The sequence below is a fragment of the Hydrogenophaga sp. L99 genome, assembly GCF_058731905.1.
Window position 1 is genome coordinate 4,085,702 of record NZ_CM178972.1, and the last position, 56,042, is coordinate 4,141,743.

Consider the following 56,042-nt stretch of genomic DNA (forward strand, 5'->3'; position numbering starts at 1 on the left):
CTGCGCCATCCAGAGCGAGGCGATGCAGAACGGCACCACCATGAAGAAGATGGAGCGCCAGCCAAAACCGTCCACCAGCAGGCCACCCAGGCTCGGACCCAGCGCCGGGGCCAGCACCACGCCCATGCCAAAAATGCCGCTGGCCCGGCCCTGTTCGTGCGGTTCAAAGGCGCGCAGGATGATGATGGCGGGAATGGGCTGCACCACGCCCGCCGCCAGGCCTTCGGCCACGCGGGCGGCCAGCACCAGGGCAAAGTCGTTGGCAAAACCACCCGCCACACCGCCCACCAGCAGCAGCCACATGCAGCCCGAATAGGTGCGGCGGTAGCCGTAGCGCGAGAGCAGCCACGGCGTGGTGAGCATGGACACCGTCATGGCCGCCATGAAGCCCGAGGTGACCCACTGCGCCCGCGCCTGGCCAATGGTGAAGTGCTGGCTCATGTCGGGAATCGCCACGTTGATGATGGTGGACGACATGATGGACGCCATGGTGCCGACCATGACCGAGAGCAGCAGCAGCCAGCGGTAGCGCTCGCCGTAGCGGGCCTTCAGGGTGGCGATGGAGTGGTCGGGTGGTTGGGCCATGGTGTTCCGCGGTGCGCGCGGGCACCTGTTGGCCGATCATAGGCAATTCAGCCGGCCGTTTTTGGGCCCGACCTTGTCTTCAGCGGCCGGCGCGGCGCCGCTGCAGGTCGCGCCACAACCGCACCGCCAGCAACACCAGCGGCACGCTGTGCATCAGCAGGTCAAAAATATCGATGGGCTTCACCAGCGTGCCCTGGCTGAGCATGCGCAGTTTTTCCACCAGGTGCGGCTCGGGCACGATGGGTGCCACCGCCAGATACAGCGCAATCACCACCAGCCACACCAGCGGGAAACGGTCGAGCCAGCCCATCATGGTGTCTCCTGGGTGTTGAAAGCGCTCAGGCAGCTGGCGCAAATGCAGGCCTTGCCCTGCGCATTGTCGGGCAGGCGGGCCAGCAGCTCGGCGCTGAAGGTTTGCGACACGCACCAGCATGGGCCTTGCTTCTGGCCGGTGGCGCGTTCGATTTCCATGGCGCAGCGGTTGTCGCCGCCACACAGCGGGCAGCGGGTGGCATCGAGCGGGGGGGCGTTGGTGTTCATCGGCGGTGCTGGGGGTTTCTGGTACCCCTCAGTGTATCGGTCGTGTGTTGCTATGGTATTTTCAAACGGTGCTGACAACCTTACTTATCCGAATGCAACGCCGCGCCCGCGCCGTGTTGCCCTTGCTGGTGGCTGCGTGGTGTGCGGGGGCTTTGCATGCCGCCGAGCCCCCGGCTGCTACCCACACCGTGCCCGACACCATGGCCCAGCGCATGCAGGCCTGCACCCTGTGCCATGGCAAAGAAGGGCGTGCCACCAACAGCGGCTATTTCCCGCGCATTGCGGGCAAACCTGCGGGCTACCTCTACCACCAGCTGTTGCACTTTCGCGAAGGCCGGCGCCAAAACGCCGGCATGACCGCGCTGCTCGACCCGCTGAGCGACGCCTACCTGCGCGACATCGCCGAGCATTTCGCCAGCCTCGATCTCCCGTACCCGCCGCCCCCGGCCAGCACCGCCGCGCCCGCCGAGCTGGCCCGCGGGCAGGCGCTGGTGTTGCACGGCGACGCCCAGCGCAAGCTGCCCGCCTGCGTGGCCTGCCATGGCCAGGCGCTCACTGGGGTGCAGCCGGCCATTCCCGGCTTGCTGGGCTTGCCGCGCGACTACCTTATTGGCCAGCTCGGTGCCTGGCAAACCGGGCTGCGCCATGCCCACGCGCCCGACTGCATGGCGCAAATTGCCAAGGCCATGACCGCCGCCGACGTGAGCGCCGTGTCCAGCTGGCTGGCCGCCCAGGCACTGCCCGCCAACACCCATGCCGCTGCGCCCGCCACCAGCCCCCTGCCGCTGCGCTGTGGCTCAGCCCCTGAGACCGCGCAATGACCACCCCCAAGCCCGCGTTGAATCTTTCCCCGGTGCGCCGCTGCCTGCGCTACCCCACGTTCTAAGTCTGGTTGCCCATGTCTGTTTCGTCTTCGCCGGTGGTTCGGCGTTTGTTGTGGGCGGCGCTGGCCGCGGCGTTGGTGCTGTCCCTGGCCGTGGTGGTCTTGCTCGTGCGCCAGTTGAATGTGGCCGCCTTGCCACCCATGGCGCAAGCGCCGGCCGCGTCGGCTGAGCAGGTGCAGCGCGGTGCCTACCTGGCGCGCGCTGGCAACTGCGCCGCCTGCCACACCGCGCGCGGTGGCGAGCCCTATGCTGGCGGGCACGCCATCAACACCCCGTTTGGCCCCGTGTACGCCGGCAACCTCACGCCCGACCCGGCACATGGCCTGGGCACCTGGAGCGCCGATGCCTTCTGGCGCGCCATGCACCACGGCCAGTCGCGCGACGGCCGCTTGCTCAACCCCGTGTTCCCCTTTGAGAACTTCACCCTCATCAGCCGCGAAGACAGCGACGCGCTCTACGCCTTTTTGCAGAGCCTGCCGCCGGTGGCCCAGCCCAACCGGCCCCACGGCCTGCGCTTTCCCTACAACACCCAGGCCGCGCTGGCGGTGTGGCGCGAGCTGTACTTTGAGCCCGCCACGTTTACGCCCGATGCGGCCCGCCCCGCCGACTGGAACCAGGGCGCCTACCTGGTGCGCGGCCTCGGTCATTGCGCCGCCTGCCATTCCCCGCGCGATGCGCTGGGTGGCATCCAGCAGGCCAAAGCCCTCAGTGGTGGCCTGATGTCCGGGCAGGGCTGGTACGCGCCCTCGCTGCACGCGCGCAGCGAAGCGGGCGTGGCCCACTGGAGCGAACAGCAGGTGGTTGATCTGTTGAAAAACGGCGTGGTGCACGGCGCCCGCCACAGCGAGGGCGCCACCGCCATGGGCCCCATGGCCGAGGTTGTTTTCCAGAGCACCCAATACCTGAACGCCGCCGACCTGCGCGCCATGGCCGCCTACCTGCGAGCGCTGCCACCCGTTGAAGTTGCCGCCACGCCCGAGCCGCGCGCCACCACCGCGCAGCTGGCGCTGGGTGACCAGGTGTACCAGCAGCACTGCGTCGACTGCCACGGCGCCAGCGGCCAAGGCGCTGCAAACGCCTACCCGGCGCTGGCCGGCAACCGCGCCGTCACCCTGGCTTCACACGTCAACCCGGTGCAAGCCATTTTGAGCGGTGGCTTCGCCCCTGCCACCGCCGGCAACCCCCAGCCCTACGGCATGCCGCCCTACCGCACCCTGCTGACCGACACCGAAGTGGCCGCCGTGGCCAGCTTCATTCGCCAGAGCTGGGGCAACCAGGCCGGTGCCGTCACCGCGCTGGACGTGCAGCGCGTGCGCTGACGCCTGCGTGACCGCGGGTGGCCCGGGCCTGCCTACCATGGTGGCCATGACGCCATCTCCCCCACACACCAGCCCAGCTGAGGGCCGCATCACCTGTGAAACACAGGGCCATGTGCTGCGCATCGGCATTGACCGCCCCGCCAAACGCAACGGCTTCACCCCCGCCATGCTGTGCGCCCTGGCCGAGGCCTACACCCGGCTCGACGACGACCCCGCCCTGCGGGTGGGCGTGCTGCACGCCCACGGCGAGCATTTCACCGCCGGGCTCGACCTGCCCAGCTTCGCCCCGCTCATGCAGCGCGGTGAATACGCCGTGCCCCACGGCCTGGTGGACCCGCTCAACCTGGGTGACGCCGGCTGGCGCCGCCGCACCAAGCCCATGGTCGTGGCCGTCAAAGGCATCACCTACACGCTCGGCATCGAACTCATGCTCGCCGCCGACATCGTGGTCGCGGCAGACAACTGCCGTTTCTCGCAACTCGAAGTCCAGCGCGGCATCATGGCCACCGGCGGCGCCACACTGCGCATGGCCGAGCGCGCCGGCCTGGGCAACGCCTTGTTGTATTTGCTCACCGGCGACGGGTTCGACAGCGCCGAAGCCCTGCGGCTGAACTTCGTGCAGCGCGTGGTGCCCACCGGCAGCGAGCTGGATGAAGCCCTGCGCATCGCCGAGCGCATTGCCCAGCAGGCGCCGCTGGCGGTCATCGCCACCCGGCTCAACGCGCTCAAAGCGGTGGAGCAAGGCCCGCTGGCCGCCCTGGCCGAGTTCGACACGGTGCAGCAGCGGCTGGCGAACAGCGAAGACGCCAAAGAAGGCGTGGCGTCGTTTGTGGCGAAGCGGGCGGCGGTGTTTGTGGGGCGCTGAGCCTGTTCTCGACCTGTGCGGTGTTTTGGAAAGGGCACAATGTGCCGCAGAGGAACAAGACCCAAAAAAATCGCCCATGTCCCGCATCTTCGACAACATCCAACAATCACTTCTAGAGGCGCTGCGCGCCACACTCGAAGTATCCAAGCGGGCAGACTTTTGCATCGGGTATCTCAATCTCCGGGGCTGGCAGGCCATCGACGATTTGATCGGCAGCTGGAACCCCGCACACGGTCAGGTGTGCCGCGTGCTGGTGGGCATGCAGCGCCCACCGCACGAAGAAATCCGTGAGCTATACCGCCAGTCCAGCGAAGAGGGCCTGATCGACAACGCCACGGCCAGCCGCCTCAAGGCCCAGTTTGCGGCCCACCTGCGCGAGCAAATTGCGCTGGGCATTCCCACTGGGCAAGACGAAGCAGGTCTGCGCCGCCTGGCGCGCCAGTTGCGAGCTGGCCAAGTGGTGGTCAAACTGTTCCTGCCCTATCCGCTGCATGCGAAGCTGTACTTGCTGTTTCGTGATGACGTGAACAACCCCATCACCGGGTTTGTCGGCAGCAGCAACCTCACGCTGGCCGGGCTTTCCAAACACGGCGAGCTGAACGTCGATGTGCTCGACCACTTGGGCACCGAAAAGCTCGCCAGCTGGTTCACCGACCGCTGGGGAGACCGCTGGGCCTTGGACGTGTCGGCCGATCTGGCCGCCATCATCGAGAGCAGTTGGGCGCGGGAAGAGGCCATACCGCCACACCACATCTACCTGAACATCGCGTACCACCTCAGCACAGAGGCGCGAGCCGGGCTGAGCCAGTTCCGTCTGCCGCCCCGGTTTGAGCAGGAGCTTTTCGAGTTCCAGAAGAGTGCCGTCAAGATCGCTGCGCGGCACCTGCACCGCCGTGGCGGCGTGATGATTGGTGACGTGGTGGGCCTGGGCAAGACCATGATGGCCACCGCGTTGGCCCGCATGTTTGAAGACGACCTGGGCTACGAAACGCTCATCATCTGCCCCAAAAACCTGGAGCCTATGTGGGAGCGCTACCGAACCGAATACGGCCTGCGCGGTATGGTGTTGCCGGTGTCGCAGGTCACCAAGAAGCTGCCGGACCTCAAGCGCTACCGCCTGGTGCTCATTGACGAGAGCCATAACCTGCGCAACCGCGAAGGCCGTCGCTACAAGGCCATTGCGGATTACATCAAGAGCTGCGATGCCAAGGTAATCTTGCTCACCGCCACGCCCTACAACAAAACCAAGCACGACCTCTCGGCACAGCTGCGCCTGTTCATTGACGAAAAGGCCAACATTGGCATCCGCCCCGAGCGGCACATGCGCAAGTACGGCATCAGCGAAGCCGAGTTTGAGCGCAAGAACCAGTGCCGGGTGAACTCCATCCTGGCCATAGAAAAGAGCGACGAGTTTGACGACTGGCGCGAACTGATCCGCCTGTACATGGTGCGCCGCACCCGCAGCTTCATCATCCAGCACTACACCGAGGCCGACAAACACGGCCGCCGCTACATCGCAGGGCAAGATGGCGAGAAGCGCTACTTCCCGCTTCGCAAACCCTTGTCGGTCGCCTTCCCGGTGGACGAGACCGATCCGGCAGACCGCTACGCGCGCCTGTATTCCACTGCGGTAGTGGATGAGATCAATGCGCTGCACGTGCCGCGCTACGGTTTGGGCCTGTACGTCAACCCGGTTGAGGAAAAGCAGGCCACACCCGCTGAGCGCAAGCTGATCGACAACCTGGGCCGCGCCGGCAAGCGCCTCATGGGGTTCTGCCGCACCAACCTGTTCAAGCGGCTGGAGTCCAACGGTTTCTCGTTCCTCCAGTCGATCGACCGGCACGTGTTGCGCAACCAGATTTACCTCTACGCTATTGAAAACGGGCTGGACCTACCCATGGGCGTGCTGGACGCGGGGCTGCTGGACCTGGACCGCATGGACGAAGACGCCGAAGGTGTTGAAGGCGACCCCGAAGACCTGCTGGACGGGCTGGTGGATGCCGTGGCAGAAGAAGATGGTTTGCCAGCCGACATGGTGCGCGCCAAGGCCGCATACAACCGTTTTGCCAAGGACTTCAAGCGCCGCTTCAAGTGGATTCGTCCCAGCCTTTTCAAGGCTTCGTTGGCCGAACACCTGGCGCAAGACACACAGACCCTGACCGAACTGCTGAACACCCAGGGCGCTTGGGCTGCTGAGAATGACCACAAATGGCAAGCCCTGCGCCGCATGCTCACGCAGACGCATGGCAAAGACAAGGTGCTCGTCTTCACCCAGTTTGCCGACACCGCACGCTACCTTGAACGCGAGGCACGCAAAGCGGGTATCACCCACGTCGCCGTGGCCACCGGCGCCAGCGCCGACCCCTATGCGCTGGCCTGCCGCTTCAGCCCCAAGTCCAACAACAAGACCGTGAGCAAGGCCGACGAGGTGCGCGTGCTCATCTGTACCGACGTACTCTCCGAAGGCCAGAACCTGCAAGACAGCAACGTGGTGGTCAACTTCGACCTGCCCTGGGCCATCATCCGGCTCATCCAGCGCGCAGGTCGGGTAGACCGCATTGGCCAGCGGGCCGAAGAAATCCACTGCTACTCATTCTTGCCAGCCGATGGTGTGGAACAGCTCATCCAGCTGCGCTCGCGCATCCGCCAACGCCTGCAGGAAAACGCTGAAGTGGTGGGCACCGACGAAGCGTTTTTTGAAGACGACGACGCCACCACCATCCGCGACCTGTACACCGAAAAACAAGGCGTGCTCGACGACAACGACGACGAGGTGGACCTTGCCTCGTATGCCTGGCAAATTTGGAAACAAGCCACGCAAGACAACCCCGACCTGGCTCGCGCCGTCGAATCGCTCCCACCCGTGGTGTATTCGGCCAAAGCCTTTGCGCTGGTCGAGAGCCGCTTCCCGCTGCTGGGGGCAGACGCGGCCAAAGGCGGTGCCTTGGTGTACGTGAAGTCCCCCGAGGGCAACGACCATCTGGCCTGGGTGGGCGCCAACGGCAAGACGGTCACCGAATCGCAGTTCACGGTACTGCGCGCCGCCGAGTGCGAGCCCGACACCCCTGCGGTGGCCCGGCTGGAAAACCACCACAATCTGGTGGCCCAAGGCCTGCAACTCGCCGTTAGCCAGGACAAAGCCGTGGGCGGCGGCCTGGGTCGCCCCAGCAGCCCGCGCCGCCGGGCCTACGAACGACTGAAGCCTTACGCCACTGAACAGATGCAAACCCTGTTCCGCGACGACGAGCTGGAGCGCGCTCTGGACGACATGTACCAGCGCCCGCTGCTCGAAACCTCGGCCGATCTGCTCAACCGCCTCATGCGCAGCGGCGTGAACGATACCGAACTGGCCGAGGCCGTGAAGTCGCTGCGCGAAGAAGGGCGCCTGACCTACGCCGAAGACGACGCGTCATTGAGGGAGCCGCGCGTGGTGTGCTCCATGGGATTGATCGCGGGGGCCAGTGCATGAGACAAAGCACCTTTCCGGAGAAAGAAACGCTGGAGGTCGAGTTCAAGAGCGACCGGGATCCGCTCAACGATGACGATCTGGTCGAGGCGCTGATCTGTCTAGCCAATGCGCAGGGTGGTAGCTTGTACCTTGGTGTTGAAAACGATGGCTCTGTGACTGGCCTGCACAGCAGCAGACCCCAGCAGGTGAGCGGTCTTTCCGCTATGGTCGCCAACCGAACAGCGCCCAGTCTCGGTGTCCATGTCGAGGTTCTTCTGTATCAGGGCATGCGTGTGGCAGTCGTGTCCGTGCCACGCAGTCCCGAAGTCATCGCACGCACCGACGGCTTGGTAAAGCGCCGCCGCATCGGCGGCAACGGGCAGCCCGAGTGCGTGCCGTTTCTGCCGCACGAGTACCCTAGCCGTCGCGCCGACTTTCGGTTGATTGACATGTCGGCCGAGCCCTTGGCCGATGCCACTCTGGCCGACTTTGACCCCTTGCAGCGCGAACGCCTCCGTTCTGTCATCGCCAACAACCCGCGCAGCGACAAGTCGCTTGTGGGCCTGAGCGACGAGCAGTTGGACGGAGCGCTCTCTCTCACCGTTTCGCGCAACGGCGAGCGCAGACCCACCCTGCTCGGTCTGCTGTTGATTGGCCGCACCGACAGCCTGCGACTTCAGGTGCCCACACACGAGGTGCTTTTCCAAGTTTTGCAAGGCACCCAAGTCAAGGTCAATGAGGGCTCGCGTGCCGCGCTGATCGAAATCGTTGAATGGCTGGACCTGCTCTCCCGTGGAGTCAACACCGAGCAAGAGTTCAACGAAGGTCTTTTCCGCATAGGCATCGCCCGCGTGGATGTGAACGCCCTGCGCGAAGCCATCAACAACGCGTTGGTCCACCGCGACTACGCGCGCCGTGGCCCAGTGCGCGTGTGCTGGCAACAGCACGATCTGATCATCAGCAACCCTGGTGGATTTGTGGAAGGTGTGGGGCTGGACAACTTACTCACCACCGAGCCCCGGCCCCGTAACCCTGCGCTAGCTGACGCCTTCAAGCGTCTCGGGCTGGTGGACCGCACAGGCCGTGGTGTGGACCTCATATACAGCGGCATGCTGCGCTTTGGGCGCCCCGCGCCCGATTACTCACAGTCCATGCTCGACATGGTCAAGCTCAGCATCAGCACCGAGCCGGCCGACCTGGCCTTTGTGCGCATGGTTTTGCAGGAGGAGGCTCGGCAGAACAGCGCCTTGCCCGTGGAAACATTGATGATCCTCACGACCCTGCGTGAGGCCCGGCGCCTGAGCGTCGCCGACCTGGCAACCCCGTTGCAATGCACCCCTGCGCAAACGGCCAAACTGCTGGAGCCCTTGGTCGAAAGTGGGTTGGTTCAACCCCACGGTACAGGCAGGGGCCGCCAGTACACCTTGAGCCCGCAGGTCTACAAGCAGTTGGGACAAGGCGTGGAGTACGCCCGCCAGGCTGCCTTTGATGAGCTTCAGCAAGTGGAGCTGATCCGTAACCTGGTTCGCCAACAGCAGCGCATCAAACGCGAAGATGTGGTGGCCCTGTGTCGCCTGAGCCCGCGCCAAGCCAAACACCGCCTGGACCACATGGTCGAGACCGGCATCTTGCAACGCCACGGCCAGACTCGAGGCAGCTACTACACACTGACAGAACCGTCACCCTCCTCGCCGAGGCCGCGCAAGTAAACAACAACCAGCACTTATCAACACTTATCGACACGCTGGAGTTTTCTAAGTTATTGATTTCAAAAGGATTGATGGCGTTTAGAACAAAAATTTGCGCCAGATATCGACATTAGACCCATGGCCCAACTCAACTTCCCCGCCTTTGAAACGCACCTCAAGGCCTTCGACTTTCAGCGCCTGTTTGTGGATGTGCTGGGCTGGAACGTGGCCAGCACTGAGCGCGACTGGCAGCCCGACCGGGCCAGCGATACCGTCTACAGCCACCGCACCGTGGCCGAGCTGGGAGGCGTGGTCGCCATCCAGGTGGTGGTGGACGGTGGCTGGCCCGACGAAGCCCAGCGCCTGAAGGTGTGGAAACACGTGGCCCACAGCCACGCCGAAAACCTGCTCATCTTCACCAACCAGCAGACCAACGCCAGCCAGAGCCAGTGGTACTGGGTCAAACGCGACAAACACCCCGAGACCGGCAAACCCCGCCTCACCTCGCGCCGGCACGACTACTTCAAAGGCCAGCCGGTCGATCTGTTCGCCTCCAAGTTGCAGGCCATGGTGGTCGAACTGTCCGAGCTGGACACCGCGGGCCGTCTGCCGGTGTTGGAAGCCGCGCGCCGCATTCAGGCCGCGCTGGACGTGGACAAAACCACCAAGAAGTTCTTCAACGCCTACCAGCAGCAGCACCTGGAGCTGCTCAGCCACATCCAGGGCATTGACAACGAACGCGACAAACGCTGGTACGCCAGCGTGCTGCTCAACCGGCTCATGTTCGTCTGGTTTATGCAGAAGAAGTTCTTCCTGGACGGCGGCAACGCCGACTACCTGCGCACCAAGCTGGCTGAAAGCCAGCAGCGCGGCCAAAACCGCTTCTTTGGCGAGTTCCTCAACGCCCTGTTTTTTGAAGCCTTCGCCAAACCCGAGGTCGACCGCAGCACTACAGCCAAAGCCCTCACCGGCCAGGTGCCTTACCTGAACGGCGGCCTGTTCCTGCACCACAAGCTGGAGCTGGACGCCAACCACGCCCCGCGCGTGGGCACCACCCTGCGCGTGGCCGATGCTGCGTTTGAAGGCGTGTTCAACCTGTTCGCGAGCTTCTCCTGGCACCTGGACGACACGCCCGGCGGCAACGCCGACGAGATCAACCCCGACGTGCTGGGCTACATCTTCGAGAAGTACATCAACCAGAAAGCCTTTGGCGCCTACTACACCCGGCCCGAAATCACCGGCTACCTGGCCGAACGCAGCATCCACAAGCTGATCCTGGAGCGCATCTTTGAGCCGGCCATGCCCGAGCTGGGCCTGAAAGAGGTGAAGTTCGAGAGCGTTCCCGATCTGCTCGCCAAGATGGACGCGCGCACCGCCTTGAAGCTGGTGGGCGAGGTGCTGCCCAGCATCACCATCCTCGACCCGGCCGTGGGCTCGGGCGCCTTTCTGGTGGCCGCGCTCAAGTGCCTCATCAATGTGTACTACGCCGTGGTCGGCCGCGCCGAAATGGGCGCCAGCACCGAGCTGAAGAACTGGTTGGCCGGCATCCAGAAAGACCACCCGAGCGTGGGCTACTACATCAAGCGCCGCATCGTCACCGACAACCTGCACGGTGTGGACATCATGGAAGAGGCCTGCGAAATCGCCAAGCTGCGCCTCTTCCTGTCCATGGTGTCCAGTGTGCGCAGGGTGCAAGACCTGGAGCCCCTGCCCAACATCGACTTCAACATCTTGCCGGGCAATTCCTTGGTGGGCTTTATGCGGGTGGATGAACACGAGTTCGACGCCAAGTACCGCCACGGCGACATGTTCCGCAAGAGCTTCCGCGAACTGGTGGAAGAAAAGAACCGCAAGCTCGATACCTACCGTCACGCCGCTGATGCCGTGGGGCGCGACACCGACCTGCGCGTCTTGAGAGACGACATCGACGCCGCCATGCGCGAGGCCAACGGCGTTTTGAACGAGCTGGTGCACGACCAGTTTGCTGGCCTGAACATCAAGTACGAAGAGGCCACCTGGGACGCTGCAACCAACGACCTTGGCAAGCCCAAGAAGCGCGCCATGAAGCGGGAGGACATCGACGCCCAAACCCCTTTCCATTGGGGCTATGTGTTTGACGACATCGTGCAGCGGCGCGGCGGCTTCGACGTGATCCTGGCCAACCCCCCGTGGGAAGGCTTCAAGCCACAAGCCAAGGAGTACTTCGCGCCGTTCTCCGAGACGATCAGCAAGAAGAACATGTCCATCAAGGAGTTCGAGGCTGAGCAGACCCGCCTCCTGAAAGACAAGGACATCCGAAAAGGCTGGCTCGACTACCAGAGCCGTTTCCCGCACATGAGCGCTTACTTCCGCAGCGCAGCGGACTATCGGTACCAGTCGGCCGTGGTGGCGGGCAAAAAAACCGGCTCCGACATCAACCTCTACAAGTTGTTCACGGAGCGCTGCTTTGCCTTGCTGCGCGAGGGTGGCCATTGCGGCATCGTCATTCCCAATGGCATCTACAAGGACTTGGGCGCGACCGGTCTGCGCAACATGCTGTTTGACCATACGCGGGTGGATTCGCTGATTTCCCTCTCCAACGAGAAGTTCATCTTTGAAGAAGTGCACCACTCGTTTGGATTGCTGTTCTTGAACTTCACCAAAGGTGGCACCACCGAGAAACTGCGCGCCACATTCCGCATCAACCCGCGCGAAGCCATCAAGGCGGAAGACTTTGCTGCGTTCGTGGAAAACGAAGACAACTTCATTGAGTTGTCTGCGCAGTTGATAGGTTCGATGAACGCGGAAACGCGGTCGGTGTTGGAGTTTCGTAGTCCCACAGATGTCTCTATCGTGGAGAAGATGCTCGCCTTTCCAGCTCTTGGGCTAGAGATGGACGGAGCATGGAACTTGAAACTCACACGCGAGTTTGAGATTACGAGTGTTGGTCGAGAAATCGCTAGAGGCGCGGCGGGGCCAGAGCGGTTGCCGTTGTTCACTGGTCGTATGTTCAATCAATTTGAGAACACTGCGGAGCATTCTGGAATTTGGATTGCTGAGGCGGATGGCCGAAAGGTCCTCCTGGGCAAGACGCCTGATACCGGACAGCGGATGGACTATCAAAGCTACCGCTGGTTGCACCGTCGCATCGCGCGCTCCACCGACACACGAACGCTCATTTCAACCATCGCGCCGCCGATGGTATTCACCGAGGTCAACAGCACGACGCTAAAGGTCATCGACAGCGGCATCAATGCCGTGGAGCAGTGCTACTGGTGCGCCGTGGCCAACAGCTTTGTGTTGGACTGGCTGCTGCGGCAAAGCATCACCACCACGCTGAACATGTTTTACCTGTATCAGCTTCCAGTCCCACGTTTGCCTTCAGTCGACGCACGCTGCATCAGCATTGCAAAGCGGGCGGCCAAGCTGATCTGTACCGACGCGGTCTACGACGGTTTGGCGCGTGATGTAGGCCTGAAAGGACACGAGGAAGGAGTCGCTTATCCTGCTGAACGCGCCAAGCTCCGCGCCGAACTCGACGGTCTGGTCGCCCACTTGTACGGGTTGGACGAAGACGAATTCGCCCATATTCTCAAGACTTTCCCGCTGGTTCCTGAGCCAGCCAAAGTGGCTGCGCTCAACGCCTGGCGCGATGTGCAGAAAGGGTTGATTTCATGAGCCTGCAAAGCGTACGCGTGCGTAACTTCAAAGCGGTGGTGGACAGCAAGGTCGTCAAGCTGGGGCCGCTCACCGCCTTCATCGGTAACAACGGTGCCGGTAAGTCCAGCCTGATCGAAGCACTGGAAACCTACCAGGCCATCGTGCGCGACGGGCTGGACCTGGCCATGCAGCGCTGGCTGGGTATCGAGCATGTGCGGCACAAGGGGCAGGAAGCCAAAGAACGCCTGGGCGAAGTGCTCAACCCCATTTCATGGGAGATGGCGCTGGGGACCAGCCCGCGCAAGGTGCAGCGCCTGGCCATGACGGTGAACAACGATCCGGCGGCCAACCGCATGTTCATTGCGTCGGAGCGCATAACCGACCTGGCCGGGGACTTCACGGAGCGCGACGAGGGCGGTGCGTTGATGTCCTATGGCGCGGGGCGCTCGATCCTGGGCACATCTGCGACCATGGTCCACACCGTGCTGGCCATGGAGGTGTTGGACTGGCAGTTTTTGACCCTGAGCCCGGAGCGCATGGGGCTGCCCGTACCGCAGCAACGCACCCAGGGCGCGGTCCGTTTGGCCAGTGACGGATCGAACGTGGCGGACTTTCTGCTGGATCTGCGCCGCCAGAGCCCGAATGCGTTCGACGGCATCGTCGAAACCATGTCCTATGTGCTGCCCTACGCCAAAGACATTCAACCCACTCTGTCGTCGTCTGAAATTGAGCGCAAGGCCTGGCTGCAGTTGAGCGAAGACACGTACAAGGTGCCTGGCTGGTTGTTGTCCACCGGTACGCTGCGCATGCTGGCTTTGTTGGCCCTACTTCGGCACCCGACACCGCCGCCCTTGATCGTTGTCGAAGAGATCGAGAACGGGCTCGATCCGCGCAGCATCCACCTGATCGTGGAAGAAATCCGCAGTGCCGTGCTGTCGGGCACGACGCAAGTGGTCATCACCACCCATTCACCGTACTTGCTGGACTTGTTGACATTGGAGCACTTGGTGGTGGTGGAGCGAGATGCGCAAGGCCACCCGCGTTTCACCCGGCCAGCGGATCACGACAACCTGCGCAAGTGGGCAGAGGAGTTCGCACCCGGCAAGCTCTACACCATGGGCAGCTTGACGGGGTTGTCCGCATGACCATCGGTTTTGTTTTTGAGTGCGGGCCGCAGGGCGCTGACAAGCTGGTCTGTGAATACCTGGCCGGCCAGCTGAAGCCGGGCGAGAACTTCATCTCTCGTACCTTGGACAACAAGCTCAGGTTGCTTGAAGAGGCGCCCAGCGTGGTGAAGAAGCTGCTGGATGAAGGCTGTGAGCGGGTTTTGATCGTGTGGGATTTGCGCCCTGCTTGGCCAGACAAGAAAGAAAAGCCTTGCCGCGCCAAAGAGCGCCAGACCTTGCTGGATGGGCTGGCGAAAGAGGGGCTGCAAAACGCCCCCGTTTTTTTGGTCTGTGTGGAGCAGGAGCTGGAAAGCTGGCTGTTGGCCAGCGACCAAGCCATCAGCGCGTTCCTTTCGACCGCGGCGCGGGCCTACAAAGCGAAACCGGTCAAAAAACCTGATCGGGTGCCCAACCCCAAGGCCGTGATGAACAACCATTTCCAGGCCGCCAGAGGTACAAGGTATGAAGACTATGTTCACGCCGTCAAGGTGCTGAAGGCCGCTGCCGTGGATTGGAGGCGGTTGCGGCGCTCTGATAGCTTTGCTCGCTTTGAAGCCAAGCTGTGACCAGGTTTCATTATCTTTTGCTCAAGATAATGAATTAAAAAAATCAGAAAAACCTTTTTAAAACAACCGCTTACGCGATCAATCATTATCTTTTCGCTTAAATTTTAAGCAACCTGGGTGGTGTTGTGAGCCGAGATCGTCGTGCCAGTTCAGCCCGCCGAAAACCGTGCCACCAGTGCCTCACCCCATTCCCAGGGCCCGGTGAGCGTCAGCGTCACCGTGGTCCAGTCGCCGTCGGTCTGCACCTGCTCGTCGGCGTCCCAGGCACCGCCTTCGTCCAGCGGGCCGCGCGGGCCGGGGCTGTGGCGTTCGGCCCATGCCAGCACCGCTTGCACTTCGGCCATCACGGCGGGCACATCGGCCGCGCGCACGCTGGCCATCGCGTCCCAGGTGCCGGTGCCCTCGCCATCGTCGCTGGCGTCAAAGATCAGGTAGTCCAGTGTCATGGGGTGATTGTGTGCGCCATGCAAAACGGCGCCCGAGGGCGCCGCTGTGAAGGGGAAGGGGGAGCCCTCACCCCCGCCCTCTCCCCGAGGGAGAGGGGGCAGGTCGGGGACTTCAGCTCGCTTTCACCTTCAGGCGCCAGGCGTGCAGCAGCGGCTCGGTGTAGCCACTCGGCTGGGCCAGGCCTTTGAACACCAGGTCGCAGGCGGCCTGGTAGGCCATGCTGGTGTCGAAGTGGCCGGCCATGGGCTGGTACAGCGGGTCGCCGGCGTTTTGGGCGTCCACCACGGCGGCCATGCGCTCAAAGGTTTCCTTGATCTGTGCTTCGGTTACCACGCCGTGGTGCAGCCAGTTGGCCATGTGCTGGCTGGAAATGCGCAGCGTGGCGCGGTCTTCCATCAGGCCCACGTTGTGGATGTCGGGCACCTTGGAACAGCCCACGCCCTGGTCGACCCAGCGCACCACGTAGCCCAGGATGCCCTGCGCGTTGTTGTCCAGCTCTTGCTGTTTCTCGGCGTCGGTCCAGTTCGGGTTGCTGGTCACAGGAATGGTCAGCAGGCCGGTGAGCAGGTTGTCGCGCTCGGCGTTGGCGTCGATTTTTTCCAGTTCTTTCTGCACGTCGCTCACCAGCACCTGGTGGTAGTGCAGGGCGTGCAGGGTGGCGCCGGTGGGGCTGGGCACCCAGGCGGTGTTGGCACCGGCTTTGGGGTGGGCAATTTTTTGTTCCAGCATGGCGGCCATCAGGTCGGGCATGGCCCACATGCCCTTGCCAATTTGCGCCTTGCCGCGCAGGCCGCAGCTCAGGCCCACCAGCACGTTGTTGCGTTCATAGGCCTGGATCCAGGCGCTGGCTTTCATGTCGCCCTTGCGCACCATGGGGCCGGCCTGCATGGCGGTGTGCATTTCGTCGCCGGTGCGGTCCAGGAAGCCGGTGTTGATGAACGCCACGCGGCTGGCGGCGGCGGCAATGCAGGCCTTCAGGTTGACGCTGGTGCGGCGCTCTTCGTCCATGATGCCCAGCTTGACCGTGCTCTCGGGCAGGCCCAGCAGTTGTTCCACGCAGCCAAACAGCTCGGCGGCAAAGCCCACTTCTTTGGGGCCGTGCATTTTGGGCTTGACGATGTAGACCGAGCCGGTGCGGCTGTTGCGGATCGGGCCGCTGGCCAGCTGGCCGTGGCCTTGCAGGTCGTGCAGGGCAATGGTGGTGGTGACCACCGCGTCCATGATGCCTTCAGGAATCTCCTGGCCTTGGGCGCCCCACAAGATGGCCGGGTTGGTCATCAGGTGGCCCACGTTGCGCAAGAACAGCAGGCTGCGGCCGTGCAGGCGCACTTCGGCGTCGCCCTGGGGGCTGGTGTAAACGCGGTCGGCGTTCAGGCCGCGCTTGAAGGTCTTGCCGCCTTTGGCCACGTCTTCGGTCAGGTCGCCCTTCAAGATGCCCAGCCAGTTGCTGTAGGCCAGCACCTTGTCTTGTGCGTCCACGGCGGCCACGGAATCTTCCAGGTCCAGAATGGTGGACAGCGCGGCTTCCATCACCAGGTCGCTCACGCCGGCGGGGTCCGTCTGGCCAATCGGGGTGGCGCGGTTGATGATCAGGTCGAAGTGCAGGCCGTTGTGCAGCATCAGTACGGAAGACGGTGCGGCTGCGGCGCCTTGGTAGCCCACCAGCTGCGCGGCGTCTTTCAGGCCGGTGGTGGCGCCGCCCTTGAGCGTCACTTGCAACTGGCCGCCCACCACGGCGTAGCCGGTGGAATCGGCATGCGAGCCGCTGGCCAGCGGGGCCGATTCGTCGAGGAATTTGCGGGCGAAGGCGATCACTTTGGCGCCGCGCTTTTCGTTGTAACCCGGGCCTTTTTCGCAGCCGTCGGCTTCCGAAATCGCGTCGGTGCCGTACAGCGCGTCGTACAGGCTGCCCCAGCGCGCGTTGGCGGCGTTCAGGGCGTAGCGGGCGTTCAAGATCGGCACCACCAGCTGCGGGCCGGCCTGGATGGCCAGCTCGGCGTCCACGTTGGCGGTGGTGGCCTTGGCGTCAGCCGGCACCGGCACCAGGTAGCCAATGGTTTCCAGGAATTTGCGGTAGCCGGCCATGTCGGTGATGGGGCCGGGGTTGGCCTTGTGCCAGGTGTCCAGCTCGGTCTGCAGGCGGTCGCGCTCGGCCAGCAGGGCGGCATTTTTCGGGGCCAGGTCGGCCACGATGGCGTCAAAGCCTTGCCAGAAGGTGTCGCTGCTCACGCCGGTGCCGGGCAGCACGCGGCTGTTGATGAAGTCAAACAGTTCGGTGGCGACTTGCAGGCCGTGGATCGTTGTGCGTTGTGTCATCAGATGGCTCCAGGAAAAAAGGCTTCGACAGGCTCAGCCCGAAACGGTGTTGAAAAAAGAAACAGGTTCAGTCAAAGAAAGCGAGCACGTCGCGCAGGTTCTGTGCGGTGCGCGTGGGCTGCGTGCCCAGCTCTTCAAACGGCATATTCTGGCGGTTCACCCACAGCGTCTGGTAGCCGTACCAGGTGGCGGCCAGCGCGTCCCAGGCGTTGCTGCTGACAAACACGATCTGGCTGGCCGGCAACCCCAGGGCTTGCTCGCCCAGGGCGTAGGCGGCGGGGTGGGTTTTGAACAGGCGCACCGGGTCGGCGCTGATGACGTGGTCGAGCAGGCCGTCCAGCCCGGCACTGCGCACGGCAATGCCCAGCATGTCGGGGTCGCCGTTGCTCAAAATGCCGGTGGGCAGGCCGCGTGCGCGCAGCGCTTGCAGCACCTCGCGGTTTTCCGGGAACGCGCTCAGGCTGCGGTACTGGTTCAGCAGCTGGGCGGCGCGGGCTTCAAAGGCGGCCCAGTCTTGCCGCGCGGCCGGTACCACCACCTTGATGGCATACGCCAGCGCGCTTTGCGTGAGTGCCCAAAACGGCTGGTAGTGCGCGCCGTGGTTGCTGGTGGTCACCAGGCGGGTGTATTCAATCTGTTTGTCGCGCCACAGCGTGCTCAGGCGCTGCCCCTGGCCGGGGAACAGCTGTTCTGCCAGCAGCGCCACGCTGTACACATCGAACAGCGTGCCATAGGCGTCAAACAACACAGCGCGGGGTTTTTCCATGGTTGAACTTTATTCGATACCAGATACGGTATTGATTCGCTTGAAAGTCATTTATCTGTGACTTTTATGTGGCTAATGTTGCAGCGGTCTCGGCACCAGGGTGCGCGCCGCATGCCGTGCCGGGGCCACCGGACGCGCCAAGGTTTACAGTGCGCGGCTGGCCAGCCCCTGCTTTCTGGCCGCTCGCCATCAGCGCCGCTGGCGGGTGCATGCCGGGCCATTTGACGAACGACACCATGAACACCCAAGCCACGCCATTCAGCGAAACCCCGCCCACCGCTCCGCAGCCGCTCAAAGGCCTGCGCGTGGTTGAGTTCACCCACATGGTCATGGGGCCTACTTGCGGCATGGTGCTGGCCGACATGGGGGCCGAGGTGATCAAGGTCGAGCCCATTGAGGGCGACCGCACGCGCCACCTGCTGGGCTCGGGCGCGGGCTTTTTTCCCATGTTCAACCGCAACAAAAAGAGCATCGCGATCAACCTGCACACGCCCGAGGGCGCCGAGGTGGCGCGCAAGCTGGCGGCCAGTGCCGACGTGGTGGCCGAGAACTTCAAGCCCGGCACCATGAAGAAATACGGGCTCGACTACGAAGCCCTGAGCCAGGTGAACCCGCGCTGCATTTATGTGAGCCACAAAGGCTTTTTGCCCGGCCCCTACGACCACCGCACCGCGCTCGACGAGGTGGTGCAGATGATGGGCGGCCTGGCCTACATGACCGGGCGCCCTGGCGATCCGCTGCGCGCAGGCACCAGCGTCAACGACATCATGGGCGGCATGTTTGGCGCCATCGGCGCGCTGGGCGCGCTGATCCAGCGCGGCATCACCGGCCAAGGGCAGGAGGTGCAGAGCGCGCTGTTTGAAAACAACGTGTTCCTCGTGGGCCAGCACATGCTGCAGTACGCCATCACCGGCCAGGCCGCTGCGCCCATGCCCGAGCGCATTTCGGCCTGGGCGGTGTACGACGTGTTCACCGTGAAAGACGGTGAGCAGATTTTTCTGGCGGCGGTGAGCGACGCGCAGTGGGCCACCTTTTGCGACGCGCTGGGCTTTGCCGACCTCAAGGCCGACCCGCGTTACCCCGACAACAACGCCCGCGTGGCCCTGCGTGCGCAGCTGCTGCCGGTGCTTCGCGAGCGGCTGGCCCAGTGGCGGGCATCCGATCTGGCTGCGCTGTTTGAAAAGGTGGGTCTGCCGTTTGCGCCCATTCGCAAGCCCGAAGAGCTGTTTGACGACGAGCACCTGCTGGCCACCGGCGGCCTGGCCGACATCACCCTGCCCGACGGCGCCCGCGCCGGCCAAACCGCCAAGACCACGCTGTTTCCGTTCACCATGGACGGCCACCGCCTGGGCGTGCGCCTGCAGCCGCCCACCCGGGGCCAGCACACGGCCGAGCTGCTGCAGGGGCTGGGGTATGCCGACGCCGAGATCGAACGCCTGCGCGCCATCACCGCCGTTGCATGAACGCCATGGCTTCCCGTTCCCACATCCACATCAGCGAAGTCGGCCCGCGCGACGGGCTGCAGTCCGTCAAAGCCACCATGCCCACGGCCGACAAGTGCCGCTGGATCAGCGCGCTAGCAGCGGCCGGTTTGCGCGAGATCGAGGTCGGCTCGTTTGTGCCCGCGCAGTTGCTGCCGCAAATGGCCGACGTGGCCGACGTGGTGCGCCACGCGCTCACCCTGCCCGGCTTGACGGTGATGGCGCTGGTGCCCAACCGGCGCGGCGCACAGGCCGCGCTGGCCGCCGGTGTGCACAAGCTCACCCTGCCCGTGTCGGCCAGCGAAGCGCATTCGCTGGCCAACGTGCGCAAGACCCGCGATCAGATGGTGGCGGAACTGCGCGAAGTGATCGCGCTGCGCAACGAGGTGGCGCCCGGCGCGCCGGTGGAGGTGGGCCTGTCCACCGCCTTTGGCTGCACGCTGCAAGGCGCCGTGCCGGAAGACGAGGTGATCGCGCTGGCCGCGGCCTGCGTGCAGGCGGGGGTGGACGAAGTGGGCTTGTCCGACACCACCGGCATGGCCAACCCCGCGCAGGTGCGCCGCCTGTTCACCCGCCTGCGCGCCGAGCTGGGCGAGCGCGCGGGCGCGGCCCACATGCACAACACGCGCGGCCTGGGCCTGGCCAACTGCCTGGCCGCGTTTGACGTGGGCGTGCGCAGTTTTGACAGCTCGCTCGGCGGCCTGGGCGGCTGCCCCTACGCGCCCGGCGCCAGCGGTAATGTGGTCACCGAAGACCTGGTGTTCATGTTCGAAGCCATGGGTGTGCCCACCGGGCTCGACCTTCACAAGCTCATGGCAGCGCGCGCGCCGCTCATGGCCGGCTTGCCCGGCGAGCCGGTGTACGGCATGACGCCCGAAGCCGGCCTGCCCAAAGGCTGGTGAGGCGAGACACCCCCTGCGCCGCTGCGCGGCTTCCCCCTCTCTGACGCGCCTGCGGCGCTCGGAGGGGGACGCACCCTGTGGCCGGGCGGAGCCCGTTCCACGGGTGCCTTGGTATTGGGCAAGCGCGCCGGGAACGCCATTTGGACGCGCAGCGCGCTGCCTTATTGCAACTGCTGCGGTTGTGAATATGCGGATTCGCGTGGTTGATTTGAGACCACAGCTGGGGTAATCTGCCCGCCATGGACAAGCTCAAACAGCTCGAAACCTTTGCTTCCGTGGCCACCCGCGGCAGCCTCACCGCCGCCGCCCGGGCCGAAGGTGTGGCGCCGGCCATCATCGGTCGGCGGCTCGACGCGCTCGAATCGCGTCTGGGCGTCAAGCTCATGGTGCGCACCACCCGGCGCATCACGCTCACGCACGAAGGCAGTGCGTTTCTGGAAGACTGCCAGCGCCTGCTGGCCGACCTGGCCAACGCCGAAGCCAGCGTGAGCGCGGGCGGCGTGAAGGCCTGCGGCCACCTGCGCCTGACCGCGCCCGCCGGCTTTGGCCGCCGCCACGTGGCGCCGCTGGTGCCGCGCTTTCGCGAGCTGCACCCCGAGGTGACGATTTCGCTGAACCTGAGCGACCGCGTGGTGGATGTGGCCGGTGAAGCCTACGACTGCGCCGTGCGCGTGGGCGACCTGCCCGACTCGTCGCTGGTGAGCGTGCGTCTGGCCGACAACCGCCGCCTGTGCGTGGCGGCACCGCGCTATCTGCAGCACCACGGGCGGCCACAAACCCCGTCCGACCTGTCGCGCTTTGACTGCCTCACGCTCAGCAGCGACGCCTCGCAAACGCGCGGCTGGGCGTTTGCCATGCCGGCCGCCGAAGGCGGCGCCAGCGAGCTGGTGCACCTGCGCCCCGGTGGCCCGCTCGACTGCTCAGACGGTCAGGTGCTGCACGCCTGGTGTGTGGCCGGCTACGGCATTGCCTGGCGCAGCACCTGGGAAGTGGAGTCCGACATTGCTGCGGGCCGCCTGGTGACGGTGTTGGACGACTACGCCGCCCCACCCAACGGCATTTACGCCCTGTTTCCGCAGCGCAAACATTTGGCGCTGCGGGTGCGGTTGTGGATCGACTTTTTAAAACACCACTACGGGCAGGCAGACTTTTGGGCGGGGCGCTGAGTCTGTCGGCGCGGCAAGCCGATCAGGTCTGCAACTTCGTCCAGCTGCCGATGTTGTACACGTTGCGGTAGCCGTTTTTCTTCAGCATCAGCTTGGCCATGCCGCTGCGTGTGCCGCTGGCGCAGCACAACACCACGGGGGCCGACTGGGGGATTTCGCCGAGGCGCTGGCCCAGCTCGCCCAGGGGAATGTTCACCGTTCCGGGTGCGCTGGCTGTGGCAAATTCGCTGGCCGAACGCACATCCACCCACACGGCGCCTTGCGCTTTGAGCGCTGGCAGCAGCGCCACCACGCGGCGTGCGTTCCACCACTTGTAGCCAAACCACAGCGCCAAGGCCAGGAGGGGCCAGTAGTTCGCCAAAAAGCCTTGAATGTCCATGCTGTTCCTTAGTGGGGGGAGTATCGAGAAATGACGATTCTCGCAGCAAAGACCGATCGGCATCGGGCGGTGAACAACGCGCGGTCTTCAGCGCGTTTCAGTCCACCAGCGGCCCATACAAGTCGGTGCGCCGGTCGTTCAGATAGCTGTTTTGCCGCGCTGGTTGCAGCGCTGCGTAGTCCAGCGTGGCCAGCCACAGGTCGGGGTCGCGGTCAGCGCGGGCCAGGGCCGCGCCGTGCGGGCCGGCCACGGTGCTGAGCCCGCCGTAATGCGTGTGGCCCTCGCTGCCGCAGGCGTTGGCATAGGCCACAAACACCCGGTTTTCGCAGGCGCGGGCCGGCACCAGCAGGTTTTGCACTTCGTCAAAACCCGTCATGTTGGCTGTGGGCACCAGCACCGCATCCACCCCCTGCAGCGCGAGCCCGCGCACGGCTTCGGGGAACTCCACGTCGTAGCAGATCAGCAGGCCCAGGCACCAGCCGCGCCAGTTGAACACCTGCGATGCGGTGGCGCCCGCGCTGAATTGCGCACGGTCCAGGTCGCCAAACAAATGGGTCTTGCGGTAATTGGCGAGCCGGGTGCCGTCGGGGGCGATGGCCTGCGCCGCGTTGAAGGGTTTGGCCGCCGGGTTGTGTTCGGGGTAGCCGTAAACGATGGCGATGCCGTGGCGTTGCGCGATGTCGGCCACGGCTTTCGCCAGCGGACCGTCGGCCGGTTCGGCCAGCGCTGCCACACGGTCGGCTCCGATGGCGTAGCCGGTGCAAAACATCTCCGGCGTGATCAGCAACCCAGCCCCCTGTGCACGGGCTTGTGCGCAAGCTGCGTCCAGGCGCGGCAATGCCTCGGCGGCGTTGGCCGGGTGCGGGGTCTGCCAGAGGGCCAGGGCAAGGTCTTGCATGCTGCGATCTTGTGCCCAAAAACTTCAGTCGGGCAACACCACCGGACCGATGGCTGGGAACAGCTCACCCGGCCCCGGGTTGTCGGTCGGGCACTGGCCGCCCAGCTGGTGCACGATGCCCCACACCGCGTTCAGCGAGGTTTGTACCGCGCCTTCCACCCAGGCGGGTGTGAACGACACGTCGTCGCCGGCCAGGAAAATGCCGCGCTCGGCGGGCGGCAGGTTTTCCTGCATGAAGTGACCGTACATGCGCTGGTTGTAGCGGTAGTGGCCGGGCAGGGCGCCTTTGAAGGCGCCCAGAAAATACGGGTCGGCTTCCCACGAAATCGTGATCGGGTCGCCCACGATGTGGCTGGCAATGTCCACGGTCGGGTAGATTTTTTTCAGCGCGTCCAGCGCCAACTGCACGCGCTTGTACGGCGGGTGCGGCAGCATCTTCAGCGCGTCGCTCATCCAGGCGTAGCTCAGGCAGATCACGGCGGGTTTGTCGGGCCCGTTGTCAAACAGATAGGTGCCGCGCGTGAGCCGGTCGGTGAGCGTCATGCTCATGGTTTCGCGGCCGGTGGCGGGGTCCAGGTCTTTCCAGAACGGGCGGTCCACCATCACAAAGGTTTTGCTCGACTGCATGTAGCGCGTGCGGTCCAGCGCCATCCACAGCTTCTGCGAGAAGAGCGATTCTTCGACCGCGATCTGCGTCGTCAGCAGCCAGCTCTGGCAGGTCACCAGCACGGCCGGGTATTCGCGCGCGGTGCCCCAGGTGTCGGTCACGGCGATTTGGCCGCTGGGCGCGCGGGCGATGGCCGTCACGCCCGGGCGCGTGGCGCCGCCGTGCAGGCTGGCGAGGCTGGTGCCCTGCGGCCAGTGCGTGATGTGCTCGGGCGCGTGGGCCCACAGGCCCAGCGGCACCTGCTGCACGCCGCCGGTGATGAGGTGCTGGTCTTCGTCGCAGCCGGTGAGCACCACGCGCAAGATTTCCAGCATGGTGTTGGGAAAGTCCGAGTCCCAGCCGCCGGTGCCAAAACCCACCTGGCCAAACACCTCGCGGTGGCGAAACGAAAGGGCCGAGAACGCTTCCGATTGCGCGATGAAGTCGTAAAACGTGCGGTCGTCCCACAGCGGCACCAGCCGGTCCCACAGGGCTTTCAGGCACGGTACATCGCGCTCGCGCAGCGCCCGCTGCAGATCGCCAAAGCCGAGCTCGGCCAGCGCGGCGCTCCAGGCCTCGGCTACCTCGTTAAACAGCGGCGGCAAATCGGCCAGCGAGCGGGCGTATTGCGTCTGGCCCTCCAGATCCACCACCGTGCTGCCGGCGGCGGTCGTGAGCGGGTTGGGGAATGGCTGGGTGGGCAGGCCGAGCAAATGCACGTAGTGGTAGAAGGCCGTGCCCGAGGCCGGAAAGCGCATGCCGCCCAGCTCAGCGATGACACCTTGCCCACCTTCAAACGGCTGCGAGCGCAGCCGCCCGCCCATGCGCGAGGCCTCATACACGACGGGCTTCAGGCCGAGTTTCATCAGCTCGTAGGCCGCCACCAGGCCGGCAATGCCTGCGCCCACAATGGCCACTTCGGTGCCGTGCGCGATGGCGGGCAGGGTGGCCAGGCCCTGAGGGTGCTTCAGCCAGTCGTCAAAGGCAAACGGGAAGTCCGGGCCGAAAACGGTGACCGGGGCGGTGCTGGGGCGGGTGGTGGTCATGGGATCACACCAATGAAGATAGGAGCCAAGCGGCGGTGCCCCACATCATGAGGGCCACGGCGCCGTCCAGCACGCGCCAGATGTGCAGCGAATTGAGCCGGCGACCCAGCCAGAACGCCGCCGTGCCCAGCACCACAAACCACACCAGCGAACCCGTGGCCGCGCCCAGGCCAAACGAGGTGCTGCCTTGCCCGTAGGCCAGCGAGGCGGTGCCGATCAGCACGGCGGTGTCGAGCCAGGCGTGCGGGTTGAGCCAGGAAAAAGCGAGCGCTGACAGGATGGCCTGGCGCTGGGTTACCGGCGCTGCGGCCAGTTGGGGTTTGCCGGTGTCGTCGTTCATCAGCGCCAGCGCCTGCGGCTTCAGAAAACGCTGAAACGCCTGCCAGCCGTACACGCCGAGAAACAGCACACCCGCGCCAATGAGCGCGCCCAGCAGCTTGTCGCTCAGGCCGCCCAGCTGCGCCAGGCCGAACACGCCCAGACCAATCAGCACCACGTCGGCCAGGGCACACACCGCCACCGTGAGCCACAGGTGCTGGCGCTGCAGGCCCATGCGCAGCACATGCGCGTTTTGCGGGCCAATCGCCATGATCAGCGAGATGCTGAGCACCATGCCGGCGGTGAAGGTGGGGAAGGTCAGGACCATGGAAATCTCCGGGAGCGGGGCTGTTGGGGGTCGAGTCGGGCTCGAATGACCGGCAGTGTGTTCCAGATTCCACTTAATTTAAATCTAGGTAAATTAAACTCTTATCACTCAATAAATATTTAACCAAAATATGCTGGATGCCCGCCAACTCGAAGCCCTGGCCGCCGTGGTGGAACACCGTGGCTTTGGCCCGGCCGCGCAGGCCTTGTCGCTCACGCTGGCGGCGGTGTCGCTGCGCATCAAGGCGCTGGAAGACGCCCTGGGCCAGCGCCTGCTGGTGCGCGGCAAGCAGGTGCGCGCCACCCCAGCCGGGCAGGCGCTGCTGGCCCATGTGAAGCAGGTGCGCCTGATGGAGGCCGACCTGCTGGGTGGCCTGCAGGGCAGCGAGGCGCGTGGCGGCGTGCGCTGGCAGAGCCTGAGCGTGGCGATCAACGCCGATTCGGTGGCCAGCTGGTTTTTGCCCGGCGTGGCTCCGGTGCTGCAGCGCCACCGCTTGTTGCTGGAAATCTTGATTGACGACCAGGACCACACGCACGATGCGCTGAAAAGCGGCGACGTGATTGGCTGCGTGACCACGCTGGCCGAGCCCATGCGCGGCTGCGTGGCCGAGCCGCTGGGCGTCATGCGCTACCGCTGCGTGGCTGCACCCGCCGTGGCCCAGCGCTGCCGCACGCCCGCTGGCGCGGTGTCGCCGCATAAGCTGCTGTCGCACCCGGCCATCATCTTCAACCGCAAAGACGCGCTGCAAGACGCTTTTTTGGCACAGCACTTTGGCTTGAAACAGCCCAATTACCCGCGCCACTTTGCCCCGGCGGTGGAGGCGTTTGAAACCGCCATTGAACTCGGCCTGGGCTGGGGCATGGTGCCCGAACAGCACCTGGCCAGCCGCCCCAGCCTGCAAGAGGTGCTGCCCGGCGCCACGGTGGACGTGGCGCTGTACTGGCAGCACTGGGCCCGCGAGGCCCCGTCGGCGCAGCGCCTGACGCAAGCGGTGAAGGCCGCCGCCGCCCAGCACCTGCGAGTGGATTGACCGTTCTGTGGCTGTCGCACGGCCGCGCCCTAAAATCGCCGCATGCTCAAGATCAAACAAGAACTGCTCACCGGCCTGGCCATCGAGCTGGAAAAACTGTCCCCCGGCGCGGGTGCCCGCGCCGCGTTCGAGTCGCCCAAGGTGGCCGCGCATGGCGACTTTGCCTGCACCGCCGCCATGCAACTGGCCAAGCCGCTCAAGCTGAACCCGCGCCAGCTGGGCGAAACCCTGCGCGCAGCGCTGCTGGTGTTGCCCGCCTACGAACGCTGGGTGGCCGACATCGACATCGCCGGCCCCGGCTTCCTGAACATCCGCCTGAAGCCTGAGGCCAAGCAGCAGATCGTGCATGAGGTGCTGCAGGCCGGCGAGCGCTTTGGCATGGCCCCACCCAACGGCCAGCGCCTGATGGTGGAGTTTGTGTCCGCCAATCCCACTGGCCCGCTGCACGTGGGCCACGGCCGCCAGGCTGCGCTGGGCGACGCCATTTGCAGCCTGTTTGAAACCCAGGGCTGGGACGTCTACCGCGAGTTTTATTACAACGACGCCGGCGTGCAGATTGGCACCCTGGCCAACAGCACCCAGCTGCGGGCCAAAGGCTTCAAGCCGGGCGACCCCGAGTGGCCCGAAGCCGCCTACAACGGCGACTACATCCAGGACATTGCCAACGATTACCTGGCCAAGAAGACGGTGCATTCCGACGACCGCGCATTCACCGCCAGCGGCGACGTGGACGCGCTCGACGACATCCGGCTGTTTGCTGTGGCCTACCTGCGCCACGAGCAGGACCTGGACCTGCAGGCCTTTGCGGTGAAGTTCGACAACTACTACCTGGAGTCCAGCCTGTACACCAGCGGCAAGGTGGACGCAGCCGTGCAAAAACTGCGCGACGCCGGCAAGACCTACGAGCACGACGGCGCGCTGTGGCTCAAGTCCACCGACTACGGCGACGACAAAGACCGTGTCATGCGCAAAGGCGACGGCAGCTACACCTACTTCGTGCCCGACGTGGCCTACCACATCAGCAAGTGGGAGCGCGGTTTCACCAAGGTGATCAACATCCAGGGCACCGACCACCACGGCACCATCGCCCGCGTGCGCGCCGGCCTGCAGGCGGCCAACGTGGGCATTCCCCAGGGCTACCCCGACTACGTGCTGCACACCATGGTGCGCGTGGTCAAAGGCGGTGAAGAGGTGAAGATCAGCAAGCGCGCCGGCAGCTACGTGACGCTGCGCGACCTGATCGAATGGACCAGCAAAGACGCCGTGCGCTTCTTCCTGCTCAGCCGCAAGCCCGACACCGAATACACGTTTGACGTGGACCTGGCGGTGCAGAAGAACAACGACAACCCGGTGTATTACGTGCAATACGCCCATGCGCGCATTTGTTCGGTGCTGGCGGCCTGGCAAGACAAGGACGGCGGCGACCCCGCCACGCTGAAAGACGTGAACCTGGCCGCCCTGCATAGCCCCCCCGCGCAGGCGCTCATGTTGCAGCTGGCCAAATACCCGGCCATGCTGGCGTCGGCCGCGCAGGACTTTGCGCCGCACGACGTCACGTTTTACCTGCGTGAGCTGGCCGCCTGCTACCACAGCTACTACGACGCCGAACGCATTTTGGTGGACGACGAAGCGGTGAAGCTGGCCCGCCTGGCGCTGGTGAAAGCCACCGCACAGGTGTTGCACAATGGGCTGGCGGTGCTGGGCGTGAGCGCCCCGCAAAAAATGTGAGCCTGGAATCCTTTATGAAACAACTCTCTTTGCCGGCCCGGCAGCAGCGCGGCGGCACCCTGGTGGGCTTTGTGGTGGGCCTGCTGGTGGGCCTGGGCGCGGCCCTGTCGGTGGCCATTTATGTGACCCGCGTGCCCGTCCCCTTTGTGGACCGTGGCGTGTCGCGCAAGCCCGCGCAGGACGTGGAAGAAGCCGAGCGCAACAGGGGCTGGAACCCGAACGCCGCGCTGGGCAGCAAGGATGCGTCGGCGGTGCCGCCGGTGCCCGCCAGCCCGGAGGGTGGCGCCATCGTGGTGCCGCCGGCCGATGGGCAGGCGCTGCCTGCGCCGGTGGCTCAGCCGGCCGCTCAAGCTCCGGTTCCGGCGAAGCCGGCACCCGCCGGCGATCCGCTGGGTGATCTGGTGCAGTCCCGCCTGGGGCAGCCCACGCCTGCACCGGCCACGACGGCTGCAGCCGCCGCACCCGGTGCCGATCCCTTTGCCTATTTTGTGCAGGCGGGCGCCTTCCGCACGTCCGACGACGCCGAGGCCCAGCGCGCCAAGCTGGCCATGCTCGGCATTGATGCCCAGGTGACCGAACGCGAGCAGTCTGGGCGCACCGTGTTCCGTGTTCGGGTCGGTCCGTTCAACCAGAAATCCCTGGCTGACGTGACGCGCGAGCAACTCGAAGTCAACGGCGTGGAAGCCGCTCTGGTGCGCGTTCAGCGTTGAAATCCGCCCAAGTGCGGTGCGGGCGCGGGAACTTTTCCCCAGTCCGCAGCCCCCAAATGACCCAACCAGGAGTTTGAATCCATGCAACGTCGCGAATTTTCCCGTTCCCTGCTGGCGGCCGGCGCCACCACCGCCCTGGGTGCCACGGCAGCCCTGACCCTTGTCCCCGCGCACGCCCAGCTCACGAGTCTGAAAGAAGGCGCTGATTTTGTCCGCCTGGGGCGCCCGGCCCCGGTCGACAGCCCGGCAGACAAGATTGAGGTGGTCGAGTTTTTTGCCTACACCTGCATCCATTGCTACAACTTTGAGCCCTTGCTCAACGACTGGATGAAGAAGACCCCCGCCCATGTGGTGGTGCGCCGCACGCCGGTGGCTTTCAACGACGCCTTTGTGCCCCTGCAGCGCCTGTACTACGCGCTGGAGGCCATGGGCCAGGTTGATGCGCTGCATGAAAAAGTGTTCCGCGCCATCCATGTGGACAAGCAGCGCCTGAACACGGCGGAAGCCATCACCGCCTGGGTGACCGCGCAAGGGGTGGATCGCGAGAAATTCACCGGTTTCTTCAATTCGTTTGCAGTGGCGGGCAAGGCGAAGCGCGCCACCCAGTTGCAGGACGCCTACCAGGTGGAAGGCACCCCATCACTGGGTGTGGGGGGCCGCTATTACGTCACGGGCCAAGGTCCGCGAACGCTGGTGGTGGCCAACGCGCTGATCGCCGACTTGCGAAAAGCCTGAGCCTGGCCGGACACTTGCCGCACACAAAGCCCGCTGCCCGCGGGCTTTGTGCGTTTTCGGGTGGGCGACGGGTCTGCCCCGCCGTGCGATGCCGTGCAGGCTCGGGCCGGCAAAGTCTCTCGTCCGCCAGCCGCAAACGCCGGCTCGCGCCGCTACAATGAATGCAAGTTTCGTGCCCTACATTGCCATGCCCACCTTCCACCTGTTTCGCTCCTCTCGACCGCTGGCCGCTGCGCTGGTGATCGGTCTGTTGTGTGTGGGTGCCGCCCATGCCGAACGGGCCGACCGCAACAAGCCCATGAACGCCGAGGCCGACGCGCTGCGTTACGACGACGCCAACCAGACCAGCGTGTTCACCGGCAATGTGGTGATCACCAAAGGCACCATCATCATCCGGGGGGGGCGTGTGGAGGTGCGTCAGGATGCCCAGGGCAACCAGTTTGGAACCGTGACCGGCAGCCCGGCTTTTTTCCGCCAGAAACGCGACGTGGCCAACGAGTTCATCGAGGGCGAGGCCCTGCGCATTGAATACGACAGCAAGTCCGAGACGGTGCGCTTTGTCGGCAGCGCCGTGCTGCGGCGTTACAAAGGTGCGCAGGTCAACGACGAAACATCCGGCAGCGTGATCACCTACAACAGCAGCAACGACATGTTTTCGGTGGACGGTGGGGTCGCCAACCGCACGCCAGGCAATCCGTCGGGGCGCGTGAGGGCCATGCTCACGCCCGTGCCCAAGGAAGACGCGCCGACGGCCCCCGCAGCCTCGCCCGTGCCGCTGCGTCCCAGCGGGCAGGTTGGCGAGGGCACGCGGTGACGGCGCCCGCCACGGCAATGGCGGCCCAACCCGACTCCCTCCTCTCCACCAGCCGCCTGGAAGTGCGCGGGCTGAAGAAGGCTTACGGCAGCCGCCTCGTGGTCAAGGACGTGTCGCTGGCCGTCGACAAGGGGGAGGTGGTGGGTTTGCTCGGCCCCAACGGAGCCGGCAAAACCACCTCGTTTTACATGATCGTGGGCCTGCTGCGCTCCGACGCGGGCCAGATTCTGCTGGATGGCCAGTCCATCGAGCGCCAGCCCATTCACCGGCGCGCCCGCCTGGGCCTGGGCTACCTGCCGCAAGAAGCGTCCATCTTTCGCAAGCTCTCGGTGGCCGACAACGTGCGCGCCGTGCTGGAACTGCAGCTGGACGACGCGGGAAAACCGCTCAAGCCCGCCGCCATTGAAGAGCGGCTGGATGCCTTGCTCAAAGACCTGCACGTGGACCACCTGCGCGATTCGCCCGCGCCCGCGCTCTCGGGCGGCGAGCGGCGCCGTGTAGAGATTGCCCGCGCCCTGGCGACCAACCCGCGTTTCATCTTGCTCGACGAGCCCTTTGCCGGCATCGACCCGATCGCCGTGATCGAGATCCAGCGCATCATCGGGTTCCTGAAATCGCGCGGCATCGGGGTGCTGATCACCGACCACAACGTGCGCGAAACCCTGGGCATTTGCGACCGTGCCTACATCATCAACGAGGGGCACGTGCTCACCAGCGGCACGCCCGCCGAGATCGTTGAAAACGCCGATGTGCGCCGGGTGTACCTCGGCGAACATTTCCGGATGTGATGAAACAAGCCCCCACGCTCCTCCGCTGCGCGGGTCGCTGCCCCCCAAGGGGGCTGGGCCTGCCTTGGGGCGGCCCGGCGGCTGACCCGGCCACTTCGCCCACGCCACGGTGGGCGAGTGAGGCGCCGCTATTCAGGGCACCCGCGGATCCGGCTTTGCCGGTCCCAGGGTGCGCCCCCCTGGGGGGGACGCGCGCAGCGCGGCGGGGGGGCGGCCTGTGAAACAAGGCCTGTCCCTCCGCGTCTCGCAGCACCTGGCGCTCACGCCGCAGTTGCAGCAGTCCATCCGTTTGCTGCAACTGTCCACCTTGGAAATGGCGCAGGAAGTCGAGCAGATGCTGGACGAAAACCCGTTTCTGGAGCGCACCGACGAGATCGCCGACCGCGAAGCGTTTGGCCTGGAGCAGACCGACGCACCGGTGAGCGCGGGTGAGCAGATCACCGACGCCACACAGGCTGGGGCCGAGGCGGTGGCGTCCGCGCCCGAATACGACGGCCTGGTGTCTGAGCGCGTGTCCTCCAGCGACAGCACCACCGACAGCGCGCAAAGCGATGAGCTGGAAGGCCGCCTGGACGGTGCCACCCCGGTGGAAGAAAGCTGGGAAGGCGACGGCACCGTGGAAATGGCGCCCGACGACAGCGAGTGGGGTGGTGACGCACCGCCCCGCAACAGCGGCTCGGGCGACGACGACGAAACCGCCACTGCGGCCGACCTGGCGCGCGTGCCCGTCAGCCTGCAAGACCACCTGCACGACCAGGCGCGCTGCCTGCGCCTGAGCGACGAAGACCGCGCCGCGCTCTATTTCCTGATCGAGTCGCTCAACGACGACGGTTACCTGGAAGACACGCTGGCCGACCTGGCCACCGCCTGGCTCAGCCTGTCCAACCCCGGTGTGCTGACGGCCGACCCGGAAACCGGGGAAGACCCGGAACAGCTGGAGGCCCGCGAAGCCCTCGAACAGCGCCTCACCATGGCCCTGCATTTGCTGCAGCACATGGAGCCGGCTGGCGTGGGCGCCCGCGACCTGGGCGAATGCCTGCGCCTGCAGATCGAGGAAATGCGCAACAGCCCTGAGGCCCGCGCTGCCCTGGCCATTTGCAAGCAGCCGCTGGAGCTCATGGCCAAGCGCGACGTGAAGCGCTTGTGTGCGTTGTGTGGCATTGACGACGAAACCGCCCGCGCCGCGCTGGGCCTTATCGCGCGGCTGGAGCCCAAGCCCGGCCGCCGTTTTGTCGACGTGGAGCGCAACGTGGTGGTGCCCGATGTGCTCGTGACCCGCGCTGGGCGGGGCTTCAAAGTGCAGCTCAACGCCGAGGTGATGCCGCGCCTGCGCGTGCACGACGTGTACGCCAACGCCATGCGCGGCAACCGCGGTGGGCGCGACGGTGGCGCCAGCGGCGAAGCCGGCCACGCCGCCATGCAGCAGCGCCTGCAAGAAGCGCGCTGGTTCATCAAAAACATCCAGCAGCGCTTTGACACCATCTTGCGTGTGAGCAGCGCCATTGTGGAGCGCCAGCGCAACTTCTTTATGCACGGCGAACTCGCCATGCGCCCGCTGGTGCTGCGCGAAATTGCCGACGAGCTGGGCCTGCACGAATCCACCATCAGCCGCGTGACCACCGCCAAATACATGGCCACGCCGTTTGGCACTTACGAACTCAAGTATTTCTTTGGCTCGTCGCTGGGCACCGAAACCGGTGGCAACGCGTCGAGCACTGCGGTGCGTGCGCTGCTCAAGCAGTTCATTGCGGCCGAAGAACCGGCCAAACCGCTGTCTGACAACCAGCTCTCCGACCTGCTCAAAGAGCAGGGCATCGAATGCGCGCGGCGCACCGTGGCCAAGTACCGCGAGGCGCTGCGCATTGCGCCCGCGAACCTGCGAAAGAGCTTGTAACCCCCCGCGCCGCTTCGCGTCACCGCCACCCCAGCGGCCCGTCCTGAGCTTGTCGAAGGGCGGTTCCGTGGGGCATGCTGGAAGGGGTCAACGCACCAGATGCTCTGTAGCCATTGCCGAAGTAACTTGTTATGAACCAACTCAAACTTTTTCTCCCTTGCGCCGCTGGCGTAGAGGATTACCTGGCCGCAGAGGTGCAGCGCATCACCGGCGAGCCGCTGGCCTTCAAGGCGCGTGGCGGTGTGGGCGTGCAGGCCTCGTGGCGCGACGCCATGCGGCTGAACCTGCACAGCCGACTCTCTCAACGGGTATTGGTGCAGCTCTGGCACGGCGGTTACCGTAGCGAGCAAGACCTGTACAACGCGGCCGGCGAGATTGCCTGGGAAATCTGGTTCAGCCCGGCGCAGACCATCAAGGTCGAGATCACCGCGCAGCACAGTCCGCTGACCTCGCTCAATTTCGCCGCCTTGAAGATCAAAGACGCGATCTGCGACCGCTTTCGCGCCAAGCGCGGCGAACGCCCCAGCGTGGACACCACCTGGCCCGACGTGCGCATCTACGCCCACCTCACCACCGAAGAGCTCACGCTTTACATCGACACCTCGGGCGAGCCGCTGTTCAAGCGCGGCTGGCGCGAAGACAAGGGCGACGCCCCGCTGAAAGAAACCCTGGCCGCCGCCATGATCGCCGCCACTGGCTGGAACGGCGGCGAGGCCGAGTCGCTGGACGCCATCACCCCGCTGTACGACCCTTGCTGTGGCAGCGGCACCGTGGTGATTGAGGCCGCTCAAATCGCGCTCAACATCGCGCCGGGCCTGCTGCGCCGTTTTGCGTTCGAGAAGATGGTGCCCTTTCAGCCCCACGTGTGGACCGCCATCCAGGACGAAGCCGAGCGCGACATCCGCCCCTGGCCCGAAGGCCACCCGCCCATCGTGTTTGGCAGCGACGTGTCGTTCCGCATGGTCGACTTTGCCCAGCGCAACGCCGAGCGCGCGGGCGTGGCCCACGCCATTGAGCTGCGCGGTGGCGACGCGCTGCAGCGCCTGCCCCCCACCGAACGGCCGGGCCTGATGCTGCTCAACCCGCCCTATGGCGAGCGCATTGCGGCCGCCGGTGTGGCGGGCCAAAGCTCTGAAGACCGTGCCAGCGCCCGTGCCCAGCGCATGGAGCCTCGCACCCCGCGCACTTTCACGGTGGGCAAGGCCGCGCCACCCCCGCCCGGCCTGGGGCGCGAGAGTGCGCAAATGGCCGATGGTGGCGACGGCGGCGAGTTCTTTCAGCAACTCGCCGCCCACTGGAAAACCCACTACGCCGGCTGGAGCGCCTGGCTGCTCACGCCCGACCTCAAGCTGCCCGGCAAAATGCGCTTCAAAGAATCGCGCCGCGTCCCCATGTGGAACGGGCCCATTGAGTGCCGCCTGTTCCGCTTTGACCTCACCGCGCGCCGCACCGAACCCAAGCCCGAAGAGGGCCGGCCGCAGCAGGGTTGACGCCCCAAACCCATGTCGCAACACACGTTCCAACCGCTGTCTCTGCTGCTGGTGCTCGACACCAATATCGCGCTGGACCTGTTTGTGTTTGGCGACCCCGCCACGGCAGCGCTGCGCGCCGCCATTGACGGCGATGCCCACGGCTGGCTGGCCACCGAGGCCATGCGCGAAGAGCTGGCTCGCGTGCTGGCCTACCCGCAAATCGTGAAGCGCCTGAGCGGCCACGGCCAGTCCGCAGCCGCCGTGCTGGACGCGTTTGACCAACGCGTCTGCATCGTGCCCACCGCGCCCAAAGCGGCCTACACCTGCAAAGACCCGGACGACCAGAAGTTCATTGACCTTGCTGTGGCCCACCGCGCAGCGCTGGTCAGCAAAGACGCGCATGTGCTGTCCATGGCCCGGCGGCTCGCGCGGCTGGGTGTGGTGGTGAGCCGCCAGTGGGTGCCTGCCCTGGCCGGTGTTGCTGGCGGCGTTGTTGTGGCCCACCCATCCCATGTGGCACTTGGCGCAGCCCACTGAACGCTGGCGCGCCGCACTGGCTGCGCTGCTGGGGCTCTTGCTGGCCGGCGCGTCGCATGCCGTACCCCAGTGCGAGCTGGCGGGCGAGCCCGTGAACCCGGCCAACGGCTTCACCACCGCCGGCAAAAGCGGCCTCATGCGCTGCACCGACGCTGACGGCCCCGTACGCCTGCGCGAACAGACGCTTCAAGACGGGCGCTTGGAGGGCCCGGCGCGCTGGGTGTACCGCGATGGGTCGCGCAAAGAACACAGCACCAACGCCCGCGGCAACCGCCACGGCCTGGCCCGCGAATGGGATGCCCGTGGCACGCTGCGCCGTGAAGAAAACCTGGACGACGGCCAGCCCGTGGGCCCGCAAAAAACCTTTGCCGAAGCCGGCCACTTGCAGCGGCTCGACTACGTGGTTGACCGGCGCACAGCCGTCAGCCTCAGCACCCTGGCCGATGGCAGCCTGAGCGAACTGCGCTGCGCCCCGGTGTCGCTGCTGCCGCAAGACCAGGCCGTGTGCGGGCACCGGGGCCGCGCCAGCAACGTCACCCTGTACCGTGTGCCGGGCCAGCCTTCGGGCACCGTGAGCTACCTTGCGGGCGCGCTGCAAAGCCTCACCGTGTTGAACCCGCAAGGCGCGTTGGTGCGCAGTGAAGCGCTGCACCGGGAAGCCGGGCAACCGGTGCGGCGCATCAAGCGCGTGTATTACCCCTCGGGTCAGCTCCGCTCTGAAACCGACCTGCTGGAGCCTGAGCCCACGGCCAAGCCCACCGGGCGCGAAGGTGTGGGCCGCGAGTGGGCCGAGAGCGGCCAGCTCACGCAGGAAACCCGCTGGGCCCAGGGCCTTGAGCGCAGCATTCAGCAGTGGTACTTGAACGGCCAGCCCAAGCTGCGGCAAAACATCGCCCGTGAAGGCCGGGTTGAGCTGCGCACCACCGAAAGCTTTTGGGACAACGGCAAGCCTTCGGCCATGAATGTGGAACGCAACGGCCGTCTCTGGGGCTGGCAACGCTACTTCAACGAGGCCGGTCTGCTGCGGCACGAAGACGAGCACGGCGAGCGTGGCGTGTTGCTGCGCCGCAAGCATTTCAACGCACAGGGTGCACTGGAGCGCGAAGAGCGGTTTCTGGAAGACGGCTCACGCATCTGAAACCACCCGCCAGTGCGCCTGACGCACCCTCTTTTATTTTTTCGCCGCAAGGCTTTGCAACGTTCCCACCCCTATGAAAACCGTCATCCGCGCCTTCTTTAGAACCCTGCGCACCGTGCTGGGCCCGTTCATGCTGCTCAAAGAGCGCCTCACCCAGCCACGCGGCATGGTGCGCGAGCCCTCTGCGCAAACCACGGTCAACCTGCAGTGCAAAAACCTCGCGCTGTACCAGTTCAACACCTGCCCGTTTTGCATCAAAGTGCGGCAAGAAATGCGGCGCCTGTCGCTGCCCATCGAGCAGCGCGACGCCCAGCACAACGCTGTCCACCGCGCTGAATTGCAGCAAGGCGGCGGTGCCGTCAAAGTGCCGTGCCTGAAGATCACCGACGCCGCAGGCCAGAGCCAGTGGCTCTACGACTCGGCCGCAATCATTGCGTATTTGCGCGGTCGCTTCGCCAAGGTCTGAGGGTTTTGGGCCTGGGCGACCGCTTGCAAGGTCGCTCAGTCGGCCAGCAAACGGGCGCTCACCTCGGCCGCATCCAGCCGCTCAAACACCGTGTTGTGTCGGTGCGTCAGCGGCCCACCGCCCGGCTCCAACTCGCCCGATGCGGTGTGGCCCACCGCCTTGAACTTCCACGCCACCCCGATGCGTTTGAGGTTGCCCACGAGCAGGCCTTGCGCGTCGAACACGGCACACACCGCGTCGTTCACGGGGCGCAACGACAAACCGGGCGGGTGTTGGAGGGAAGTCATGCTGTGGTGCCTTGTGCCTGTGCTCGTGCTGCGGCTGCTGGGCGGTCAACCCAGCGCAAAGTGTGTCGCCTTGGACTGTGCCCAGTAGGTGGTGAACACGGGGTGTTGTCCCTGCAAGTCACCCAACAGGGCGCCGGGCAGGGTCGACGGCAGCAGGTTGGCGAGCAGGCGCACGTCGTTGTCGTTCACGCGGCGCACGATGTGGTGGGCGGTGATTTCACCGGGGTGTTGCAGCCCGGCGGCTTGCACCAGTTCTTGCAGGGCGTGCAGGGTCTGCTGGTGAAAGTTGAACACGCGCACGGCTTTGTCGGGCACCACCAGCGCTTGCTGGCGCAACGGGTCTTGCGTTGAAACGCCGGTGGGGCACTGGCCGGTGTGGCAGGTCTGCGCCTGGATGCAGCCCAGCGCAAACATGAAGCCGCGTGCGCTGTTGCACCAGTCGGCGCCGGTGGCCATGGCGCGCGCGATGTCGAAGGCGCTGACGATTTTTCCGGAGGCGCCGATCTTGATGCGGTCGCGCAGGTTCACGCCCACCAGCGTGTTGTGCACCAGGCGCAGCCCTTCTTGCAGCGGCGCGCCCACGTGGTCGGTAAATTCCAGCGGGGCGGCGCCGGTGCCGCCTTCGGCGCCGTCCACCACAATGAAGTCGGGCGTGATACCGGTTTCCAGCATGGCTTTGACCATGGCAAACCATTCCCAGGGGTGGCCGATGCAGAGCTTGAAGCCGGTGGGCTTGCCGCCTGAGAGCTCACGCAGCCGGGCGATGAAGTGCATCAGCTCCACGGGGGAGGAAAACGCGCCGTGGGCGGCGGGGCTGACGCAATCTTGCCCCGCCGGCACGCCGCGCGCAGCGGCAATTTCGGGCGTGACCTTGGGGCCGGGCAGCACGCCACCGTGGCCCGGCTTGGCGCCCTGGCTGAGTTTGAGCTCGATCATCTTGACCTGGGCGTCCAGCGCGTTGGCCTTGAACTTTTCTTCGTTGAAGTGGCCCGCGTCGTCGCGGCAACCAAAGTAGCCGGAGCCAATTTCCCAGATCAGATCGCCGCCGTTGAGGCGGTGCCAGGCCGATATGGAGCCTTCGCCGGTGTCGTGCGCAAAGCGGCCGCGCTGGGCACCGGCGTTGAGCGCCTGGATGGCGTTGGCCGACAGGGCGCCAAAGCTCATGGCCGAAATGTTGAACACGCTGGCCTCGTAGGGCTGGGTGCAGTGCGGGCCGCCGATGGTGAGGCGAAAGTCGTGCGAGGCCACCTGGCTGGGCGCGAGCGAGTGGTTGAGCCATTCGTGGCCCACGGCCTTCACGTCGCGCTGGGTGCCAAAGGGGCGCTTGTCGGTTTCGCCTTTGGCGCGGGCATAGGCCAGGCTGCGCTGGCTGCGTGAAAACGGCGTGGCTTCGTTGTCGCTTTCCAGAAAATACTGCCGAATCTCGGGCCGTATTTTTTCCAGCATGAAGCGGAAATGTCCGATGACCGGGTAGTTGCGCAGCACCGAGCTTTTGGTTTGGCGCAGGTCTCGCCAGCCCAGCACCGAAAGCCCGCCGAACACCAGCAGCGAGAGCAAGCCCACCCCAAACCCCACCAGCGTGAACAGGCTCAGCAGCGCCGCCAGCACGCACAGGGCAAGGGCCGTGTAGCGCACGGGGTAGAGGGTGTTGAGTCGGTCGAGCATGGTGTCTTTCAGGTGGGCAGCAAGGCTACACTGGCCAGTATCTTAAAACCCGACCCTTTTTTTTGACCGCCATGACGACCGAAGCCCTGAACCTGTCCACCGAGCCGATGGACCACGACGATTTTGATGCGCTGGACGCGATTCTGGACGACCTGCGCACGCGCGGTGAGGACGTGCCGCAATGGGAGTTTTGTGAAGGCGCGATGGCTGCGCTGCTGTGCACACGCCGCCTGATCATGCCGGGCGAGTTTTTCCCGGTGCTGCTGGGCACGGGCGACAGCACGCCCGGTGTGGCCGGCAGCGATGAGGAAGACACCTACTTTGCCGACGAGGCGCAGTTGGCCCAGTTCATGACGCTGTGGACGCGGCGCTGGAACGAAGTGGCCGCGGCGCTGAACAGCGATGTGCAAGCGCTGGACGACGAGCGCAGCTACCACCCCGAGGTGATGGATGTGCGCGGCGCAGTGGCCAGCCTGCCCGAAGAAGCCCGCGCCGAAATTGGCGACCAGGAGTTGCCAGCGTTTGGCCAGGTGTGGGCGCTGGGCTTCATGTTTGTGGTGGAAAACTGGGCCGAAGAATGGGCCGCCCCGCGCGACAAGGAAGCCGCCGCCATGCTCAACGACGCGCTGGACGCGATCGTGGCGTTGACCGAAGACGACACCGACACGCCCACGGTGTGCATGCACAGCGACGACGGCCCACCCAGCGTGAGCGACACCCGCTTGAACGAATTTGGCGCCGCCATCTGGGCGGTGTACGACCTGCGCCAGCTGTGGCAGAGCATGGGCCCGAGGGTGGAGTCGGTGCGCAAAGCCGAAACCCCCGGCCGCAACGACCTGTGCCCCTGCGGCAGCGGCAAAAAATACAAAAAGTGCCACGGGGCGTGACGGGAGCCACCTTGGACGACAAGGTGTGAGGCGGCGCTTCGAACCCGCCTTGCGTACCCAGCGCAAGCCGATGATCCAGCTTGTGTGGGGCGCCTCTGGTGGACGCAGCGCAGGGGCGCAGCGGCGTTAGGTTTTCTGCAGGCTGCGCAAGATGTCGAGCACGCGGGAGCGGCTGCGTTCGAAGTCGGTGTTCAGCAGGGTGCTGGCCTGGCTCATGTGGCCGTTGCGGGTGAGCGCCAGAGCCCGGTCGGCCGTGCCGTGAAATTGCAGGTGTGCCTGCTCCAGCTCGGCAAACAGGGGGTGTTGCCCCAGCGGGCGGTGGCGCGTCTGGGCCAGCCATTGACCGAGGCCGCTGCTCGGGGCGTCGGGCAGCGGTTCGGTGGCTTGGTGCAGGCTGCTGTCTGCGCCCAGGTGGTCGTTGAACACCACGCACCATTCCAGGTGCAAGATGATGGCGCGCTGGATGTCCAGGCGGTCAATGACCAGGCCGGGCGGGTGCGGTGTGGCCTGTGTCGTGGCCAGATCGCCGTGGCCGCTGGATGCCGACGCTTCAGGGCGTTTTTTTTTGAAAGCGCTGAAACAGTTTTAAAAGATGGCGGATTCAAAAGTGAAGTGCAACACCTGCCACCGAGTAAGGTCAGCAGATGCAAAGCAGCCCGCCCAGAAGGTATCAACAACTCCAGCCAGAGGACCGTATGACGCTGGCCAGTCTGGTCCAGCAGAATTTCAGCGTACGTGAGATGGCACTGGCCATGGGACGATCCGCCAGCACCATCAGCAGAGAGCTTCGACGCAACGCACAGCCAGCAGGCTACGCCAGCGCCACCGCGCGTGCCTGCGCCCAGCAGCGGCGTACGCAAGGCCGTCCCCCCAACAAGCTTCACCGCGACGGCGTGCTCTTTGATGTGGTGCGCCACTTTCTTAGCGAGCGTTGGTCTCCCGAACAGATTGCCCTGACACTGGGCGCCATCCTCCCCAAAGGCCATGAGCACCGCGTGTCACACGAGACCATCTACAACTGCATCTACGCCCAGCCCGTGGGCGAGCTCAAGCGTGAGCTGATCGCCTCCCTGCGCCACGCCCACAACAAGCGCGTACCTCGCAGCAAAGGGCAAGACCGGCGCGGCCAGATCCCTGACATGGTGAGCATCCACCTGCGACCGCCGGAGATCGAAGACCGGCAGTTTCCTGGCCACTGGGAGGGTGACCTGATCAAGGGGGCGGCCAACGCCAGTGCCGTGGGCACCTTGGTCGAGCGCACCAGCAGGCTGCTCATGCTCATCAAACTGCCCGAGTTCAAACCCGCCAGCGCAGCCAACGTGATGCAGGCCTTCTCTGACAAGCTGTTGGGGATCGCCGCGCCCATGCGCCAGAGCATGACGTACGACCAGGGCCGGGAGATGGCGATGCACAAGGAGCTGAGCAAACGTACGGGCGTTGCGGTGTACTTCTGTGACCCGCACAGCCCTTGGCAGCGCGGTTCCAACGAGAACACCAATGGACTGGTGCGTCAGTACCTACCCAAGGGCACCGATCTCTCGGGCTACAGCCAAGAGCAACTCGATGCCATTGCCGATCAGATCAACAACCGGCCCAGGAAAGGCCTTGGCGTACGATCACCGCTGGCGGTCTACCGAGAGCTCCTGCTCAACAGCCCGCAACATTCCACCCTCGTTCATTGAAACCCAGGGTGTTGCACTTCACTTTTGAATCCGCCGATTCATTTTTGTCACGCATGCGTATGGCCAACGACAGCCATGCCCCCACCCGTATGGCGGTTGCGAGAGCTTAGGTGTTACACGGCGCGTGTTAGGCGGTGCAGGGCCAAAACGCGGGCGCACAGCCCCCGTACCGAGCGCAGGTGTGGCAAAACAGCATCAGCTTGTGCGAAATGTCGCAATTGCTGGTGGGGCCAGCGCCCCGTGTCCCAGCGGCTCGGGTCCCCGCCGCAACGTCCCGGCTTCAGGGCAGCAGTTCAAAGGTGGCGCTGGCGCACAGGTACCCGTTGATCTGCAGGTCGAGCCGGTGCGGGCCGGGGTAGAGCTGGCGGGTGGTGACGGGGCGCAGGCTGTGGCGTTTGTCCAGCGTTCGTGTGGCGCCGGGTTCCAGCACCAGCTTCCAGCCCTTGAACACCTTGGGGCTGGTGCTGCCGTTGGCGCGCACGTGGTGCACCGCGTAGTCCACCACCAGCGGCTGCGGCGCTGTTGCGGTAGAACGCAGCGTCACATGCAAGCCCACGTCTTCCCCCACGCGGGCGTGGTCGGTAGACAGGCTCAGCACGGCGTCACCCACCAAGCCCTGCCCCAGCCCCCAGGCCTGCAGGGTGGGCGCATGGCCTTGCTTGATGAGGCTGCGGCTGGCGTGGCGCAGCAGGGCGGTGCGCTCGGCGCTGGCACCTGGCTGGTGTTCACGCACCCAATCGGTCACCAGCTCGGGGTGGTCTTTGGCAATGTCGTTGAGGTGGTTGGCCACGCTGCGGCGCACGTAGGCGCTGGCGTCGTCTTGCAGCGCACGCAGCAGGGGCAGCGTGGGTGTGGGGTCGGCCACCAGCGCTTGCAACCGCAGGCCCCAGGGCAGGCGCGGGCGCGAGCCTTCGCTCACCAGCCGGCGCACATGCGCGCTGGGGTCGTTCACCCAGGTACCGAGGGTGGCCAGCGTGGTGTCGGGGTGTTGCTGGATGAACGGGCGAAGCGCGAATTCAGCTGAGAAGCGCTGCGTCAGCGCGTGCAGGCAGGCCAGCGCGCGGGGCACGTCGGCCATGCCTTGGCGGACCACAAATTCGCCCATGGACCAGACCACCCAGCCCGAAAGCCCGCTGTCACTTTGCACCCCGCTCAGACCGCTGGGCTCGCCCGCGGCATCGAGCGGTGTCGGGTCCGCCAGGCTGGCCTCCAGCACGGCGGCTGCGTCGGCAAAGTTGGCGGGCAGTGTGGCTTGCAGCGCGTCAGCCAGGTGCATGGCCCGGGCCTTGAATTCGAGCGCGTCCAGGCCGTGGGTTGCCTGGTGCTCAAATTGCTGGCGGTCAAACGCGGGCCAGGCGCGGTGCAGATGTTCGCTGGCGCGTTCCACCGTGCGGTTGTTGATCAGATTTTTAAAGGGTTCGGCCATAGGGCACCAGGTGTTTGCGATGGTGGTCGGCCCGGGGCTGGCTCAAGGGTGTGCCAGCCGTTGCAACAAACCGGCCAGCGCGTGCGCCACCGTGGCTTGGCGCACGGCCGAGCGATCGCCCGCAAAATGCTGGCGTTCGGTGAACACGCCCGTGGGCGTGGCCCAGCCCAGCCACACCGTGCCCACCGGCTTTTCAGCGCTGCCGCCCGTGGGGCCGGCGATGCCGGTCACGGCCACCGACCAGTGCGCGTGGGCGTTGACCACCGCGCCGGCGGCCATGGCCCGCGCCACCGGCTCGCTCACCGCGCCGTGGGCCTCGATCAACGCGGCCGGCACGCCCAGCATCTCGCACTTGGCAGCGTTGGAATAGGTGACAAAACCACGCTCAAACCAGTCGCTGGAGCCGCTGAGGTCGGTGCAGGCGCCGGCGATGAGCCCGCCGGTGCAGCTCTCGGCGGTGGCCATGAACTGGCCTCGGGCTTTGAGCGCGGTGGCGAGTTGTTCGACCAGTTCGGGGATGGTGGACATGTCAGTATCTCCAGAGGGCAATGACCAGCAGCGTGCAGAGCGCCGCCGCAAAGTCGTCGAGCAAGATGCCAAAGCCACCGCGCGGGCCGAAGCCTTTGAAGGTCTGGTCAGCCCAGGCCATGGGGCCAAACTTCACCGCGTCAAAAAATCGAAACAGCGCAAACGCGGCCAACTGCCCCCAGAAACCGGTGGGCGACACCAGCCACAGCACCAGCCAGAACGCGACCACCTCGTCCCACACGATGTGGCCTGAATCGGCCACGCGCATGTGTTGGGCCGTGACGGTGCAGGCCCACCAGCCCGCCAGCGTGCCCAGGCCGATCAGGGTGGCCCAGGCGGGGTCTGACATGAACGGCTGCAACACCACAAACGCTGCCCAGGCCCAGAGCGTGCCAGCGGTGCCGGGGGCGAAGCGGGACAAGCCCGACCCCGCGCCGAGCGCAATGAAGTGGGCCGGGTGGGCCAGCACGAAAGCCCAGGTGGGCCGGACCATGGGCGCCCTGGCCGCGCCGGGCTGTGCCGGCGTGCCGGTGGGGGTGTCGGGTTCAAACATGCCTGTGATTATGGCGAGGTGGCCACGGTCGCCAGCTGCTCGGCTCGTCAGGCGAAGTGGTCAAAACCGCGCGGCACCAGCGCCACCGGTTGCCCTGCCGCATCCAGCAGCCGCAGGCCAGGCGCCGCGGTGATCTGCCCGATGCGCTGCACCGGTGTCTGGCTGGCCTGGGCGGCGGCTTCAATGGCGGCGCGGTCGGCGGGGGCGGCCGTGAACAGCAGTTCGTAATCGTCGCCGCCGTTGATCAGGCAGTCGAGCTGTAGAGCTTGCGGAAGGGCTTGCAGGTCGGGGGCCACGGGCAGGCGGGGCAACTCAATGTGTGCGCCCACGCCGCTGGCTTGCAGCAGGTGGCCCAGGTCGCCAGCCAGGCCGTCGCTCAGGTCCAGCGCGGCATGGGCCAGGCCAGCCAGTGCCTGGCCCAGGGCCACGCGCGGCGTTGGGCGCTCGAGCCGTTCGCGCAGCCGGGGCAGGGCGCCGGCGGCGGTGTGTTGCAGCGCCCAGGGTGTGCCCAGCAGCAGCTCCAGCGCCAGCCGGGCTTCGCCGGTGCGCCCGCTCAGGTACAGGTCGTCGCCCGGTTGGGCCGCACCGCGCCGCAAGGCTTGACCGGGCCGCAGTTCGCCCAACACGGTGATGCAGATGTTGAGCGGGCCGCGGGTGGTGTCGCCGCCCACCAGCGGGCAGGCGTGCGCGTCGGCCAGGGCAAACAGGCCTTGCGCAAACGCGCTGAGCCAGGCGTCGTTGGCACTGGGCAAGGCCAGCGCCAGCGTGAAGCCCAGCGGGCGGGCGCCCATGGCGGCCAGGTCGCTCAGATTCACGGCCAGCGACTTGTGGCCGAGCGAGGCCGGGTTCATGCCGGCAAAGAAGTGGCGCCCTTCCACGAGCATGTCGCAAGAGACGGCCAGCTGGTGGCCAGGCGCTGGCTGCAGCAGGGCGCAGTCGTCGCCAATGCCGAGCGCCACCTGCTCGGGCAGTGCCACACCCGGGCGCTGAAAGTGGCGCCGAATGAGTTCGAACTCACCCATGCTGCGCGGGGGTGGTGGCGGGTGGTGCGTGGTCGTCCGCTGCGGGCGCAGGCAGGTCGCTGTCGGGTTCGTCGGGCAGCGGGCGCGGGGGCAGCAAGAAGCTCAGCGGCGCGATGCGAATGCGCCGCCAGATGGCCGCCCGGATGCGCTGGCGGTTGACTTCGCTGATGCTTTGCGCGCGCAGCGCCAGACGAAACGCCAGGTAGAAGCTCACCGCCAGGTTGATCGGGCCCACCAGCGCGATGCCGGCCACGGCCCACCAGAAGGCGGGCTCGGTCAAAACCCCCAGGCCCAGCGCAGCGGCCGCGGCGGCGGCCTGCCCGGCCGACAGCGTGACGTGGCGCACGTCCAGCCCCAGCCCAAAAAAGGCGGCAAAGGCCGGCACCAGGCCGAGCATGAAACCCAGCGAAATATTGGCCGCCAGGCCCGACACGTTGCTGCGCAAAAACGTGGCCCAGCGAGCAGCGCGGGCCGGCCCCAGCACGCGGGTGAAGCGCGGGTTGTGCCGTACGGCCGAGTCCAGCTTGTGAAACACAAACCAGTTTTCGACCCAGCCCGCCACGATGCTGGACGCAAACAGCAGCACGCCCGTGAGCGCGGCGAACAGCAGGGTGGGGCCCAGCAGGTGCAGGTCGTGCAGCACATGCTGCGCTTTGTCGACGCTGATCATGGACGCGTCGGTGGCGAACTGCAGCCCCAGGCTGATCAGCACCACCACCGGCACCACCAGGCCCACGTTGCCCACAATGGACGCAATTTGCGAGCGAAACAGGTTGGCCACTTCGTCCACAAAGCGGCGCACCGCACCCGGTTCCCGAATGTCTTTGAGCTTGGCCACCATGGCCGGGGCGGTGACCGCGGGTTGCTTTGTGGCCACGGTCAGGTGCAGCAGCTGGATCAGCACGAAAAAGAACGCGTAGTTCAGGCCGGCAGCAAAGCCCGCCCAGAACGCCGACAAACCCAGCGCATAGAGCGAAAACTTGACCCAGGTGGTGAGGCCAATCACCGCTCCGCCGCCAGCAGCCTTGCCCAGCATCTGGCGGTATTCGGCGGCGTCGCGGGTGATGTAGTGTTCGCCGCTTTCGGCGCTGCGTTCGGCCACTTTGGCCGCCGTCAGCTGCGAGCTGCTGGCAATGAGCGCGCGGATGCTGCGGTTGTCTTGCCCTACCTGCGCCAGGTCGGCCAGCAAGGCGGCGGTGGCGCGCTCGGGCTGCTCGGACTGCAGGCAGTCCAGCAGTTCCTTGATGCGCACAATGCGTTCGCGCAGCTGGCGCAGCCGAAACACAATGCCCACCGACACACCGTGCGCCTCCAGGTGCGAGTACACGGTGTAGGCGGCGTGGCGGCAGGCGTCGAGCTGGTCGCGCAGCTGCGCGGCCGCTGCCAGCGCCTGGGGGCTGTGTGGGCCGTGGTGCTGCACCGCCAGACGCAGCACTTCAAAAGACGAGGGCAGCTCGTGAAACGGCCGCCCGGCCTGTGCCTCGGCCGACATGCGCACCCGGATTTCAGACGCAAAGCCGGTGGCGCTGACCTGGCTCACGCAGAAAATGAGCGCGTCCATGAGCGCGGTTTGCCAGAAACCGGCCGCTGCGGGGTTCGCGCCGTTGTGCGCCGCCTCGCCGGGCGCGATCAACAGCCGGCGCAGGCGCTCCAGCGTGGCGGTGTCCAGCGCCTTGAGCCACAGCACGTCAAACCGCGTGGGCAGCAGCAGGCCAAACAGTTCGGCCAGATCGGTGGTTTCGGGGGTGCCGGGCAGCACCTTGCGGCGCAAGCGGTGCGCCAGTTCGCTCAAAAACGCGGTGCGCGGGGCAAAACCGTAGTCGGCCAGCAGGGGCGTGGCGTCCACGCTGCCCACAAAGGTTCGCCACCAGGCGTGCCAGTGCGTTTGCCATTCGGGGCGGGCTTGCACCGCGTCCAGAAACAGGCGCACGCGCGCCACGCTGGCTTGGGGGTCTTGGGCGTCGCCGCGCACCCAGTGCAGCAGCTCGATCAGCCACAAATGGCGCTGCGCCAGCGGTGCTTTGGCGTCTAGCGCGTCAATCAGCTGGGTCAGTTCCATGCGGTGGGGGTGTGGGGGCGCTCCGAAGAGCGAGGGCCGTCAGTGCAGCACGCGGGCCGGGCCTTCACCCGTACCTGACGCGTTGGCATGCAGCGCGAATTCGGGCACTGGGGCTTCGAAGCGTTCACCGTCTTCGGCCACGCAAAAAAAGCTGCCGCGCATGGTGCCGTTGGGGGTGTGCAGCCGGGTACCGCTGGTGTATTGAAACGATTCCCCCGGGCGCAGCAGCGGCTGGTTGCCCACCACGCCCAGGCCCTTCACCTCGTCGGTGTGGCCGCGCGCGTCGCCAACGACCCAGTGGCGCGAGATCAGCTGCGCCGTCACGTCGCCGGTGTTGGTGATCGTGATGGTGTAGGCAAAGGCGTACAAGTCCTCCTCGGGCGACGACTGCTCGCTGAGGTACTGGGGCTCGACTTCACAGGTGAACTGGTATTTCGACATGGTCGGCATGTTACCGCGCCGCAGCAAGACCTTGCCAGGCCTGCGAAAATGCGCGCTGTCGCCATTTCAACGCCACCCAAGCCACCCACGTCATGTCCCACACCTACCGCATTGCCCCGTCCATCCTGTCTGCCGACTTTGCCCGCCTGGGCGATGAGGTGAAAAACGTCATCGCTGCGGGCGCCGACTGGATCCACTTCGACGTGATGGACAACCACTACGTGCCCAACCTGACCTTTGGACCCATGGTGTGCCAGGCGCTCAAGCCCCACGCCAAGAAGCCCGACGGCACGCCGGTGCCGATCGACGTGCACCTGATGATCCAGTCGGTGGACGCGCTGGCGGGTGCCTTCATTGACGCGGGCGCCGACCTGGTGAGCTTTCACCCGGACGCATCCAACCACGTGCACCGCAGCGTGCAGGCCATCAAGGCCAAGGGCTGCAAGGCTGGTCTCACCTTCAACCCGGCCCAGCCGCTGGATGTGCTGGACTACCTGATCGACGACATCGACCTGATTTTGATCATGAGCGTGAACCCGGGCTTTGGCGGCCAGAGTTTCATTGACTCGGCGCTGCGAAAGATTGAAGCCGCCCGCAAACGCATCGAAGCCAGCGGCAAGGACATTCGCCTGGAGGTGGACGGCGGCATCAAGGCCGACAACATCCGCCGCGTGGCCGATGCCGGTGCCGACACGTTTGTGGCCGGCAGCGCCATTTTTGGCAAGCCGGACTACAAGCGCGTGATCGACGACATGCGCCAGGCCCTGGCCTGATGTTGTCCAACATCCAAGCCGTGATCGTCGACCTGGACGGCACGATGGTCGATACCTTGGGCGACTTCGAGGTGGCGCTCAACCGCACCATGGCCGACCTGGGCCTGCCCGGCGTGGACCGTGCGGCCGTCGAGCGCACGGTGGGCAAGGGCTCGGAGCACCTGATCCGCAGTGTGTTGGCCGAGCAATTGCGCCGGCCCGAGGTGATCGGCTGCGGCGAAGCGTGCCCGGCCATGAGCGTGGACGCGCTCTTTGATCGCGCCTGGCGCCAGTACCAGCACCACTACCTGAGCATCAACGGCCAGTTTTCTGATGTGTTCGCGGGCGTGGAAGAGGGCTTGCGCGCCATGCAGACGGCTGGCCTCGGCATGGCGTGTCTGACCAACAAGCCTTTGGCGTTTGCGCAAGACCTGCTCAAGGCCAAGGGGCTGGGTGGCTTCTTCAGCCAGGTGTTTGGGGGTGACAGTTTCGAGCGCAAAAAACCCGATCCGTTGCCCCTGCTCAAAACCTGCGAAGCGCTGGGCTCGCTGCCCGCACGCACCGTGATGCTGGGCGACTCGCAAAACGATGCCCTGGCGGCCCGGGCCGCGGGTTGCCCGGTGGTGCTGGTCACCTACGGCTACAACCACGGCCAGCCAATTGCCGACGCGCCACACGATCGCTTGATCGGTTCGCTGGCCGATTTGCTGAGCTGACCGCTGCCCGAGCAGCGTGGAGGCTCTTCAGGGCTTCTTGCCGCCGAGCAGCGCGTCTCTCAGCTGCCAGTCGGCCGGCTTGGGCCCGAGCCAGATGCGCATCAGCGCGTTGAAAAACTCGGGCTCTTTGAATGGCTCACCTTCAACCTTGCCCTTGACGGTGAGCACCGTGCCGGTGCCGGGCACCCAGTCCAGCACAAAGGTTTCGCCTTCCTTGAGTCGCTTGTGGTCGGTGAACACCTGGCTCATGCGCATCACGCCCGGGATCAGCTTGGAAAAAGCCGAGCGGTCCATGTTGTCTTCCATGCCGCGTGAAAACAGTTTGCCGAGTTCGCCCGAATCGATGTCGCGCAGCATGGTGATGGTCAGCCGCTTGGGGCCGGGAGCGGCCAACACGCCGTCGGTGGTGGTGGCTTTCTGGCTCAGGTACAGGCCGGCGGTGTACACCTTGAACACCGCCTTGTAGCGCACCCCGGCGCCGTTGAGCTGCAGGGTGCTGCCGTGGGCGGTGATGCGGTCTTCCAGCTGCACGCCGCTCACCTCCACCGTGGCGGCGTCTCCGGCACCGGGTGCCCAAGCCAGACACAGCGCCAGCAGCGGGGCCAGCAGCGAGAAACGGGGTGTGTTGGGGTGTGTCATCGTCGTGGGGTCTGCCGAGAAGCAGCCGGAAAGTTGCATAAAAACGAACGGTTGTTCGTAAAACTGCATTTTGACCAGCTGGGCCCCTGAAATCAACAGGGTTTTGCCGGGGGGCGCCGTGGGTGGCCTGAAAGCCGTCGTCATGTGCGCGGCAGCTTTGCTACACTTTCAACCCATGTTCAACACACGCACAACCCTCACGGGCAATCTGCCGAGCCGCAATGGCCGGGGAGCCTGGCCCTGGCGCAAGCCAGCGTAAACGTGCACTTCCCCCCGGCGGTGCGCAGGTTCCGGTCTGCCCCATGGACCCCCGCCCGCGCCACCCCACTCCCCGAACCCGGCAGCGCGCCTGACCGGGCACCCCAGAAAAACGGTTTCCCCCGCTGCGGCGCAGCAAGAGGCCGATGGAGCGTCTGAACATGATCACCGAACTTGAATTCAAAAGCCTGGCCAGCCAGGGCTACAACCGCATCCCGCTGATGGCCGAAGCGTTTGCGGACCTCGAAACCCCACTCTCGCTGTACCTCAAGCTCGCCCATGGGCGCGGCGACGGCAAATACAGCTTTCTGCTCGAATCGGTGGTTGGCGGCGAGCGTTTTGGCCGTTACAGCTTCATCGGCCTGCCGGCGCGCACGCTGCTGCGGGCCAGCGGCTTCGGCGCCGAGGCCAAAACCGAGGTGGTGCGCGACGGCGCCGTGGTGGAAACGAACCATGGCAACCCGCTGGACTTCATCGCCGCCTACCAACAGCGTTTCAAAGTGGCGCTGCGCCCGGGTCTGCCGCGGTTCTGCGGTGGCCTGGCGGGTTACTTTGGTTACGACGCGGTGCGCTACATCGAGAAAAAACTCGAAAACTCGTGCCCGCCCGACACCCTGGGTTGCCCCGACATTTTGTTGCTGCAGTGCGAAGAGCTGGCCGTCATCGACAACCTTTCGGGCAAGCTCTACCTGATCGTTTACGCCGACCCAGCCCAGCCCGAGGCCTACGCCAATGCCAAGAGGCGGGTTCGCGAGCTGAAAGAGGCGCTGAAGTATTCGGTGAGCGCGCCGGTGGTGAAGCCCAGCCAGAGCTACCCGGCCGAGCGCGACTTCGCCAAGGCCGACTACCTGGCTGCGGTGGAGCGCGCCAAAGAACTCATCGCCGGTGGCGATTTCATGCAAGTGCAGGTGGGCCAGCGCATCAAGAAGCGCTACACCGAAAGCCCGCTCAGCCTGTACCGCGCGCTGCGTTCGCTGAACCCCAGCCCGTACATGTATTACTACCACTTCGGTGACTTCCATGTGGTGGGCGCCTCGCCCGAGATTCTGGTGCGGCAGGAGCAGGTGGACGAGGGCCAAAAGGTCATCATCCGCCCGCTCGCCGGTACCCGCCCGCGAGGCGCCACGCCCGAGAAAGACAAGGCGACTGAGATCGAGCTGGTGAACGACCCGAAAGAGCGCGCCGAACATGTGATGCTGATCGACCTGGCGCGCAACGACATTGGCCGCATCGCCAAAATCGGCAGCGTGAAGGTGACCGAGGCCTTTGCGGTGGAGCGCTACAGCCACGTGATGCACATCGTGAGCAACGTGGAGGGCACGCTGCTGGACGGTATGAGCAACATGGATGTGCTGAAAGCCACCTTCCCGGCGGGCACGCTGACCGGTGCGCCCAAGGTGCATGCCATGGAGATCATTGACCAGCTGGAGCCGACCAAGCGCGGCCTGTACGGCGGTGCCTGCGGTTACCTGAGCTACGCCGGCGACATGGACGTGGCCATCGCCATCCGCACCGGCATCATCAAAGACCAGATGCTCTACGTGCAGGCGGCCGCTGGTGTGGTGGCCGACTCCATTCCTGAAATGGAATGGAGAGAGACCGAGCACAAGGCGCGCGCGCTGCTGCGTGCGGCCGAGCTGGTGGAAGAAGGCCTGGAATAAATCAGGAGGGAAGTATGCAGATCGAAGTCAAACACCCAACGGTCGAAGAAGTCTTCAAGGAGTCTTTCTACGAAATCCCCGCTTTTCAAAGGGAGTATGTCTGGAAGGCCCCACAGGTCAGTTCATTGCTGAACGATGCGTTCGATGCCTTGTTTGATGAAAACGGATCTGCCACAACCGGCGAATACTTCATTGGTAGCATTGTGGCGTATCTGGATTCGGATAGAGTCTTTCAGCTGATTGATGGACAGCAGCGCATCACAACCTTGTTTCTTGTGTTGTGCGCCATACGTGACAGACGCAAGGCACTGAACGACGTCGAATCCATCGGGTTTCTTGAAGGCATGATCAAGGATCAGTATCAAAAGCTTGACGGAACAACGGGTGCCCGGCTTCGCTTGAGGCCGTTGTATGAGGATGCCGGGGATGTGCTTGATGCTCTGGCGCACGGGAAGGCAGCAGCACTTGGCGACGGACAGCGTTTGCCAAACTCCGCACGCAATATGTTGCAGGCATACGAAACTGCATCGGAGTTTCTGCTGGAGCAGTTTCAAAGCGATGTGAATGCTATTCGAAAGTTTCAGGCGCACATGACCAAGCGCGTAAGGCTGGTGCGCATACAAACGTTGGGCATCAGTGACGCGCTGAGGATATTTGAAACGATCAACGACAGGGGTGTGGGTCTCAATGCGTTGGACCTGCTCAAAAACCTGTTGTTTATGCAGGTTCCCAAGGACGAGTTCGACAAGCTGACAACTGTCTGGAAGGAGATGGTGCATACCATTGAGAAGACCGGGCGTGGTGAAAAACCGCTGCGTTTTCTGCGGTACTTCGTGTTGGCTAATTTCCCTGAAGCGCGCAAAAAAAACAAGCCGCTCACGGAAGATGATTTGTACGAGTGGTTGTCTGAGCACAAAGAGAAAATTGGAATTACCAGTGAGCCGATCGCGTTCGCGAAGCGATTGCAAGTGTCTGCCATGGCATACAAGCGCTTCGTTGCAGAGCCTGACGTTCCGCTGTCCAGTATCTACGCCCTGTCGGGCCGAGCGCGGCAGCATTTGATCGTGCTGTTGGCATGTCAGGAGTTGACAGCGGAGGCGCTGCGTGTGGTCACGGGGCATCTGGAGCGTTTGTTCGTGACATATGTGTTGGCGCAAGAGCCGACCAAGGTCTTGGACGCCATATTTGCTGACATTGCGCCCAAGTTGGGGGGCTGGATCGCACAAAACAAAACCAATCCGGAATTTGACAGACTGTTGGACGCTTGGATGCAAGTCTGGATCAACAAGGAAATCCAGCGACTCTCTCCCCGGGTATCTGCGTCGTTGGATCGGTTGGGCTTGGAGCGGAAGCTGACTTGCCGGTTCCTGCTGTGCCGCCTGGCGCAGTACCTTGAGTCCTTGGCAGGCTCACCGCTTGGTGAGGCACGCGTGGCCCATTTCACAAAGTTTGAAGTCGAGCATGTGTTGCCGAACAATCCCACGGTGGCATTGCGCGAGTCATTCGACAAAGTGGCCGACTATGACCGCTACAAGTCACTGATGGGAAACCTCACCTTGCTGGAAAAGCCGATCAACGCCTCTTTGGGGCGCGATTATTTTTCTGTCAAACAAGCGGCGTATGGCAACTCCGGTTTGTTCATGACAAAGTCTTTGGCCAAGTCCCAGGCTGTTGGAGTCAATACCAGCTATGTCAAAGCCTCGCAATGGCTGAGTCAGCACGATGACTGGAACAGTCAGGTCATCGATCTCCGACAACAGGAGCTGAAGCGATTGACCTTGAAGTTGCTTTCAATTGAGGAACCAGGAGTGACGGTATGAGGGTTTTGATGGTCGACAACTACGACTCCTTCACCTATAACATCGTGCAGTACTTCGGTGAACTCGGTGCTGACGTGACCGTGGTGCGCAACGATGAGATCACGGTGGACGAGATCCAGCGTCGGCTCGATGCCGGCCAGATCGACCGCCTGGTGATTTCCCCCGGCCCCTGCTCGCCGGCTGAGGCGGGTATTTCGGTGGCAGCCATCCAGCACTTCGCGGGCCAGCTGCCGATCCTGGGCGTGTGCTTGGGCCACCAGAGTATCGGCGCAGCCTTCGGCGGCAAGATCATCCGTGCGCAGGAGCTCATGCACGGCAAGACTTCTCAGATCACCACCACGCAGGAAGGCGTGTTCGCCAACCTTCCCGAGCAGTTCACGGTGAACCGTTATCACTCGCTGGCCATCGAGCGCGAGACCTGCCCCGACTGCCTGACGGTCACGGCCTGGACGCCCGACGGCGAGATCATGGGCGTGAAGCACAAGACGCTGGCGATTGAAGGCGTGCAGTTTCACCCCGAGAGCATCCTGACCGAGCATGGGCACGCGATGCTGAAAAACTTCCTGGAGCAGAAGATATGAAGCACCCCCTGCGCCGCTTCGCTCGCCTTGCAGGCCGCGACATCGCCAGAGGCGATGCCTCCTCGTTCTGTCCAAGCCTGCCTGAGCAGGCTTGGGAGCCGCGGTCCTCGGCCCCCTCTCTCGCCTGCGGCGGGAGGGGGACGGCACCAGCGGCCTGGCAAAGCCAGTTCCGCGGTGCCACTGGTTAAGTACTTGGTGATCCTGAAAGGACAGTTGATGTTGGTTGATCTCAGAAGCGACACCGTCACGCAACCCACCGCCGCCATGCGCGCCGCCATGATGGCGGCACCCCTGGGCGACGACGTGTTTGGCGACGACCCCACGGTCAATGCGCTGCAGGAGCGCATCGCCGCCATCACCGGCAAAGAAGCCGCGCTCTTCATGCCCTCGGGCACGCAGAGCAACCTGTGCGGCATCCTGGCACACTGCGGCCGGGGCGACGAATACATCGTCGGCCAGCTGGCCCACACCTACCGCTACGAGGGTGGTGGCGCGGCGGTGTTTGGCAGCGTGCAACCACAACCGCTGACGCAAGACGCGCAGGGCTGCATGGCGCTGGCCGACATCGCGGCCGCCATCAAGCCCGACGACCCGCACTTCGCGCGCACCCGCCTGCTGTGTCTGGAGAACACCTGGAACGGCCATGTGATGCCTGACGACTACCTGCGGGACGCCACGGCACTGGGGCGTGAGCGTGGGCTGGCCACGCACCTGGACGGCGCGCGGGTGTTCAACGCCGCGGTGGCCTCGGCTGCTGCCGGGCAGGCCGCGTTCAGCCGCTTGCGCGAAATTGCCGACCATTTCGACAGCTTGTCGGTCTGCTTCAGCAAGGGCCTGGGCGCGCCGGTGGGTTCGGCATTGTGCGGCTCGCAGGAGCTGATTAACCGCGCCCGCCGCATCCGCAAGATGGCCGGTGGCGGGCTGCGCCAGGCCGGTCTGCTGGCCGCCTGTGCCCTGCACGCGCTGGACCACCATGTGGAGCGGCTGGCAGATGACCACGCCAACGCGCGGCGCCTGGCCGAGGGTCTACGAGGCATCGATGGTCTGATGGTGAAGTCGGGTGAAACCAACATCGTGTTTGTGGATGTGGCCGGCGCCCGCGGGCCCGCGCTGCTCGACTTTCTGAAAGCGAATGGCGTGCTGGCCACAGGCCTGATCGGCTTGCGCTTCGTCACCCACCTCGACGTGGACGCGGCCGGTATCGACCACACCATCGCCACCGTGCGCCGCTTCTTCGCCGAAGCGCCGGCTGAGACCGCCAGCGCTGTGCGCACCGGCCCCTACTGAACACCCGACAGGCGCGCTGCATGCCAGATACCCCGCAACTCCTGATGTTCATCGCGGCGGGCTGGTTGCTCAACCTCACGCCCGGTCCCGACGTGCTCTACATCGTGAGCACCGCGCTCAAGAGCGGGGTGCGCGCCGGCATTGTGGCCGCGTTGGGCATCGTCAGCGGCTGCTTCGTGCACGTTTTTGCGGCAGCGCTCGGCGTGGGCGCGCTGCTCGCCACCTCGGCCACGGCGTTCACCGTGCTCAAGTGGGCGGGCGCCGCCTACCTGGTGTGGATGGGCGTGAAGCTGCTGCTGGCCAGAGGCGGTTCGCCGGTGGTGCCGGCGGCCGGCGCAGCGGTGCGTGAACCGGCCGATCTGGGTCGTATCTTTCGCCGGGGTTTCCTCACCAATGTGCTCAATCCCAAGGTGGCGCTGTTTTTCCTGGCCTTTGTGCCGCAGTTCATCGCGCCTGGCACGCCCGACAAGGTCACCACCTTCCTGCTGCTGGGCCTGCTGTTCAACCTCAATTCGCTGCCGATCAACTTTGGCTACGCCTGGCTCGCCGGCTGGGCTTCGCAACGCGTAGGCGCTGTGCAGCGCACCCTGCACTGGCTGGACCGTGCCGCCGGCGCCCTGTTTATCGGCTTTGGCCTCAAGCTGGCCATGTCGGACAATCCCGCTCAATAAGTCAATGGAGTCACCCATGCCCCACAGCCACAAGATCACCCCGCAGGAAGCCTTGCAACGCACCATCGAGCACCGCGAGATTTTTCACGACGAGATGCTGCACCTGATGCGCATGATCATGAGCGGTGAGATGTCGCCGGTGATGATGGCGGCCTTCATCACCGGTTTGCGCGTGAAAAAGGAAACCATCGGCGAGATCACCGCTGCCGCGCAGGTGATGCGCGAGTTTTCCACCAAGGTGCACGTGGCCGACAAGACCCACCTGGTGGATATCGTGGGCACGGGTGGCGACGGTTCACACACCTTCAATATTTCGACCTGCTCCATGTTTGTGGCGGCAGCGGCGGGTGCCAAGGTCAGCAAGCACGGTGGGCGCAGCGTCAGCAGCAAGAGCGGCAGCGC

Annotated in this window: 52 protein-coding genes (2 of these 52 running past the window's edge); 32 read left to right on the top strand and 20 right to left on the bottom strand. The window is 65.1% G+C overall.

Going from position 1 to position 56,042, the window contains the following annotated elements; genetic code table 11:
- The 3 genes from AC4QBL_RS19540 to AC4QBL_RS19550 all read right to left on the bottom strand — a co-directional run.
- A protein-coding gene (locus AC4QBL_RS19540) for a DHA2 family efflux MFS transporter permease subunit (protein WP_472907216.1) crosses the window boundary here: on the bottom strand, positions 1–585 show its 5' end (the start). Its footprint begins 918 nt before the window's first position; 585 of the gene's 1,503 nt are visible here — the first part of the coding sequence; it begins with the start codon at positions 583–585; its stop codon lies off the left edge, out of view.
- A gap of 79 nt (positions 586–664) precedes the next feature.
- Positions 665–898 (bottom strand): hypothetical protein, encoded by a 234-nt coding sequence (locus AC4QBL_RS19545; protein ID WP_472900550.1) that lies wholly within the window; start codon positions 896–898, stop codon positions 665–667.
- Positions 895–1,125 carry a cysteine-rich CWC family protein gene (locus tag AC4QBL_RS19550; RefSeq protein WP_472900549.1) on the bottom strand — a complete coding sequence of 77 codons (231 nt, stop codon included), beginning with the start codon at positions 1,123–1,125 and terminating at the stop codon, positions 895–897. Before AC4QBL_RS19550 ends, AC4QBL_RS19545 begins: the two co-directional genes overlap by 4 nt.
- Positions 1,126–1,217: 92 nt before the next feature.
- Here AC4QBL_RS19550 and AC4QBL_RS19555 point away from each other — a divergent pair, with 92 nt between their 5' ends.
- The 8 genes from AC4QBL_RS19555 (at position 1,218) to AC4QBL_RS19590 (ending at position 14,700) form a co-directional block, all read left to right on the top strand.
- Positions 1,218–1,946 (top strand): c-type cytochrome, encoded by a 729-nt coding sequence (locus AC4QBL_RS19555; RefSeq protein WP_472900548.1) that lies wholly within the window; start codon positions 1,218–1,220, stop codon positions 1,944–1,946.
- A 77-nt stretch (positions 1,947–2,023) separates the two neighbouring features.
- Positions 2,024–3,328 (top strand): c-type cytochrome, encoded by a 1,305-nt coding sequence (locus AC4QBL_RS19560; RefSeq protein WP_472907217.1) that lies wholly within the window; start codon positions 2,024–2,026, stop codon positions 3,326–3,328.
- Positions 3,329–3,365: 37 nt separating this feature from the next.
- Complete coding sequence (locus tag AC4QBL_RS19565; protein ID WP_472900630.1) at positions 3,366–4,193, top strand: crotonase/enoyl-CoA hydratase family protein; 828 nt, start codon at positions 3,366–3,368, stop codon at positions 4,191–4,193.
- A 76-nt stretch (positions 4,194–4,269) separates the two neighbouring features.
- Positions 4,270–7,662, top strand: a complete 3,393-nt coding sequence (locus tag AC4QBL_RS19570) for a helicase-related protein (protein ID WP_472900546.1) — start codon at positions 4,270–4,272, stop codon at positions 7,660–7,662.
- Positions 7,659–9,350, top strand: a complete 1,692-nt coding sequence (locus tag AC4QBL_RS19575) for an RNA-binding domain-containing protein (RefSeq protein WP_472900545.1) — start codon at positions 7,659–7,661, stop codon at positions 9,348–9,350. Before AC4QBL_RS19570 ends, AC4QBL_RS19575 begins: the two co-directional genes overlap by 4 nt.
- 117 nt (positions 9,351–9,467) lie before the next feature.
- Positions 9,468–12,986, top strand: a complete 3,519-nt coding sequence (locus AC4QBL_RS19580) for an Eco57I restriction-modification methylase domain-containing protein (RefSeq protein ID WP_472900544.1) — start codon at positions 9,468–9,470, stop codon at positions 12,984–12,986.
- On the top strand, positions 12,983–14,113 hold the full coding sequence (locus AC4QBL_RS19585; RefSeq protein ID WP_472900543.1) for an AAA family ATPase: 1,131 nt from the start codon (positions 12,983–12,985) through the stop codon (positions 14,111–14,113). Before AC4QBL_RS19580 ends, AC4QBL_RS19585 begins: the two co-directional genes overlap by 4 nt.
- Positions 14,110–14,700 carry a DUF4276 family protein gene (locus AC4QBL_RS19590; protein ID WP_472900542.1) on the top strand — a complete coding sequence of 197 codons (591 nt, stop codon included), beginning with the start codon at positions 14,110–14,112 and terminating at the stop codon, positions 14,698–14,700. The genes AC4QBL_RS19585 and AC4QBL_RS19590 overlap by 4 nt, the downstream gene beginning before the upstream one ends.
- A gap of 149 nt (positions 14,701–14,849) precedes the next feature.
- Here the strand turns inward: AC4QBL_RS19590 and AC4QBL_RS19595 are convergent, their stop codons facing one another.
- From AC4QBL_RS19595 to AC4QBL_RS19605, 3 genes are all read right to left on the bottom strand, one after another.
- Positions 14,850–15,146, bottom strand: coding sequence for a hypothetical protein (locus AC4QBL_RS19595; protein ID WP_472900541.1), 297 nt, complete (start codon positions 15,144–15,146; stop codon positions 14,850–14,852).
- 112 nt (positions 15,147–15,258) lie between these two features.
- The gene (locus tag AC4QBL_RS19600; protein ID WP_472900540.1) at positions 15,259–17,463 is read right to left on the bottom strand and encodes a malate synthase G; all 2,205 of its coding nucleotides are present in this window, start codon (positions 17,461–17,463) and stop codon (positions 15,259–15,261) included.
- Positions 17,464–17,530: 67 nt separating this feature from the next.
- A complete protein-coding gene (locus AC4QBL_RS19605; protein ID WP_472900539.1) occupies positions 17,531–18,229 on the bottom strand; it encodes a haloacid dehalogenase type II in 699 nt (232 codons plus the stop codon).
- 236 nt (positions 18,230–18,465) lie between these two features.
- Between AC4QBL_RS19605 and AC4QBL_RS19610 the strand changes: the two genes are divergently transcribed.
- From AC4QBL_RS19610 to AC4QBL_RS19620, 3 genes are all read left to right on the top strand, one after another.
- Positions 18,466–19,692 carry a CaiB/BaiF CoA transferase family protein gene (locus AC4QBL_RS19610; RefSeq protein WP_472900538.1) on the top strand — a complete coding sequence of 409 codons (1,227 nt, stop codon included), beginning with the start codon at positions 18,466–18,468 and terminating at the stop codon, positions 19,690–19,692.
- Between the two features lie 5 nt (positions 19,693–19,697).
- Positions 19,698–20,612, top strand: coding sequence for a hydroxymethylglutaryl-CoA lyase (locus tag AC4QBL_RS19615; protein ID WP_472900537.1), 915 nt, complete (start codon positions 19,698–19,700; stop codon positions 20,610–20,612).
- A gap of 239 nt (positions 20,613–20,851) precedes the next feature.
- Positions 20,852–21,778 (top strand): LysR family transcriptional regulator, encoded by a 927-nt coding sequence (locus tag AC4QBL_RS19620; RefSeq protein ID WP_472900536.1) that lies wholly within the window; start codon positions 20,852–20,854, stop codon positions 21,776–21,778.
- 22 nt (positions 21,779–21,800) lie between these two features.
- On the opposite strand, the gene AC4QBL_RS19625 is transcribed toward AC4QBL_RS19620, so the two are convergent.
- From AC4QBL_RS19625 to AC4QBL_RS19640, 4 genes are all read right to left on the bottom strand, one after another.
- Complete coding sequence (locus AC4QBL_RS19625; RefSeq protein WP_472900535.1) at positions 21,801–22,157, bottom strand: rhodanese-like domain-containing protein; 357 nt, start codon at positions 22,155–22,157, stop codon at positions 21,801–21,803.
- Positions 22,158–22,254: 97 nt separating this feature from the next.
- Positions 22,255–23,055, bottom strand: coding sequence for a carbon-nitrogen hydrolase family protein (locus tag AC4QBL_RS19630; protein WP_472900534.1), 801 nt, complete (start codon positions 23,053–23,055; stop codon positions 22,255–22,257).
- A gap of 24 nt (positions 23,056–23,079) precedes the next feature.
- A complete protein-coding gene (locus AC4QBL_RS19635; RefSeq protein WP_472900533.1) occupies positions 23,080–24,747 on the bottom strand; it encodes a flavin monoamine oxidase family protein in 1,668 nt (555 codons plus the stop codon).
- Between the two features lie 4 nt (positions 24,748–24,751).
- Positions 24,752–25,393 (bottom strand): LysE/ArgO family amino acid transporter, encoded by a 642-nt coding sequence (locus AC4QBL_RS19640; RefSeq protein WP_472900532.1) that lies wholly within the window; start codon positions 25,391–25,393, stop codon positions 24,752–24,754.
- Positions 25,394–25,523: 130 nt separating this feature from the next.
- On the opposite strand from AC4QBL_RS19640, the gene AC4QBL_RS19645 reads away from it, so the two are divergent.
- The 11 genes from AC4QBL_RS19645 (at position 25,524) to AC4QBL_RS19695 (ending at position 36,705) form a co-directional block, all read left to right on the top strand.
- Positions 25,524–26,423 carry an HTH-type transcriptional regulator ArgP gene (locus tag AC4QBL_RS19645; protein WP_472900531.1) on the top strand — a complete coding sequence of 300 codons (900 nt, stop codon included), beginning with the start codon at positions 25,524–25,526 and terminating at the stop codon, positions 26,421–26,423.
- A 42-nt stretch (positions 26,424–26,465) separates the two neighbouring features.
- Positions 26,466–28,151, top strand: coding sequence for an arginine--tRNA ligase (gene argS / locus AC4QBL_RS19650; protein WP_472900530.1), 1,686 nt, complete (start codon positions 26,466–26,468; stop codon positions 28,149–28,151).
- Between the two features lie 14 nt (positions 28,152–28,165).
- A complete protein-coding gene (locus AC4QBL_RS19655) occupies positions 28,166–28,861 on the top strand; it encodes an SPOR domain-containing protein (protein ID WP_472900529.1) in 696 nt (231 codons plus the stop codon).
- A gap of 81 nt (positions 28,862–28,942) precedes the next feature.
- Positions 28,943–29,596, top strand: a complete 654-nt coding sequence (locus tag AC4QBL_RS19660) for a thiol:disulfide interchange protein DsbA/DsbL (protein WP_472900528.1) — start codon at positions 28,943–28,945, stop codon at positions 29,594–29,596.
- 157 nt (positions 29,597–29,753) lie between these two features.
- Positions 29,754–30,410, top strand: coding sequence for a lipopolysaccharide transport periplasmic protein LptA (gene lptA / locus AC4QBL_RS19665; RefSeq protein ID WP_472907218.1), 657 nt, complete (start codon positions 29,754–29,756; stop codon positions 30,408–30,410).
- 17 nt (positions 30,411–30,427) lie between these two features.
- Positions 30,428–31,198: an LPS export ABC transporter ATP-binding protein gene (gene lptB, locus AC4QBL_RS19670; protein WP_472900527.1), complete on the top strand. Its 771-nt coding sequence runs from the start codon at positions 30,428–30,430 to the stop codon at positions 31,196–31,198.
- Between the two features lie 217 nt (positions 31,199–31,415).
- Positions 31,416–33,092: an RNA polymerase factor sigma-54 gene (gene rpoN, locus AC4QBL_RS19675; protein ID WP_472900526.1), complete on the top strand. Its 1,677-nt coding sequence runs from the start codon at positions 31,416–31,418 to the stop codon at positions 33,090–33,092.
- 131 nt (positions 33,093–33,223) lie between these two features.
- Positions 33,224–34,582, top strand: coding sequence for a THUMP domain-containing class I SAM-dependent RNA methyltransferase (locus tag AC4QBL_RS19680; RefSeq protein WP_472900525.1), 1,359 nt, complete (start codon positions 33,224–33,226; stop codon positions 34,580–34,582).
- Between the two features lie 12 nt (positions 34,583–34,594).
- Complete coding sequence (locus AC4QBL_RS19685) at positions 34,595–35,101, top strand: putative toxin-antitoxin system toxin component, PIN family (RefSeq protein WP_472900524.1); 507 nt, start codon at positions 34,595–34,597, stop codon at positions 35,099–35,101.
- On the top strand, positions 35,076–36,239 hold the full coding sequence (locus AC4QBL_RS19690) for a toxin-antitoxin system YwqK family antitoxin (RefSeq protein ID WP_492131615.1): 1,164 nt from the start codon (positions 35,076–35,078) through the stop codon (positions 36,237–36,239). Before AC4QBL_RS19685 ends, AC4QBL_RS19690 begins: the two co-directional genes overlap by 26 nt.
- A gap of 73 nt (positions 36,240–36,312) precedes the next feature.
- A complete protein-coding gene (locus AC4QBL_RS19695; RefSeq protein WP_472907220.1) occupies positions 36,313–36,705 on the top strand; it encodes a glutaredoxin family protein in 393 nt (130 codons plus the stop codon).
- Between the two features lie 35 nt (positions 36,706–36,740).
- Here the strand turns inward: AC4QBL_RS19695 and AC4QBL_RS19700 are convergent, their stop codons facing one another.
- Positions 36,741–36,992 (bottom strand): hypothetical protein, encoded by a 252-nt coding sequence (locus tag AC4QBL_RS19700; RefSeq protein ID WP_472907221.1) that lies wholly within the window; start codon positions 36,990–36,992, stop codon positions 36,741–36,743.
- Positions 36,993–37,037: 45 nt separating this feature from the next.
- Entirely contained in the window at positions 37,038–38,657 is a 1,620-nt protein-coding gene (locus tag AC4QBL_RS19705; protein ID WP_472907222.1) for an FMN-binding glutamate synthase family protein, read from the bottom strand.
- A 71-nt stretch (positions 38,658–38,728) separates the two neighbouring features.
- Here AC4QBL_RS19705 and AC4QBL_RS19710 point away from each other — a divergent pair, with 71 nt between their 5' ends.
- The gene (locus AC4QBL_RS19710) at positions 38,729–39,544 is read left to right on the top strand and encodes a UPF0149 family protein (protein WP_472900519.1); all 816 of its coding nucleotides are present in this window, start codon (positions 38,729–38,731) and stop codon (positions 39,542–39,544) included.
- Positions 39,545–39,670: 126 nt separating this feature from the next.
- Here AC4QBL_RS19710 and AC4QBL_RS19715 read toward each other — a convergent pair whose 3' ends face one another.
- Entirely contained in the window at positions 39,671–39,991 is a 321-nt protein-coding gene (locus tag AC4QBL_RS19715) for a hypothetical protein (RefSeq protein WP_472907223.1), read from the bottom strand.
- A gap of 197 nt (positions 39,992–40,188) precedes the next feature.
- Between AC4QBL_RS19715 and AC4QBL_RS19720 the strand changes: the two genes are divergently transcribed.
- Positions 40,189–41,226 carry an IS30 family transposase gene (locus AC4QBL_RS19720; protein ID WP_304833991.1) on the top strand — a complete coding sequence of 346 codons (1,038 nt, stop codon included), beginning with the start codon at positions 40,189–40,191 and terminating at the stop codon, positions 41,224–41,226.
- 280 nt (positions 41,227–41,506) lie between these two features.
- Here the strand turns inward: AC4QBL_RS19720 and AC4QBL_RS19725 are convergent, their stop codons facing one another.
- Genes AC4QBL_RS19725 through apaG form a run of 6 tightly spaced genes read right to left on the bottom strand, consistent with a single transcriptional unit; the run spans position 41,507 to position 47,255 of the window.
- Positions 41,507–42,652, bottom strand: a complete 1,146-nt coding sequence (locus AC4QBL_RS19725; RefSeq protein WP_472907224.1) for a DNA alkylation repair protein — start codon at positions 42,650–42,652, stop codon at positions 41,507–41,509.
- 42 nt (positions 42,653–42,694) lie between these two features.
- Positions 42,695–43,180, bottom strand: a complete 486-nt coding sequence (locus AC4QBL_RS19730; protein WP_472907225.1) for a CinA family protein — start codon at positions 43,178–43,180, stop codon at positions 42,695–42,697.
- Between the two features lies 1 nt (position 43,181).
- Complete coding sequence (locus tag AC4QBL_RS19735) at positions 43,182–43,733, bottom strand: phosphatidylglycerophosphatase A family protein (RefSeq protein WP_472907226.1); 552 nt, start codon at positions 43,731–43,733, stop codon at positions 43,182–43,184.
- Between the two features lie 47 nt (positions 43,734–43,780).
- Positions 43,781–44,755, bottom strand: a complete 975-nt coding sequence (gene thiL, locus AC4QBL_RS19740) for a thiamine-phosphate kinase (RefSeq protein WP_472907227.1) — start codon at positions 44,753–44,755, stop codon at positions 43,781–43,783.
- Complete coding sequence (locus AC4QBL_RS19745; RefSeq protein ID WP_472907228.1) at positions 44,748–46,814, bottom strand: site-specific recombinase; 2,067 nt, start codon at positions 46,812–46,814, stop codon at positions 44,748–44,750. Before AC4QBL_RS19745 ends, thiL begins: the two co-directional genes overlap by 8 nt.
- A gap of 39 nt (positions 46,815–46,853) precedes the next feature.
- Positions 46,854–47,255, bottom strand: coding sequence for a Co2+/Mg2+ efflux protein ApaG (gene apaG / locus AC4QBL_RS19750; RefSeq protein WP_472907229.1), 402 nt, complete (start codon positions 47,253–47,255; stop codon positions 46,854–46,856).
- 92 nt (positions 47,256–47,347) lie between these two features.
- Between apaG and rpe the strand changes: the two genes are divergently transcribed.
- The gene (rpe, locus tag AC4QBL_RS19755) at positions 47,348–48,028 is read left to right on the top strand and encodes a ribulose-phosphate 3-epimerase (protein ID WP_472907230.1); all 681 of its coding nucleotides are present in this window, start codon (positions 47,348–47,350) and stop codon (positions 48,026–48,028) included.
- Entirely contained in the window at positions 48,028–48,723 is a 696-nt protein-coding gene (gph, locus tag AC4QBL_RS19760) for a phosphoglycolate phosphatase (RefSeq protein ID WP_472907231.1), read from the top strand. The genes rpe and gph overlap by 1 nt, the downstream gene beginning before the upstream one ends.
- Positions 48,724–48,750: 27 nt before the next feature.
- On the opposite strand, the gene AC4QBL_RS19765 is transcribed toward gph, so the two are convergent.
- Positions 48,751–49,362 (bottom strand): chalcone isomerase family protein, encoded by a 612-nt coding sequence (locus tag AC4QBL_RS19765; protein ID WP_472907232.1) that lies wholly within the window; start codon positions 49,360–49,362, stop codon positions 48,751–48,753.
- Positions 49,363–49,781: 419 nt separating this feature from the next.
- On the opposite strand from AC4QBL_RS19765, the gene trpE reads away from it, so the two are divergent.
- From trpE to trpD, 6 genes are all read left to right on the top strand, one after another.
- Complete coding sequence (trpE, locus tag AC4QBL_RS19770) at positions 49,782–51,281, top strand: anthranilate synthase component I (protein WP_472907233.1); 1,500 nt, start codon at positions 49,782–49,784, stop codon at positions 51,279–51,281.
- Positions 51,282–51,295: 14 nt separating this feature from the next.
- Positions 51,296–53,101 carry a DUF262 domain-containing protein gene (locus AC4QBL_RS19775; protein WP_472907234.1) on the top strand — a complete coding sequence of 602 codons (1,806 nt, stop codon included), beginning with the start codon at positions 51,296–51,298 and terminating at the stop codon, positions 53,099–53,101.
- On the top strand, positions 53,098–53,682 hold the full coding sequence (locus tag AC4QBL_RS19780; protein WP_472907235.1) for an anthranilate synthase component II: 585 nt from the start codon (positions 53,098–53,100) through the stop codon (positions 53,680–53,682). The genes AC4QBL_RS19775 and AC4QBL_RS19780 overlap by 4 nt, the downstream gene beginning before the upstream one ends.
- Positions 53,683–53,898: 216 nt before the next feature.
- Positions 53,899–54,969, top strand: coding sequence for a low-specificity L-threonine aldolase (gene ltaE, locus AC4QBL_RS19785; RefSeq protein WP_472907236.1), 1,071 nt, complete (start codon positions 53,899–53,901; stop codon positions 54,967–54,969).
- A gap of 20 nt (positions 54,970–54,989) precedes the next feature.
- A complete protein-coding gene (locus AC4QBL_RS19790; RefSeq protein WP_472907237.1) occupies positions 54,990–55,640 on the top strand; it encodes a LysE family translocator in 651 nt (216 codons plus the stop codon).
- Positions 55,641–55,656: 16 nt separating this feature from the next.
- Positions 55,657–56,042, top strand: the beginning of a protein-coding gene (trpD, locus tag AC4QBL_RS19795; RefSeq protein WP_472907238.1) for an anthranilate phosphoribosyltransferase. The gene runs 682 nt beyond the window's last position; 386 of the gene's 1,068 nt are visible here — the first part of the coding sequence; the start codon lies at positions 55,657–55,659; the stop codon falls past the right edge of the window.

Coding starts and splice junctions, on each gene's coding strand:
- gph (WP_472907231.1), top strand. CDS start 48,028: ATGTTGTCCAACATCCAAGCCGTGATCGTCGACCTGGACGGCACGATG.
- AC4QBL_RS19640 (WP_472900532.1), bottom strand. CDS start 25,393: ATGGTCCTGACCTTCCCCACCTTCACCGCCGGCATGGTGCTCAGCATC.
- argS (WP_472900530.1), top strand. CDS start 26,466: ATGCTCAAGATCAAACAAGAACTGCTCACCGGCCTGGCCATCGAGCTG.
- trpE (WP_472907233.1), top strand. CDS start 49,782: ATGATCACCGAACTTGAATTCAAAAGCCTGGCCAGCCAGGGCTACAAC.
- AC4QBL_RS19560 (WP_472907217.1), top strand. CDS start 2,024: ATGTCTGTTTCGTCTTCGCCGGTGGTTCGGCGTTTGTTGTGGGCGGCG.
- AC4QBL_RS19645 (WP_472900531.1), top strand. CDS start 25,524: ATGCTGGATGCCCGCCAACTCGAAGCCCTGGCCGCCGTGGTGGAACAC.
- AC4QBL_RS19580 (WP_472900544.1), top strand. CDS start 9,468: ATGGCCCAACTCAACTTCCCCGCCTTTGAAACGCACCTCAAGGCCTTC.
- AC4QBL_RS19685 (WP_472900524.1), top strand. CDS start 34,595: ATGTCGCAACACACGTTCCAACCGCTGTCTCTGCTGCTGGTGCTCGAC.
- AC4QBL_RS19735 (WP_472907226.1), bottom strand. CDS start 43,733: ATGTTTGAACCCGACACCCCCACCGGCACGCCGGCACAGCCCGGCGCG.
- thiL (WP_472907227.1), bottom strand. CDS start 44,755: ATGGGTGAGTTCGAACTCATTCGGCGCCACTTTCAGCGCCCGGGTGTG.
- AC4QBL_RS19590 (WP_472900542.1), top strand. CDS start 14,110: ATGACCATCGGTTTTGTTTTTGAGTGCGGGCCGCAGGGCGCTGACAAG.
- AC4QBL_RS19700 (WP_472907221.1), bottom strand. CDS start 36,992: ATGACTTCCCTCCAACACCCGCCCGGTTTGTCGTTGCGCCCCGTGAAC.
- AC4QBL_RS19730 (WP_472907225.1), bottom strand. CDS start 43,180: ATGTCCACCATCCCCGAACTGGTCGAACAACTCGCCACCGCGCTCAAA.
- AC4QBL_RS19705 (WP_472907222.1), bottom strand. CDS start 38,657: ATGCTCGACCGACTCAACACCCTCTACCCCGTGCGCTACACGGCCCTT.
- AC4QBL_RS19695 (WP_472907220.1), top strand. CDS start 36,313: ATGAAAACCGTCATCCGCGCCTTCTTTAGAACCCTGCGCACCGTGCTG.
- AC4QBL_RS19565 (WP_472900630.1), top strand. CDS start 3,366: ATGGTGGCCATGACGCCATCTCCCCCACACACCAGCCCAGCTGAGGGC.
- AC4QBL_RS19545 (WP_472900550.1), bottom strand. CDS start 898: ATGATGGGCTGGCTCGACCGTTTCCCGCTGGTGTGGCTGGTGGTGATT.
- AC4QBL_RS19550 (WP_472900549.1), bottom strand. CDS start 1,125: ATGAACACCAACGCCCCCCCGCTCGATGCCACCCGCTGCCCGCTGTGT.
- AC4QBL_RS19710 (WP_472900519.1), top strand. CDS start 38,729: ATGACGACCGAAGCCCTGAACCTGTCCACCGAGCCGATGGACCACGAC.
- AC4QBL_RS19745 (WP_472907228.1), bottom strand. CDS start 46,814: ATGGAACTGACCCAGCTGATTGACGCGCTAGACGCCAAAGCACCGCTG.
- AC4QBL_RS19780 (WP_472907235.1), top strand. CDS start 53,098: ATGAGGGTTTTGATGGTCGACAACTACGACTCCTTCACCTATAACATC.
- AC4QBL_RS19600 (WP_472900540.1), bottom strand. CDS start 17,463: ATGACACAACGCACAACGATCCACGGCCTGCAAGTCGCCACCGAACTG.
- AC4QBL_RS19775 (WP_472907234.1), top strand. CDS start 51,296: ATGCAGATCGAAGTCAAACACCCAACGGTCGAAGAAGTCTTCAAGGAG.
- AC4QBL_RS19620 (WP_472900536.1), top strand. CDS start 20,852: ATGGACAAGCTCAAACAGCTCGAAACCTTTGCTTCCGTGGCCACCCGC.
- AC4QBL_RS19655 (WP_472900529.1), top strand. CDS start 28,166: ATGAAACAACTCTCTTTGCCGGCCCGGCAGCAGCGCGGCGGCACCCTG.
- AC4QBL_RS19585 (WP_472900543.1), top strand. CDS start 12,983: ATGAGCCTGCAAAGCGTACGCGTGCGTAACTTCAAAGCGGTGGTGGAC.
- AC4QBL_RS19575 (WP_472900545.1), top strand. CDS start 7,659: ATGAGACAAAGCACCTTTCCGGAGAAAGAAACGCTGGAGGTCGAGTTC.
- AC4QBL_RS19765 (WP_472907232.1), bottom strand. CDS start 49,362: ATGACACACCCCAACACACCCCGTTTCTCGCTGCTGGCCCCGCTGCTG.
- AC4QBL_RS19790 (WP_472907237.1), top strand. CDS start 54,990: ATGCCAGATACCCCGCAACTCCTGATGTTCATCGCGGCGGGCTGGTTG.
- AC4QBL_RS19625 (WP_472900535.1), bottom strand. CDS start 22,157: ATGGACATTCAAGGCTTTTTGGCGAACTACTGGCCCCTCCTGGCCTTG.
- AC4QBL_RS19680 (WP_472900525.1), top strand. CDS start 33,224: ATGAACCAACTCAAACTTTTTCTCCCTTGCGCCGCTGGCGTAGAGGAT.
- lptA (WP_472907218.1), top strand. CDS start 29,754: ATGAATGCAAGTTTCGTGCCCTACATTGCCATGCCCACCTTCCACCTG.
- AC4QBL_RS19720 (WP_304833991.1), top strand. CDS start 40,189: ATGCAAAGCAGCCCGCCCAGAAGGTATCAACAACTCCAGCCAGAGGAC.
- apaG (WP_472907229.1), bottom strand. CDS start 47,255: ATGTCGAAATACCAGTTCACCTGTGAAGTCGAGCCCCAGTACCTCAGC.
- AC4QBL_RS19595 (WP_472900541.1), bottom strand. CDS start 15,146: ATGACACTGGACTACCTGATCTTTGACGCCAGCGACGATGGCGAGGGC.
- rpe (WP_472907230.1), top strand. CDS start 47,348: ATGTCCCACACCTACCGCATTGCCCCGTCCATCCTGTCTGCCGACTTT.
- lptB (WP_472900527.1), top strand. CDS start 30,428: ATGGCGGCCCAACCCGACTCCCTCCTCTCCACCAGCCGCCTGGAAGTG.
- AC4QBL_RS19690 (WP_492131615.1), top strand. CDS start 35,076: ATGTGGCACTTGGCGCAGCCCACTGAACGCTGGCGCGCCGCACTGGCT.
- ltaE (WP_472907236.1), top strand. CDS start 53,899: ATGTTGGTTGATCTCAGAAGCGACACCGTCACGCAACCCACCGCCGCC.
- AC4QBL_RS19570 (WP_472900546.1), top strand. CDS start 4,270: ATGTCCCGCATCTTCGACAACATCCAACAATCACTTCTAGAGGCGCTG.
- AC4QBL_RS19630 (WP_472900534.1), bottom strand. CDS start 23,055: ATGCAAGACCTTGCCCTGGCCCTCTGGCAGACCCCGCACCCGGCCAAC.
- AC4QBL_RS19660 (WP_472900528.1), top strand. CDS start 28,943: ATGCAACGTCGCGAATTTTCCCGTTCCCTGCTGGCGGCCGGCGCCACC.
- AC4QBL_RS19635 (WP_472900533.1), bottom strand. CDS start 24,747: ATGACCACCACCCGCCCCAGCACCGCCCCGGTCACCGTTTTCGGCCCG.
- AC4QBL_RS19615 (WP_472900537.1), top strand. CDS start 19,698: ATGGCTTCCCGTTCCCACATCCACATCAGCGAAGTCGGCCCGCGCGAC.
- AC4QBL_RS19555 (WP_472900548.1), top strand. CDS start 1,218: ATGCAACGCCGCGCCCGCGCCGTGTTGCCCTTGCTGGTGGCTGCGTGG.
- AC4QBL_RS19605 (WP_472900539.1), bottom strand. CDS start 18,229: ATGGAAAAACCCCGCGCTGTGTTGTTTGACGCCTATGGCACGCTGTTC.
- AC4QBL_RS19610 (WP_472900538.1), top strand. CDS start 18,466: ATGAACACCCAAGCCACGCCATTCAGCGAAACCCCGCCCACCGCTCCG.
- AC4QBL_RS19725 (WP_472907224.1), bottom strand. CDS start 42,652: ATGGCCGAACCCTTTAAAAATCTGATCAACAACCGCACGGTGGAACGC.